General features: G+C 59.0%; 42 protein-coding genes (1 of these 42 cut by a window edge). 20 read left to right on the plus strand and 22 right to left on the minus strand.

The genetic code is table 11. From position 1 onward, the window contains the following. From AruPA_RS14845 to AruPA_RS14875, 7 genes are all read right to left on the minus strand, one after another. Positions 1 to 94, minus strand: the start of a protein-coding gene (locus AruPA_RS14845; RefSeq protein ID WP_265637515.1) for a F0F1 ATP synthase subunit B. Its footprint begins 428 nt before the window's first position; the window shows 94 of its 522 coding nt (coding positions 1-94); the start codon lies at positions 92 to 94; its stop codon lies off the left edge, out of view. A gap of 12 nt (positions 95 to 106) precedes the next feature. Then, the gene (locus tag AruPA_RS14850) at positions 107 to 670 is read right to left on the minus strand and encodes a F0F1 ATP synthase subunit B (protein ID WP_265637516.1); all 564 of its coding nucleotides are present in this window, start codon (positions 668 to 670) and stop codon (positions 107 to 109) included. Positions 671 to 696: 26 nt separating this feature from the next. After that, positions 697 to 933, minus strand: a complete 237-nt coding sequence (locus tag AruPA_RS14855) for an ATP synthase subunit C family protein (protein WP_029311849.1) — start codon at positions 931 to 933, stop codon at positions 697 to 699. 89 nt (positions 934 to 1,022) lie between these two features. Continuing rightward, positions 1,023 to 1,778 (minus strand): F0F1 ATP synthase subunit A, encoded by a 756-nt coding sequence (locus AruPA_RS14860; protein WP_265637517.1) that lies wholly within the window; start codon positions 1,776 to 1,778, stop codon positions 1,023 to 1,025. 12 nt (positions 1,779 to 1,790) lie between these two features. Next, positions 1,791 to 2,108 carry an AtpZ/AtpI family protein gene (locus tag AruPA_RS14865; protein WP_265637518.1) on the minus strand — a complete coding sequence of 106 codons (318 nt, stop codon included), beginning with the start codon at positions 2,106 to 2,108 and terminating at the stop codon, positions 1,791 to 1,793. A gap of 121 nt (positions 2,109 to 2,229) precedes the next feature. Further along, positions 2,230 to 5,727, minus strand: a complete 3,498-nt coding sequence (smc, locus tag AruPA_RS14870) for a chromosome segregation protein SMC (protein ID WP_265637519.1) — start codon at positions 5,725 to 5,727, stop codon at positions 2,230 to 2,232. 7 nt (positions 5,728 to 5,734) lie between these two features. Next, positions 5,735 to 6,376, minus strand: a complete 642-nt coding sequence (locus AruPA_RS14875; RefSeq protein ID WP_265637520.1) for a DsbA family protein — start codon at positions 6,374 to 6,376, stop codon at positions 5,735 to 5,737. A 237-nt stretch (positions 6,377 to 6,613) separates the two neighbouring features. Between AruPA_RS14875 and AruPA_RS14880 the strand changes: the two genes are divergently transcribed. The 6 genes from AruPA_RS14880 to msrA all read left to right on the plus strand — a co-directional run bounded on the left by AruPA_RS14880 (position 6,614) and on the right by msrA (position 12,481). Then, positions 6,614 to 7,129 (plus strand): adenine phosphoribosyltransferase, encoded by a 516-nt coding sequence (locus AruPA_RS14880; RefSeq protein ID WP_265637521.1) that lies wholly within the window; start codon positions 6,614 to 6,616, stop codon positions 7,127 to 7,129. A gap of 9 nt (positions 7,130 to 7,138) precedes the next feature. Continuing rightward, a complete protein-coding gene (locus AruPA_RS14885) occupies positions 7,139 to 8,212 on the plus strand; it encodes a hypothetical protein (protein ID WP_265637522.1) in 1,074 nt (357 codons plus the stop codon). 50 nt (positions 8,213 to 8,262) lie between these two features. Next, entirely contained in the window at positions 8,263 to 9,666 is a 1,404-nt protein-coding gene (radA, locus tag AruPA_RS14890) for a DNA repair protein RadA (protein WP_265637523.1), read from the plus strand. Then, the gene (locus AruPA_RS14895; RefSeq protein WP_265637524.1) at positions 9,663 to 10,220 is read left to right on the plus strand and encodes a CvpA family protein; all 558 of its coding nucleotides are present in this window, start codon (positions 9,663 to 9,665) and stop codon (positions 10,218 to 10,220) included. The genes radA and AruPA_RS14895 overlap by 4 nt, the downstream gene beginning before the upstream one ends. 81 nt (positions 10,221 to 10,301) lie before the next feature. Beyond that, complete coding sequence (gene purF, locus AruPA_RS14900; protein ID WP_265637525.1) at positions 10,302 to 11,783, plus strand: amidophosphoribosyltransferase; 1,482 nt, start codon at positions 10,302 to 10,304, stop codon at positions 11,781 to 11,783. 26 nt (positions 11,784 to 11,809) lie between these two features. After that, the gene (gene msrA, locus AruPA_RS14905; RefSeq protein WP_265637526.1) at positions 11,810 to 12,481 is read left to right on the plus strand and encodes a peptide-methionine (S)-S-oxide reductase MsrA; all 672 of its coding nucleotides are present in this window, start codon (positions 11,810 to 11,812) and stop codon (positions 12,479 to 12,481) included. A gap of 47 nt (positions 12,482 to 12,528) precedes the next feature. Here msrA and AruPA_RS14910 read toward each other — a convergent pair whose 3' ends face one another. After that, positions 12,529 to 12,786 carry a DUF1150 family protein gene (locus AruPA_RS14910; RefSeq protein WP_265637527.1) on the minus strand — a complete coding sequence of 86 codons (258 nt, stop codon included), beginning with the start codon at positions 12,784 to 12,786 and terminating at the stop codon, positions 12,529 to 12,531. Between the two features lie 5 nt (positions 12,787 to 12,791). Next, entirely contained in the window at positions 12,792 to 13,292 is a 501-nt protein-coding gene (locus AruPA_RS14915) for an Hsp20 family protein (RefSeq protein WP_265637528.1), read from the minus strand. A gap of 126 nt (positions 13,293 to 13,418) precedes the next feature. Between AruPA_RS14915 and def the strand changes: the two genes are divergently transcribed. The 5 genes from def (at position 13,419) to AruPA_RS14940 (ending at position 16,954) form a co-directional block, all read left to right on the plus strand. Then, entirely contained in the window at positions 13,419 to 13,979 is a 561-nt protein-coding gene (gene def / locus AruPA_RS14920) for a peptide deformylase (RefSeq protein WP_265637529.1), read from the plus strand. Then, positions 13,979 to 14,881 (plus strand): methionyl-tRNA formyltransferase, encoded by a 903-nt coding sequence (fmt, locus tag AruPA_RS14925; protein ID WP_265637530.1) that lies wholly within the window; start codon positions 13,979 to 13,981, stop codon positions 14,879 to 14,881. The genes def and fmt overlap by 1 nt, the downstream gene beginning before the upstream one ends. Next, the gene (gene truA, locus AruPA_RS14930; protein ID WP_265637531.1) at positions 14,878 to 15,645 is read left to right on the plus strand and encodes a tRNA pseudouridine(38-40) synthase TruA; all 768 of its coding nucleotides are present in this window, start codon (positions 14,878 to 14,880) and stop codon (positions 15,643 to 15,645) included. The genes fmt and truA overlap by 4 nt, the downstream gene beginning before the upstream one ends. A gap of 96 nt (positions 15,646 to 15,741) precedes the next feature. Next, positions 15,742 to 16,281, plus strand: coding sequence for a translation initiation factor IF-3 (gene infC, locus AruPA_RS14935; RefSeq protein WP_029311833.1), 540 nt, complete (start codon positions 15,742 to 15,744; stop codon positions 16,279 to 16,281). Positions 16,282 to 16,300: 19 nt separating this feature from the next. Continuing rightward, complete coding sequence (locus tag AruPA_RS14940; protein ID WP_265637532.1) at positions 16,301 to 16,954, plus strand: hypothetical protein; 654 nt, start codon at positions 16,301 to 16,303, stop codon at positions 16,952 to 16,954. Here AruPA_RS14940 and AruPA_RS14945 read toward each other — a convergent pair. The 6 genes from AruPA_RS14945 to AruPA_RS14970 form a co-directional block, all read right to left on the minus strand. Next, positions 16,916 to 17,722, minus strand: a complete 807-nt coding sequence (locus AruPA_RS14945) for an exodeoxyribonuclease III (protein ID WP_265637533.1) — start codon at positions 17,720 to 17,722, stop codon at positions 16,916 to 16,918. The two genes, AruPA_RS14940 and AruPA_RS14945, sit on opposite strands and share 39 nt — an antisense overlap. Beyond that, positions 17,719 to 18,402, minus strand: coding sequence for a fumarylacetoacetate hydrolase family protein (locus tag AruPA_RS14950; RefSeq protein ID WP_265637534.1), 684 nt, complete (start codon positions 18,400 to 18,402; stop codon positions 17,719 to 17,721). The genes AruPA_RS14945 and AruPA_RS14950 overlap by 4 nt, the downstream gene beginning before the upstream one ends. A 35-nt stretch (positions 18,403 to 18,437) precedes the next feature. Continuing rightward, the gene (locus AruPA_RS14955; RefSeq protein ID WP_265637535.1) at positions 18,438 to 19,190 is read right to left on the minus strand and encodes a gamma-glutamyl-gamma-aminobutyrate hydrolase family protein; all 753 of its coding nucleotides are present in this window, start codon (positions 19,188 to 19,190) and stop codon (positions 18,438 to 18,440) included. 69 nt (positions 19,191 to 19,259) lie between these two features. Then, positions 19,260 to 19,847, minus strand: a complete 588-nt coding sequence (locus tag AruPA_RS14960) for an outer membrane lipoprotein carrier protein LolA (protein WP_265637536.1) — start codon at positions 19,845 to 19,847, stop codon at positions 19,260 to 19,262. 62 nt (positions 19,848 to 19,909) lie between these two features. After that, positions 19,910 to 20,299, minus strand: coding sequence for a MarR family transcriptional regulator (locus tag AruPA_RS14965; protein ID WP_265637537.1), 390 nt, complete (start codon positions 20,297 to 20,299; stop codon positions 19,910 to 19,912). 236 nt (positions 20,300 to 20,535) lie between these two features. Next, positions 20,536 to 21,924, minus strand: coding sequence for a M17 family metallopeptidase (locus AruPA_RS14970; RefSeq protein ID WP_265637538.1), 1,389 nt, complete (start codon positions 21,922 to 21,924; stop codon positions 20,536 to 20,538). 442 nt (positions 21,925 to 22,366) lie between these two features. Here AruPA_RS14970 and uvrC point away from each other — a divergent pair, with 442 nt between their 5' ends. Both uvrC and AruPA_RS14980 read left to right on the plus strand, forming a co-directional pair. Next, positions 22,367 to 24,232 (plus strand): excinuclease ABC subunit UvrC, encoded by a 1,866-nt coding sequence (gene uvrC / locus AruPA_RS14975; protein ID WP_265637539.1) that lies wholly within the window; start codon positions 22,367 to 22,369, stop codon positions 24,230 to 24,232. Between the two features lie 123 nt (positions 24,233 to 24,355). Beyond that, on the plus strand, positions 24,356 to 26,851 hold the full coding sequence (locus AruPA_RS14980) for a Hint domain-containing protein (RefSeq protein WP_265637540.1): 2,496 nt from the start codon (positions 24,356 to 24,358) through the stop codon (positions 26,849 to 26,851). Between the two features lie 677 nt (positions 26,852 to 27,528). On the opposite strand, the gene pgeF is transcribed toward AruPA_RS14980, so the two are convergent. From pgeF to rfaD, 4 genes are read right to left on the minus strand one after another with little or no spacing between them, the layout of a single operon-like run. After that, positions 27,529 to 28,278, minus strand: a complete 750-nt coding sequence (pgeF, locus tag AruPA_RS14985) for a peptidoglycan editing factor PgeF (protein ID WP_265637541.1) — start codon at positions 28,276 to 28,278, stop codon at positions 27,529 to 27,531. Continuing rightward, the gene (locus tag AruPA_RS14990) at positions 28,275 to 29,249 is read right to left on the minus strand and encodes a class I SAM-dependent methyltransferase (RefSeq protein WP_265637542.1); all 975 of its coding nucleotides are present in this window, start codon (positions 29,247 to 29,249) and stop codon (positions 28,275 to 28,277) included. The genes pgeF and AruPA_RS14990 overlap by 4 nt, the downstream gene beginning before the upstream one ends. Further along, positions 29,246 to 30,073 (minus strand): prolipoprotein diacylglyceryl transferase, encoded by an 828-nt coding sequence (gene lgt / locus AruPA_RS14995; RefSeq protein WP_265637543.1) that lies wholly within the window; start codon positions 30,071 to 30,073, stop codon positions 29,246 to 29,248. Before lgt ends, AruPA_RS14990 begins: the two co-directional genes overlap by 4 nt. Then, a complete protein-coding gene (gene rfaD / locus AruPA_RS15000; RefSeq protein ID WP_265637544.1) occupies positions 30,070 to 31,050 on the minus strand; it encodes an ADP-glyceromanno-heptose 6-epimerase in 981 nt (326 codons plus the stop codon). Before rfaD ends, lgt begins: the two co-directional genes overlap by 4 nt. Positions 31,051 to 31,111: 61 nt before the next feature. Between rfaD and AruPA_RS15005 the strand changes: the two genes are divergently transcribed. Next, a complete protein-coding gene (locus AruPA_RS15005; protein WP_265637545.1) occupies positions 31,112 to 31,426 on the plus strand; it encodes an accessory factor UbiK family protein in 315 nt (104 codons plus the stop codon). A gap of 382 nt (positions 31,427 to 31,808) precedes the next feature. On the opposite strand, the gene AruPA_RS15010 is transcribed toward AruPA_RS15005, so the two are convergent. Further along, complete coding sequence (locus tag AruPA_RS15010; protein ID WP_265637546.1) at positions 31,809 to 32,291, minus strand: DUF2380 domain-containing protein; 483 nt, start codon at positions 32,289 to 32,291, stop codon at positions 31,809 to 31,811. Between the two features lie 67 nt (positions 32,292 to 32,358). Continuing rightward, positions 32,359 to 35,100, minus strand: coding sequence for a preprotein translocase subunit SecA (secA, locus tag AruPA_RS15015; RefSeq protein ID WP_265637547.1), 2,742 nt, complete (start codon positions 35,098 to 35,100; stop codon positions 32,359 to 32,361). 209 nt (positions 35,101 to 35,309) lie between these two features. Here secA and AruPA_RS15020 point away from each other — a divergent pair, with 209 nt between their 5' ends. The 6 genes from AruPA_RS15020 (at position 35,310) to AruPA_RS15045 (ending at position 40,695) form a co-directional block, all read left to right on the plus strand. Then, the gene (locus tag AruPA_RS15020; protein ID WP_265637548.1) at positions 35,310 to 36,242 is read left to right on the plus strand and encodes a peptidylprolyl isomerase; all 933 of its coding nucleotides are present in this window, start codon (positions 35,310 to 35,312) and stop codon (positions 36,240 to 36,242) included. Between the two features lie 9 nt (positions 36,243 to 36,251). Then, positions 36,252 to 37,481, plus strand: coding sequence for a bifunctional glutamate N-acetyltransferase/amino-acid acetyltransferase ArgJ (argJ, locus tag AruPA_RS15025; RefSeq protein WP_265637549.1), 1,230 nt, complete (start codon positions 36,252 to 36,254; stop codon positions 37,479 to 37,481). 129 nt (positions 37,482 to 37,610) lie between these two features. Beyond that, entirely contained in the window at positions 37,611 to 38,171 is a 561-nt protein-coding gene (locus tag AruPA_RS15030) for a fasciclin domain-containing protein (protein WP_265637550.1), read from the plus strand. A 169-nt stretch (positions 38,172 to 38,340) separates the two neighbouring features. Next, the gene (locus tag AruPA_RS15035) at positions 38,341 to 39,132 is read left to right on the plus strand and encodes a 3-hydroxybutyrate dehydrogenase (protein ID WP_322784406.1); all 792 of its coding nucleotides are present in this window, start codon (positions 38,341 to 38,343) and stop codon (positions 39,130 to 39,132) included. Further along, positions 39,122 to 39,721, plus strand: a complete 600-nt coding sequence (locus AruPA_RS15040; protein ID WP_265637551.1) for an SIS domain-containing protein — start codon at positions 39,122 to 39,124, stop codon at positions 39,719 to 39,721. Before AruPA_RS15035 ends, AruPA_RS15040 begins: the two co-directional genes overlap by 11 nt. Continuing rightward, positions 39,718 to 40,695 (plus strand): NAD-dependent epimerase/dehydratase family protein, encoded by a 978-nt coding sequence (locus tag AruPA_RS15045; protein ID WP_265637559.1) that lies wholly within the window; start codon positions 39,718 to 39,720, stop codon positions 40,693 to 40,695. Before AruPA_RS15040 ends, AruPA_RS15045 begins: the two co-directional genes overlap by 4 nt. A gap of 19 nt (positions 40,696 to 40,714) precedes the next feature. Here AruPA_RS15045 and AruPA_RS15050 read toward each other — a convergent pair. After that, the coding region (locus tag AruPA_RS15050) for a hypothetical protein (RefSeq protein ID WP_265637552.1) at positions 40,715 to 40,920 on the minus strand (206 nt) is incomplete at its 5' end.

Raw genomic sequence — 40,920 nt, forward strand, 5'->3', positions numbered from 1 at the left:
TGCGCCCGAAAAAGCCAAGGAAAATCAAGACGGCCACGGTGACCCAGAAGGTCCCCTTGATCCAGAATACGCCGTGCATGGCTTCGTATTGCATGTGTGCGGCTCCCTACGCCACGACCAAAGCGAGGGTGCGGTCGATTCGTTCAGCTGACACCTCCTCGCCCGTTAAGCGCATCAGCAAGCTCGACGTAACCTCGCGCGCAACCGGCGCCAGCGCCGCGACGGCCTGCGCCTGCGCTGCCTTTATGTCGGATTCCGCTTGCTCGATTTGGTCATCAAGCTTTGCATTCAGCTCGGCCGATTGCGCCCTAGCGCGTTCTTTCGCAGCCTTGACCGCATCGGCTATCGCACTCTGACTGCTTTCGCGGGCATTCCTGATCGCGAGGTTCAGCTCAGTGACCGCATGCTCGGCCTTGGCTTTCGCTTGACGTGCGGTTTCCAGATCGTTGGCGATATGGCTGACCCGCTTTTCGATCACGCCGCCGATCTGAGGCAGCGCCCAGCGCGCCATCAGGAAATAAAGGACGAGCATGATGATCGCCATCCACACGACCTGAGCGCCGGTCAACGGATCGGCAAAATCCATCTGGGGCAACTTGCTGCCAGCCATGGCGATCGCCGGCATCGTACCGACGGCAATACTCAGGTAAAGGATCGGAGCGCGGCGCATCCTGATTGGGTCCTTGATCGAGCGGCTCAGGTGAACAGGATGATGAGCGCGATGACCAGAGCGTAGAGGGCGACCGCCTCGGTCAAGGCGAACCCGAGCAGGACGTCGCGGAACATTTTGTCGCGCGCCGCGGGGTTGCGGCCCACCGCGCTCACGAACGAGCCGAACAGATTGCCGATACCGACGCCGGCGCCGGCAACGCCAATGGTGGCTAGGCCCGCGCCGATCTGGTGGCTGGCGAGGACGATGGAATCAATGGCCATAAAACAATTTCCTTTCAACGTAGATATAGAGATCGGTTTCCGGCCTGTGTGACCGTTTGGGCGAGACGAGTCGATATGAACGGCAGATTTTAGTGCAGATGAATTGCATCATGCAGGTAAAGGCAGGTGAGAACCGCAAAAACGTATGCCTGAAGAAACGCCACAAGAAACTCGAGCGCGGTGAGCGCCACATTGAGGCCGAGGGGAATGATCGCAGCAACGACCCCAACAGCGCCCAGCCCGGTCACCAGCATGATCATGAAACCTGCAAACACTTCCCACATCACGTGACCCGCTGTGATGTTGGCGAACAAACGAACGGAGAGCGAAATCGGGCGCGACAGGAATGATACGATTTCGATCGGGATCAGCAAAGGCAATAGCCAGCCGGGAACCCCGGGGGGCGAGAAGAATTTGAAGAAGCCGAGCCCGTGGTACCAGAAGCCGACCGCGGTAGAGAGAAGGAACACAAACAGCGCCAACGCACCCGTGACCGCGATATGGCTGGTGAAGGCAAAGAAATAAGGGAACAGCCCGAGAATGTTACCCACCAGAATGAAGGCGAATAACGTGAATATAAAAGGAAAAAAGCGCCGGCCTTCGTGACCGATGGTATCATCGACCATCTGATGCACGAATTCGTAGCTCATCTCCGCCAGCCCCTGCATCCGTCCCGGCACCATCGCGCGGTGGCGCAAAGCGGTCGCGAACAACAGGGTGATGATGGCCGCGGCGAGCAGCATCATTTCGTTGGAATTAGTAAATTCGACCAGCCGGCCAACCGGACCGAAACCGGTGGTCAACTGGAACTGTCCCAATGCGTTGATCGCCGATTCTTGCGCCATAGTCTCCTCCGGTTAGTCTTTTTGGGTTGTACCCATTGCGCGAACGATATTGCGAAACCCCGCAATCGCCCCGATGGGAACGAACCCGATCATGAACCACGGTTTCGTGTGAAACAATCGGTCTAGCCCGTAACCGATCGCGACAGCAACAACCAGGGCAGCCACCATTTCGGCACCCAGTCGCATCGCGAGGCTGAACGGATTGGGACCCTCTGCGCGCTGCTGGTTGACCGGTTCGGGCTGGTCCAGCCCGGCGCGGTCTCGTGCTGCGGCAAGACGCTGATCGAAATCGGCTCGATCGCGTGGTCCCTGAGCCTGATCGTCACCCATCGAAACACCTCTACGCCCGCCTTTCGGACGGCGATGGGTTGCTACCGGTGCGCGCGCCGCAAGTCAACATATCGCGATCGTGAAATACATCTATGACTGTCAGCGTGATCGCGGGTCGAATTCATTCCGCGGCGATTGGAACCGCTTGATCGACCAGAGCGGTCGCTGTGCCGAGATCGACCGACAGGACCCGTGAAATGCCGCGCTCCTGCATGGTGACCCCGTAGAGGCGATCCATCCTTGCCATGGTCAGATGGTGATGGGTAACCACCAGGAACCTCGTGCCGGTTTCGCGCGCCATGTCTTCGAGCAAAGTACAGAATCGATCGACGTTGGCGTCATCGAGGGGGGCGTCCACTTCGTCAAGGACCGAAATGGGCGCCGGATTACAGCGAAACACCGCGAAGATCAGTGACAGGGCCGTCAGCGCCTGCTCGCCGCCCGACAGCAGTGACAAGCTTGCCAGTTTCTTGCCAGGCGGTTCAGCGAAAATCTCGAGTCCGGCTTCCAACGGGTCGTCCGACCCCGTGAGCGCCAGATGCGCGCGCCCACCGCCGAACATGCGGGTGAACAACGCCTGAAAATGACGGTCGATTTCGGTGAAAACGTTCGAAAGGCGCTCACGACCTTCGCGATTGAGGTGGCCGATCGACCCGCGCAGTTTCGAGATCGCCGCGGATATTTCAGCGCGTTCGCGCTCGATTCCAGCCAGGCGTTCTTCGATTTCGCCAACCTCGATTTCGGCCCGAAGATTCACCGGCCCCATCTCGTCACGTTCGCGCGTGAGTCGTTCAAATCGTTTACGGGCTCGTTCGCCCGATTCGGCCGTGGGGTCGGTCAGGGAGGGGAGTGCCGGATCGACGCCAAAGCGCTCCAGGATCCGTTCGGCGATCGTGCCCCACGCGAAATCGGCTTCGCGCACGCCGGACTCCGCCAGGATCAGCGCCTCGCGGGCGCGGGATAACCGCTGCTCGGCCTCGCGCAATGTCGCCATCAAGGTCTCGGACTGCTGTTCGGCCACCTTCAGCGCGGCAGCAGCGGCAACGTGATGATGCTCCGCCTCGGCAAGTGCCTTTTGCGTAGAATCGCGCGTATCGGCCGCATTACTGTCGGTCGGCAGCGACTCGAGGGCAGTGCGGGCTTCGCGCAGGCGCGCGGCAAGATCGGTGATTCGAGCTGTGGCATCGGCGGCACGCTCCGTCCAGTCGGCGATTTCTCGATCGATTGACCCGAGGCGGCGGTTGCGATGGTCCATTTCGCTGGTCAGGCGCTGCACCGTATGACGCGCCTCTGTCTCGGCGCGGCGTGCGTCGGTCACGCGGGCACGGGTACGGTCGACGTCAGCGCGAAGGGCCGTCACATCCGGTAGGGCGGCAAGCTCCGTTTCGACTGTCGCAAGCGCTGCGGCGGCGCCAGCATGTTCCGCTTCAAGGCGGCCGACAAGCTCCGCTGCGGCAAGCGCGCGCGCTGTCTTTCGCTCTGCTTCGGCTGCGATCCTGCTGGCGGCTTCGGTGGTCGTCCGGGTTTCGCCACGCGCTCGCTCTAGCTGTTGGTCGGCTGCTTTGCGGGCCGTCCGGGCGAGTTCCTCGGTCTGGCGAGCGGTGTGTTCCGCCTGCTCGGCTTCGCCACGTTGTCGCTTGTGCCGTGCCGCTTCAATCGTTGCGGCGCTGAGGTCCTGTTGGAGCTGGTTCAGTCGGTTCCGCTGCGCCAGTCGGAGCCCCGCTTCGCTCGGTGCGCCGGCGCGGGTCACGTAGCCATCCCAGCGCCACACACCACCCTCGACCGACACCAGGGTTTCGCCGGGTTGCAGTGATTGTTGCAGCGTATCGCCGTCTGCTCCTTCGGGCAGAAGCAGAATATGGCCGAGCGCGCGGTGCAGTGCCTCCGGTGCCTCGATGTGCGCAGCCAGGCTTGACAGTGCGTGCGGCGCATCGATCGGCGGCAGCGCCCGCCAGTGCCGAGGGGCGGTTGGTTGCGTGCTTGCCGCAAGTTCATCGCGCAACGCGGCACCGAGGGCGTTTTCGAACCCGGTCGGCACCGATATCTGGTCGAGCAGCGGCTCGGCTTCGCGACCGAATTTTTGAGCGAGGACGGCGCCGAGTGCGTCGACCTCGGCTTTGATGCGCGCCACCGCCGCATCGGCTGCCAACGAATCCGTGCGCAGCGCCGCCGCCACAGCTGTGGCCTCGCCGCGCGCCTGCTCGGCGGCTTGCACAGCCGCCTGCGCTTCGCGTTGCGCCGACTCAGCCTGCAGGTAGGCAGCGACAGCGGCGTTACGCGCCGCGTCGAGCGTAGCGGTTCGTTCGGGCGGAATGAGCTCGGCCACGGCTCGCTGGTGCTCCGCCGCGGCTTGTGCTGCGCGATTGCGCGTCTGTGCGGCTTGTTCGCGCGCGAGCTTCAATCGCGCGTTGATCGCTTGGTGCCCTGCGGCCAGGTGAGCGGCGGCTTCCGTCGCGGATTGGGCACGCGCCTCAGCATCCTGAAGTGCCGCCGACGCATGATCGGCCGCGACATTCGCGGCCGCGAGGCTTTCAGGCGCGGCAAGACGCTCGACTTCCAGCCGGCTGCGCTCCTCGATCAGGCGCTGTTTCGCGTCATTCGCACTCGTCGCGGTCCGTTCGGCATGCTGATGGTCGCGGATCAACCCGGCCAGTCTTGCTTCGGCTTCAGTGCGGGCCATCCCGATCCGCTTGATCTCCGCATCGATATGCTCGAGTTGAATGCGAGCTCGTTCGAGCGCGGTACGTGCTTCGCTCTCCCGGGCGCGCAGCGCGGGGAGGGCATCGGTTTGACCACGCTCGCTCTGCGTCACCTCGTCACGCTCGCGTTGCGCGACGACCACGGCGGTCTGGGCGGCGGCCAGGGCGGTTTGGGCGTCCCGCTGGCGCGATCGGGCGATATGGTGCTCGGTTGCCAGATACTCGGTCTCGGCGTCGCGGATGGCACCCGACAGGTTACGATAGCGATTAGCCTGACGTGCTTGTTTCTGCAAATCGGCCAGCCTCGCTTCCTGCTGGGTGCGCAGGTCTTCGGCCCGGGTGAGATTCTGCTCGGCCGCCCGCAGTTTCAGCTCCGCCTCGTGACGCCGGGAATGCAGACCTGTGATGCCGGCCGCTTCCTCGAGGATCGCGCGCCGTTCATCCGGGCGCGCATTGACCAGCGCGGAGACGCGGCCCTGGCTGATCATCGCGGAGTTGCGAGCGCCGGAAGCAAGATCGGCAAACAGGACTGCGACGTCGCGCGCGCGGGTTTCACGGCCGTTCACGCGGTAGGTGCTGCCGGAACCGCGCTCGATCTTGCGGGTGATCTGAAGTTCCGCATCGGCGTGAAACGGTGCGGGGGCCAGCCCTGCGGTATCCGTAAGGGAGATGGCGACTTCCGCCACACTTCGCGCGGCGCGGGACAGCGTCCCGGCGAAAATGACATCGTCCATCTCGCCGCCCCGCATCGATTTGGCGCTGGCTTCCCCCATCGCCCAGCGCAACGCGTCCACCACGTTGGATTTGCCACACCCGTTGGGACCAACGATGCCGGTCAGCCCAGGCAGGATTTCGATCGACGTCGGATCGGCAAAGCTTTTGAAGCCGGCAATTCGGATGCGGGCGAACCGTGCGGGCAATGCGGGCCTACGCTTCGTCGATCCAACGCGAGAACTGCTTGAAGTCGACAGCGCCCTCGCGTTTACGGCCGTTGATGATGAAGGTGGGTGTCGCGTTCACATGGTATTGTTTTTCGCCGATCTTTAGCTCGTTCAGAATGAACGCCTCGAGTTTTTTGTCGGCAAGAGCAGCATCGAAGGATTTTCGATCCATACCGGCAAGAGCCGCGAACCGGAACAGGGCATTCGCGTAATCCTGCTTGGTTTTCAGATTGGGATCGAATGCCCATTGATCCTGGGTGCGGAATAGTTCGGAGATGAATGGAAAATATTCATGCGCGGGCAGTGTGCGGGCGACTTGCGCGGCCATGACGGCATCTTCGTTCAGGGGGAAGTCCTTGAAGACGTAGTAGATTTTTCCGGTTTTGATGAGTTTGGTGACGACGTCGGGCAGCACACGGGTGCCGAAATAGGCGCAATGTGGGCAGTTCATCGAAAAATACTCGTAAACAGTGACTGCTGCACCAGGTTTGCCGAGGCTCCGAACGCTGAACGGCGATGACGTATCCGGCAATGCATCGGACGCTGCGGCTCGCCCCGTATCTAACAGGCCAAGCCCTGCGGATATGCTGAGGCCACCAACAAAATGTAGTAGGCTACGACGGTCCATGAGTATTTGATCCCCAGATTTAGTGTATCGTACAGCACGCTGTCAGGTCGAGAAAAAGTCTTTGGACGATTCGGCCAGCGGCACCAACCATGACGTACATATCGAGCGGATGGCAAGCTGACGAGATCAATTGGGTCGAGTTGTCCACGGCTTCGGCGGGCTTTGCGCCGTTTGGCCGACATTGACCGTCCAGCCATGGCGATTTGCCAGCGGCGCAGCCTCCGGTATACGGGCGCCATGGACCTGAAAGACCACATTCGCGGCGTGCCGGATTTTCCGAAACCCGGCATTTTGTTCTACGATATTTCAACGCTCCTGCGGAATGCGGACGCCTGGCAGGTTGCGATGGGCCGATTGGCCCGTATTGTGGGCGCCTATCGGCCCGACGTGCTGGCTGGCGTGGAAAGCCGTGGTTTTTTGCTTGCGGCCCCTCTGGCAACGAAATTGGGCTGCGGTTTCGTTATGTTGCGCAAACGGGGTAAATTGCCGGGCGATACGGTCGGGCTTGATTACGATCTCGAATATGGCTCCGATCGGATCGAAATTCAGTCCGATGCGGTGACACCCGGCCAGCGGGTTGTCGTGGTCGACGATCTTCTGGCGACCGGGGGCACCATGGCGGCCGGCATTGCCCTTCTCAAGAATGTGAGGGCAGAGGTCCCGGCGGCAATCGCCCTGATCGAACTCGGATTTCTGCATGGGCGGGACCGCCTCGATGTGCCGTTTGAAGCGCTTGTCCGCTACGACCAATAAGCTTCGATCATGCGCGCCATGATGCGGCGGCGCACGGTGCTGGGCTGCCTCGGAATTGCGGGCCTGCTGCTTAGGGACGGCATTGCTGCATCGCCGATGGTCGTCGCGGATCAGGCGGATACGGCAGTTTCTGATTACGCGATACTTGTCTGCGGTCCGCGCGGCGGGCGGATCGATCGTTGGTCGCGCGCATTTGCTCAGGGGATCGGTGGAACTCTGTCGCCGCACCGGCCCATCCAACTCCAGCGCGTCGGCGGTGAGGACGGCGTTACCGGAGCGAACCGGCTGCAGACCATGGTTGTCCCGGACGGCAGGACGGCAGCGGTTTTGCCTAGTGAAGCGATCATCGCCTTCCTGACAGGTGATCCCCGCGTGCATTTTCAACCGGGTGATTGGATTCCCGTCATGGCGGGTATCGCAGCCGCCGTTCTGGTCGTGCGAGGAGGGTTACCGCGCCTCGCTGATCCTGCGCCAATCCGGCTCGCCGCGGCGTCTCCCGAAAGTCCCGATCTGGCCGCGTTGCTGGCGTTCCACCGGCTGGGCGTCTCGACGGCGCCGATTTTTGGTCTGCGCGGTGCCCCGGCGATTGTGCGCGCCTTTGCCGCGGGCGAAGCCGATGCCGTTCTGTTAACCGGAGAAGACGTCCCGGCCGACGCCGCCTCGCTGTCGGCTTATGGTGGTGAGGCGATCGGGACGTTAGGCGTTGTTGATGCACATGGCCGGATCATGGTTGATCCCTTGATGAGCGATCTGCCCACGATTGAGGCGATTGCGGAAAAGCGGGGGAGCGCGCCGCTGCCGCCAGCGTTGGAGCAGGCCTATCGGGGCGTCGCCGCGGCAAGCCGGATCGATTTCATGACGGTTCTGCCGCATTTGACGACACCGACCAGCGTGGCTGCGTGGCGGCAGGCGGCGGAAGCTGCCGGCGATATGCAGGCGATGCAGGCCGCTGCCGCGGCAAGCGCCATCACCCTTACCGTGATGGGGGCAGCCGCTGCGGCTGCACCGATCGATGTGGCGGCGGATGGTTTGCTCGCCTTGCGTCAATTCTTGTTTCAGCACTTTGGATGGCACCCATCCTGATCTTGTATCGGACCGACCCCATGAAACCGCTCAATCCGGCACCTTGTTGAATGGCGCGATTGGCAATGCGCTTTGTCTGCACCGAGTGCGGCGCAGCCGCACCCAAATGGACCGGCCGCTGCGAGGCGTGTGGCGCCTGGAATACGCTCGAAGCAGAGACACCCAGCCCCGGTGCGGGCGCCCGCAAGCCCGGCCGGGTGCCTGGGCGAGGTGTGGAATTTGTCGGTCTCGCTGGCGAGACGCCGTTACCTGAGCGGATTCCGGTCGGTATTTCCGAGTTTGACCGGGTTTTGGGCGGCGGAATGGTACAGGCTTCGGCGATTCTGGTTGGGGGAGATCCAGGGATCGGCAAGTCGACGCTTCTGTTGCAGGCAGCGGCTCGTCTGGCGAATGCCGGCAAACGGGTCCTCTACATTTCGGGTGAGGAGTCCGTCGCGCAGATCAGACTGCGCGCCGACCGGCTGGGCCTGCGAGATGCGCCCGTCAGTCTTGCGTCCGCCACCGTACTCGCCGACATCCTTGGCGCTCTGGAGTCCGAGAAGCACGCGAGCCTTGTCGTCATCGATAGTATCCAGACGATCTGGGATGAAACGATCGAATCGGCTCCCGGTACGGTCGCACAGGTGCGGTCAAACGCGTTTGCGCTGATCAGGGCTGCAAAAACTCAGGGATTCGCCTTGATGTTGGTCGGCCATGTCACCAAGGAGGGCGCGCTGGCCGGGCCCCGCGTGATGGAACACATGGTTGATGTCGTGCTGCATTTCGAGGGCGACCGCGGTCATCAGTTTCGTATCTTGCGCGGCGCCAAAAATCGTTATGGCGCGACCGACGAGATCGGTGTGTTCGAAATGACCGGACGGGGTCTTGCTGAAGTTGCGAATCCATCCGCCCTGTTTCTCGCCGAGCGACATGGGCATGTGGCCGGAAGTGCCGTCTTTGCCGGGCTCGAGGGATCGCGACCGGTACTGATGGAGGTGCAGGCATTACTCGCATCGAATGCCGGCGGATCGGCACGGCGCTCGGTAATCGGATGGGATGCGGGGCGATTATCCATGCTGCTGGCCGTGCTCGATTCGCGGTGCGGCGTTAAACTGGCAGGTCAAGATGTCTACCTAAACGTGGCGGGCGGGCTGCGCGTTTCCGAGCCTGCCGCCGATCTGGCGGTGGCCGCGGCGTTGGTCTCGGCTGCTACCGGTGTGCCGACTGATCCCGAGACGGTATTTTTCGGCGAGATCGGCCTCTCCGGCGAGTTGCGGCAAGTCGCACAGGCGGACTTGCGCCTTAAGGAGGCCGCGAAGCTTGGTTTTAGTCGGGCAACGCTGCCGCGGCGGGTTGCCGGCGGCAATCGCGGGCTCGCCACCCCGGATGGTATTGTCCTGGCCGAGTATGGCCATTTGAGCGATCTGGTCGCCGCCACGGCAGGACGGGCATCGCATTCGGGAGACGAGATATGACATGGGTCGATGGGATCGCGCTCCTGATCGTTGTGCTGTCGGGGTTACTCGCGCTGGCTCGCGGCCTGGTCCGCGAGATCCTTGGTGTCGGTGCGTGGATTGGGGCCGCTCTGGCCGCTTTCGAGTATTATCCCGATGTCGAGACCCAGCTGGCTGGGTATGTGCACCAGCCAAAGTTGATCCTGCCGTTATCGATCGGGTTAATCTTCATTGTTGTGCTCGTCATACTCTCGATAATCAGCACATGGCTGGGGTCGATGGTGCGGGATTCCGTGCTTTCGGGGATTGATCGGACATTGGGGTTGGCGTTTGGGCTTGCGCGCGGCGTCGTGATTGTTTGCCTGCTATACATCGGCCTCTCGATTTTCCTTCAGCCATCTGAATGGCCGACGGGAATCACCAACGCCCGGTTGCTGCCATATGCCGAGAGCGGATCGCAGTTTTTGGTGGGCTTGTTGCCTGCCGCCTATCAGCCCCATATCAACGGCCTTCCGCGTGCATCCGCACCTGCACCGCAGCCTGCTGTGCCTGGCACCAAAGGGTCAAGCGAGTAGGTTCAGCCATGTGAAACGATGCTCGACATGCTCAAGCGGGCGGATTAGATGACAGGCTCAAGTCGTAAAGGATGGACCGGCGTGACGCAGTCGACAAACACGGCGATCGCGATCGATGACGACAAGTTCCATGAAGAATGCGGAGTCATCGGAACCTGGAATGTCACTGATGCGGCAGCCATCACAGCGCTAGGCTTGCATGCGCTGCAGCATCGCGGCCAGGAAGCGACAGGCATTGTGACCCATGATGGCGTTCGGTTTCATGCGCATAAGGGTATCGGCCTCGTCGGGGATAATTATGGCGATACGAAAGTCATGGCTGGTTTGCCCGGCACCCGGGCCGTAGGTCATAACCGGTATGCGACGACCGGGGCGACACTTCTGCGAAACGTCCAGCCGCTCTTTGCTGAATTTGAATTCGGCGGTTTTGCTGTCGGCCATAATGGCAATTTGACCAATGCCCACACGCTCAAGCGGGCTCTGGTCAAGCGCGGTTGCCTGTTCCAGTCGACGACGGATTCCGAAGTCTTCGTTCACCTGATCGCGATCAGCCTCTACGCGACCGTGCTGGATCGATTGATCGATGCCCTTAAGCAAGTGACCGGCGCGTATTCGCTTGTGGCTCTGACCAACGACATGCTGATCGGCGTTCGCGATCCGCTGGGTGTACGGCCGCTGATATTGGGCCAAACCAACGGTGCGGACGGGATGAGCCCCGGCTGGGTTCTGGCATCCGAGAGCTGTGCGCTTGAAATGGTTGGTGCCGAATTCGTGCGTGACATCGAGCCTGGTGAGATCGTCGCGATCGACCGCAGCGGCGTGCGCAGCCTCAAGCCGTTTTCGCCGCAGCAACCGCGGTTCTGCGTATTCGAGTACATTTACTTTGCGCGGCCCGACTCGATGTTGGAAGGCCATTCGGTTTACGCTGCACGCAAGCGGATCGGACAGGAACTTGCCCGGGAATCACCAGTGGAAGCTGATCTGATCGTGCCCGTACCCGACTCCGGCGTCCCGGCTGCGATGGGATTTGCTGAACAAAGCGGTGTTCCATTCGAGCTGGGAATTATTCGTAATCACTATGTCGGACGTACGTTCATCGAGCCGACCGATCAGATCCGCCACCTTGGTGTGCGGCTGAAGCACTCGGCCAATCGCGCAATTCTGGAAGGGCGGCGCGTCGTGCTGGTTGATGATTCCATCGTGCGCGGTACGACATCGCAGAAGATTGTCGAAATGGTGCGCGGCGCGGGCGCGCGTGAGGTGCATATGCGGATATCCTCGCCGCCGACCACTCATTCGTGTTTTTATGGCATCGATACGCCTGAGCGCGGCAAATTGCTGGCTGCCAGGAATAGCGTGGCCGAGATGGCCCAGTTGATCGGGGTGGATAGTCTCGCATTCATCTCGATGGATGGATTGTATCGCGCGCTGGGTCAGCCGGGTCGTGATGCGGCAGCGCCTGCCTTCTGTGATGCTTGTTTCAGCGGCGATTACCCGATCGCGCTGACCGATCATGCAGAGCCCCGCCAATCGCAGCTATCGTTGCTTGCGGAACTCGCCTAGCACTGCATGGACCTCGAAACCTTTAAATGTTGCGCTATATCCAGATGATGTTTAGCAAATCAAAATCGACGATGCCGACTGCGTCCGAGGCGTTGCCCGGTCGCGCGGCTATGACCGCGGTGCCGGAGTTTCATTACGTCAGCGGTGCCAGGATGCAGGAGCCGTATCCACCGAATTCGGAAATGGCGCTGTTCGGGTTGGGATGCTTTTGGGGGGCCGAACGCAAATTTTGGCAGACCGATGGCGTATTGGTCACTTCAGTCGGATACGCCGGCGGCTTCACACCAAATCCGACCTATGAGGAGGTTTGTTCAGGGCGCACCGGTCATGCCGAGGTGGTCTTGGTCGTGTTCGATCCGGCGATTATCAGCTATGATGGCTTGCTCAAAATATTCTGGGAAAATCATGACCCTACCCAGGGCATGCGCCAAGGTGGTGACGTCGGCACGCAATATCGATCTGTAATCTACACATTCAACGACAACCAACTCGATGCTGCGAAACGGTCTCGCGATGCGTACCAGAGCCGGTTGACCGATGCCGGATTCGGTACGATCACGACGGAGATTATTCCTGCCCCTCCGTTTTTTTTCGCCGAAGCTTATCATCAGCAGTACCTGGCGAAAAATCCGAATGGGTACTGTAATCTCGGTGGCGTCGGTGTCTCATGCCCGATCGGGCTTGCAAACGTCGATTGATCAAGACGCCGTCCGCCCTGGCATTACAGCGGACGGCGTTTCTTAGCTTAATGGACTGAAACCGGTGCCATTTCGTTCTGAACAATCGCCGCGCGCGCTAAATTTCCGTCGGTTGCGATCGCCATCGGTGTTCCGTTGGCGGAAAATACGCCAAAGGCCGGTCCGTTCGGTGTCATGATCGGCCGTACATAGGCAATCTGTTCAAGCCCGAGTTCAGCGAGTTGAGCTTCGGTCATATGGTGCGGATCGAAGAATGCGCGAAGCGGAAAAGCATCGGTCGAACCATCATGTGTCTTGACGTTCATGGTCGTTACTCCTGTTCACGATCGCGTTCGTAAATTCGCGTCGTCACTGTTTCGCCATCCAAGGACCGCGCCGAGTTGATCCCGGACGGGTTGGACGCACCTTTCTTGATCGCGATCGTTTTGATCTTTGCCTCGGGCAGCGGTCGAACCAGGTCGATATGCAACAATCCGTTATCAAGCCAAGCGCCTTTTACCTCGATACCCTCAGCCAGGACGAAGGCTCTTTGAAACTGCCGCGCTGCAATGCCGCGATGGAGAAATATCCGGCCTTGCGTCTCGTCATTCTGACGGCCACGTATTACCAACTGGTTATCTTCCTGCGTTATCTGCAGGTCATCCATGATAAATCCAGCAACGGCGATTGTTATGCGCAGACTCGTCGTACTGAGTTGCTCAATGTTGTACGGCGGGTATCCCTCAGAAGACGTCTTAGCAGCGCGTTCAATGATTTGTTCAAGGTGATCGAAACCGAGAAACAAGGGCGAAGTGAATACTCTCGTCGTCATGGCCTCCTCCTTTCGAGCGAGACAACCGGAGCCCGACAGGCACTCCGTCCCTCCAGAATTGGGCATATTTGACAGATTTTGCAAGCGCCGATTGATCGCGGCGCGGGGCAGAGGTAAATCGCGCGCATGAGCAATGCGATCGATATGCCACCTGGGGCACTGCCAGATATATTGATCGTGCCGGACAAGCGGTTGCGGTTGAAGGCGCGGCGCATTAGCGCTGACGAGCGCGCAAGTGCTGCTCGCTTGGCGGACACCATGTTGGCCGTCATGTATAAAGCTCCGGGTATCGGGCTCGCGGCGCCGCAGATTGGGATTTCGCTCAGGCTCGTTGTGATTGATCTGGCACCGGACGGCGTGCCTGCACCGATCGTTATGATCAATCCCGAGATCACGAGAGTGAGCCAGCAACTGGTTTCGCGCGAAGAGGGGTGTTTGTCGTTGCCTGGTCAGTATGCCGATGTCACGCGACCGGCCGAAATTACCGTGGCATTCGAGAGTGTTGCTGGAAAGCGCGATAGCTTGGAGGCGGATGGGTTGCTTGCGGCCTGCATTCAGCATGAAATCGACCATCTGGATGGGGTTCTGTTCGTCGATCATCTGTCGGCCCTCAAGCGTAACATCCTCCTGCGGAAACTCGCGAAGGAGCAGCGCGACCAGCTCAGCGCTGTAAAGCCGGCCCGTTGATGCGATTGGTCTTCATGGGTTCACCCGCATTCGCAGTACCTGCGCTGCGGGCTTTGCATGCTGCGGGGCATCAGCTCGCAGCCGTATACTGCCAGCGCCCCAAGCCGGCGGGCCGCGGCCAACGGATGACCCGATGCGCGGTTCATCAGGCCGCTGACGAGTTGGGACTTCCGGTTCGTACGCCCCGCCGACTGCGCGGCAATATCGAAGAAGCCGACCATTTACGGTCGCTTGATCTCGATTACGGCGTGGTCGTTGCATATGGGCTGATTTTACCGGAAGCGATTCTGGATTTGCCGCGATTCGGATACTTGAATATTCATGCCAGTCTGCTGCCGCGATGGCGCGGTGCGGCGCCGATTCAGGCTGCAATTCTGGCAGGAGACACCGAGACCGGAATCACGATCATGCAGATGGATGCCGGACTGGACACTGGTCCTGCTTTATTCGCCGAGCGTACCCCGATCGGCCCGGATGATACGTCAGCAACCCTCCACGACCGATTGTCAGTTATGGGCGGCCGAATGATCCTGCGAGCCCTGTCGGGCGAGTGGCCCCGCACCCCGCAGCCTGCCGGTGGCACCTATGCGCCCAAGCTATCGAAGGCGGATTCGGTGATCGACTGGAGCCGCCCAGCCGGCGAAATCAAACGCCGGATTAGGGCATTCACGCCTTGGCCTGGGACGGAAACCAGACTCGGTGGCGCGGCGTTGAAAATTATTGCGGCGGATATCGTTGATGTTGCGGGTGAGCCAGGTGTCGTTCTTGACGATCATTTCACCATTGCCTGCGGTGAGCACGCCCTGCGGCTGACGCGCATCAGGCAGGCGGGCGGTGCGACTATGGACGGATCAGCCTTTCTACGGGGCCACGCCGTTCCGATCGGGACAAAATTGGGGTGACGCGATTCGCTCTAAAGCTCGAGTATGACGGCCGGGCGTTCGTCGGATGGCAGCGACAGGTAAACGGTGTCTCCGTGCAGCAGGTTTTGGAGCAGGCGGCCGCTCGTTTGAGCGGTGGCCCCGTTATACCAAGCGTTGCGGCGGGTCGCACCGATGCCGGCGTGCATGCCGCGGGTCAAGTTGTTCTGGTCGATCTGCCCGATCGGTTGCATATCAATGCAGTCCGCAATGGGCTGAATTTTCATATGCAACCCCATGCGGTGGCGGTGCTCGCCGCCAGCGTCGTCAGCGATCCGGCTTGGAGTCCGCGTTTTTCGGCGATAGAGCGATCTTATCGCTACGTCATCTTGAATCGGCCCGCGCGACCGGCGCTGGGCGCGGGTTTTGTCTGGCATGTACGGCACCCGCTTGATGTCGTCGCGATGCAAGAGGCCGCCGATGTCTTGGTCGGGCGGCATGATTTTACCAGTTTTCGTGCATTGGCCTGCCAGGCCGCTTCACCGGTACGAACGGTGGACCGCCTGGCCATCAGCCGACTTAAAGACAGGGTTGTTATCGATGTATCTGCCCGGAGCTTCCTGCACCATCAGGTGCGGAATTTTGTGGGAACTTTGAAATTGGTCGGAACCGGGCACTGGTCGCCGGCTCGCGTGGCCCAGGTGCTCGCAGCGTGCGACCGGGCCGTGGCCGGCCCCACCGCGCCCTCGGGAGGGCTGACATTAATGCATGTGCGGTATCCCGAGGACCCATTCGCCGATCAATGACGGCGCTGCGTGCCTTGTTCTGTTGCTTCGATCGACCGATATCGTCTAGAGGCAATGTAAGACAAAATTATTTCGTCACCACGACAGGAGAGCGACATAGCCAGACTACCTGCTCCGCCGACCCCGCCAAGCCGCGAAGGGCCGCGCGTCAACGAAGATATCCGTGTGCCCCAGGTTCGATTGATCGACCAGGACGGCGAAATGATGGGCGTTTTGACAACCCGGGAAGCTCAGCGACGCGCCACGGAAGTTGGCCTCGACCTGGTCGAGATCAGCCCCAACGCCGATCCGCCAGTGTGTAAGCTGCTCGACTATGGCAAGTTTAAATACGAGCAGCAGAAAAAGAAGAACGAAGCTCGTAAGAAGCAGAAAGTCATCGAGATCAAGGAAATCAAGGTTCGTCCGAACATTGATGAAAATGATTATCAGGTAAAGTTGCGGGCGATGAAAAGCTTCATCGGCGAGGGAGACAAGGTCAAGGTGACGTTGCGGTTTCGTGGTCGCGAGATGGCTCATCAGGAACTGGGCGTGAAGGTCCTGGAGCGGATCAAAATCGATATGGAAACCGAAACAAAGGTCGAGCAGATGCCGAAGATGGAAAACCGTCAGATGGTGATGGTGCTCAGTCCGAAGTGATCTAACTGGATATCGTCGTTTGATCGGTTTTATTACCGGACTCAGCGCTGAGGCTCGCTTGCTCGCTGACTATGACGTGCTGGTCGAAACGGGCGGCGGTACGCCCGGAGGTGTCGCGCAGGCCACCTTGCGGCTTGTCGACCGTGGGGCAACTGTTCTGATCAGTTTCGGATTGGCCGGGGGGCTTGATCCGGGATTGCCTGCGGGTTCACTTTTGGTTCCAAACTGGATCGTATCCGGAGAGACACGGTATCGCTGTGATGCGGATCTCGTTCGGCGTATGGGGGGCGCGACGGTCGAACGGCTGACAGGCGCGGATGCGGCCGTCGTAATGATCGCTGAAAAAGCTGTTCTTTATAAGTCAACCATGGCGGCGGCGGTTGATCTTGAGTCGGTCGACGTGGCGCGAGTCGCGGCACTTCGCCAGATTCCCTTCGCGGCGATGCGTGCGGTTGCCGATCCCGCCCACCGGGCCTTGCCGCCGGCCAGCCTTGTTGCATTAGACGAGCAAGGGCGGATCGCAATCTCCCGCGTCGTTGCCAGTGTTATACGCCGGCCTCGACAAATCGTGGAACTGGCACGATTGGCGCGTGATGCATCCGCCGCGCGCCGTACCTTGTCGCGGCAAGCAAATCTATATTGCCAGCGTGAGAACGACGGGGACGTGATCTGAACCACGCGGCCAGTCGCGTGCCTCGCTGAGGATATCGTGGTGGGACAAGGACGCCTCGAGATCGCGGGATACCCAGATATGATCGAGTCTGCGACCTCGGTTGGAAGCGCGCCAGTCACGGTTGCGGTATGACCACCAAGTGAAAAGTTTCTGGTCCTGTGAAACGAAGTGACGGATCGCATCGGTAAAACCCTGTTCACGCCATTCGTTGAGGCCGGCGGTCTCCGCGGGCGTGTGGCTTACGACACCAAGAAGTTGTTTATGATTCCACACGTCATTCTCGAGCGGGGCGATATTGAGATCGCCCACAAGAATAGTACGGTAAGGGGGACAAGAGGCGAAATGTTTTTTCGCTTCTGTGATGAAGTCGAGTTTGTGGCCATATTTTGGGTTAGCCTCGCGGTCGGGGATATCGCCACCGGCCGGTACGTAGAAATTATGAATCGTTATCGGTTGATGGCCGATAAGGACATTGGCTGCGATGTGACGACAATCGGACTTGCCACACCAATCTGGCGTTGTCTCAAGGCGTTGCAATTCAAAACGCGATAGGACGGCTACCCCGTTATAACCCTTCATCCCACGGGTCAAAACGTGGGGAAGCCCCAACTTGTTGCCCAAGTCGCTGGGAAACAGGAAATCTGGCGCCTTGGTCTCCTGAAGACATAAAATATCCGGCGCAGCTTTGGCCATCAGCGTCGTGAGCAAATCCTGTCGCAAACGTACTGAATTGATGTTCCACGTCGCGACGGTCAGCGTCCTGGTCATACCAGTTCGAACGATACCGCGCCGACGCCTTCGACGGATCCATGAATACGGCTGCCGCGCTCGACGGCGCCAACCCCGTCCGGCGTGCCTGTAAAAATAAGATCGCCGGGCATCAGTGTGACCAGTTTGGAGAGAAAAACAATGATGTCAGGAACCGGCCAGATCATGTCGGCCAAGTGACCGCTTTGTTTGATAACGCCATCGACTGACAATGTGATTTTACCGTGCGAAGGATGGCCGCTCACCGCAATCGGGGTGATGGGGCCGATCGGAGCCGAAGCATCGAAACCCTTACTCATATCCCACGGGCGCCTAAGCGATTTGGCCTCATCTTGCAGGTCGCGCCGAGTCAGATCGACCCCTGCGGCGTAGCCGTATACGTGGTCGAGCGCCTGCGTGGCCGCGACGGACTGAGCTTCCCGCCCGATGGCCACCACGAGTTCCATTTCGAAATGCAGTGCGCGTGTTGCAGTCGGATATGGCACGCGATCGGACGAAATAACCGCGTCGGCCGGCTTGGTGAAGAAAAATGGCGGTTCCCGGTCGGGGTCGGCACCCATCTCACGGGCATGTGCGGCATAGTTACGACCTACACAAAATATCCGGCGCACAGGAAACTTCCTCCCGCCAGCCACAGGGACAGTTGGTAATGCGACTGGATCGATAACCCACTCCGACATACGACATCCTCCGAAATATTATTCTGGTGCACTTCTTACACGCCCCGTACCGCGGCACCGAAGCTCTCAAAAATACGTCGAGAGGCAATGTCGTGATCAAAGTCGTACTCCGGGTGCCATTGCACGCCGAGCAAATATCCCCGTCCGGTTCCCGAGATAGCTTCGATCGTGCCATCGATCGCGCGCGCCTCGACAACCAGCCCACGCGCCATTCGTTTGATACCCTGATTATGGAGCGAATTCACGGCTAAACAGGTCGTTTGGATGATTGAATCAAGCAGGCCTTCCGGTCTGACTGCGATAAAATGCGCTTTTCCGACCCGAACAGGGCCATGCCGCTGCATGGGCGTGGAGTGATCGATCTTGCCCGGGATATCCTGCAGGCGCTGATGGAGGGAACCGCCAAGAGCAACATTCAATTCCTGTAGACCACGGCAAATCGCCAGCACGGGCAATCCACGTTGAACCGCGCCGCGAACGAGCGGCAAGGTTACCTGGTCGCGGGCGGGATCCTCCGGGGCATCGTCGGCAGTTTGTGGCGGGCCGCCGTAGAACTCCGCTGCCACGTTGCTGCGGCTACCTGTCAGGATAAGACCATCCAGCCGATCGAGCAGTGTGGCCACGTCGGCGCTCTTTCCATTCGCGGGTATCAAGATCGGTACGGCACCGACCACCTGATCCACAGCGCGAACATAAGTGTCGGATGCCGCATGGTTGATCATGCCGAACACCCCGAAGGCCTTTTGACAACACGAAATCCCGATAAGCTTTGCCGATCTGGCGACCATGCCACTTAGTCCCAAATCCCGCGTGCCATGTCACCACCCAGATCACGGGGACCAGGGATGCACCACGGATTAGTTTGGCGTAATGCCTTGAATATATTCAAAGTCCTTATCCGGAAACGGTTTGGCATCATGCAGATCGTAGAGACTGACCTGAGTCAATTGGCCTTGGTTATCGGTCACGCGCCATTGACGCAGTTCCATCGGATCCGTGGAGAATACGAGCGTGATATGACCCTGCTGTGCTTTACCGGTCCTGATAAGGCTGACTTGCACCTCGCCAGGTGGCTGCGATATTTTCGTCACAGTCACCTTGCCGGACAGCCGAACCGTCCTGTCGAGTAGAATTCCAAGCGGCGTGGACGCTAGAGGAATATTCGTCGTCTGATCCAGTTCCGGGTCGTGGTATACAAGCAGGCCGAAACCGGCAACGAGCAATTGTGGATTGGGTTTATCGTACTGAAACCGCATCTTGCCGGGCCGCTGCACAATTGCCTTCCCGGTACGAACCGAGCCATCGGGACCGACTTGCATAAACTTAGCAGTGATGGTTTTTAAACCATTCAAATAGTTGGTAACTTTGGTCAGCACAGGGATATCTGCTGCAGGAGGTGCCGGTCTTGCCGCGTAAGCCGAGCCAGTACCCAGGATGAGACCCAAGGTCGCAAACGCCACCCGCCACATAGTCATTGAATCTGCCTTAACGCTGTTTGCCTCGACCCTTAGCCTGCCGCAGCTGACCGCCGTGGCGCCACATCGACCGGCGTCCGGCCTGCGGCGATTAACTCACCCATAACCGCACGGATTTCCCGGAGAAATGCAGACCCTTTCGTTGTGCGTTGCACCAATACGCTTCGCCGATCCGCAGGATCAACCTTACGGCGCGCCAGATCGAGATCGGAAAGGCGATCCAGAGCGCGCGTTATTGCCGGTTTCGAAACATTAAGCTGTTGGGCCAAGCCGCGAACGGTGTGGGCGCCTTCATTGAGATAGCATGTGAGGAAGACACCGAGTTGCCGAGCGGAAAGATCGACGCCATCGCGCCGGACCAGCGCAACAACGGTATCGCGCAACACACCCACTAGGTCATCTGACGTCATCTGCGTTGCCATGAGTAAACACTCCTCTTCATTTGCGAACGGCGGAAATTTCCCAAGACCGCTCACCGGCCTCATACCGTATGGTACCTTAGAATCGTCTGCTGGGCACCGAGCATCTAATCGTCATGCCGCATTAACAACGATCGGACCTGTAACAGTTATGAGAGTTCATGGGCTAGAACAAGAGACTGGAACATGAAAACATTGCAACTCCGTTGCAAGATCCTCCGCCGTGATTTTGTCGCAATTCAGTGGCGGGCCTCATGGCAAAGGCATTCAATGGCCGAAACTGTTGCTAAAAGGGATTGAGCTTCGCCGCCTTCCGGCTGTCCGGGTCGAGACACGTCGTTCCACGCATAGGTATCTATATGCGCCCACGAGACGTTCTTTGGAACAAAACGGTTAAGGAATAGGGCCGCGACAATCGCGCCGGCCATCGGTTTGGAGCCCACGGTGTTGCAGTCAGCTATGGTGCTGTCGAGCCATGAATCGTATCCGACCCAGAGAGGGAGACGCCATAGCGGATCATGGGTAGCGCGACCGCTCGCGAGCAAGGCGTTCGCGAGATGATCACAGTTGGAAAATAGCGCTGGAATATCGGGGCCGAGAGCAACCCGAGCGGCGCCGGTGAGGGTCGCGAAGTCGATCAGCCAGTCTGGTTTGGCGCTGACGGCATCCGTCAACAGATCTGCCAGTACCAAGCGGCCTTCGGCGTCTGTGTTGCCAACTTCCACCATCAACCCGGCGCGTGTCTTCAGCACATCGAGCGGCCGCATGGCGTGGCCGGATACGCTGTTTTCCACACAGCCAATCCTGACATCGAGGCGAACGGGTAAGTTCAGCGCCATGACGGCTTGTGCGACGCCAAGTGCAATGGCGGCACCGCCCATATCCTTTTTCATGCGAAGCATCGCACTGCTGGGCTTAATGTCGTACCCGCCGGTATCGAAGCAGACGCCTTTACCGCAAAGTGAGATCAAGGGCAGTGCTGGATCGTCACCCCACTGAAATCGTAGCATTTGTGGATGGCGTGCCGACCCGGCCCCCACTGCGGCCAGCGCAGGGTAGCCATCGTCTAATGCGCGACCGGTAATCCGTTCAGTTTTGGCGCTAAAACGCAGCGCAAGTTCGGCACCGGCGTCTGCCAGTTCTGCAGGGCCGAGCAGGTTGGCGGGCGTATTGATCAGGTCGCGAGCGTCATAGATTGCTTTCGCCAATACAACTGATCTGGAGGTTGCGTGTGGGACGACGATACGCGCTGGGGCTTGAGCGCGCGGTTTGAACCGCTCATATTGATAGGCGCCGCGCATGATCGCAAGCGCGGCTTGCTCGGCATCGTAGCTACCCGGTAGCAAGGTCCAATGGGTGTTGGGCGGTAAGGCACTACTTAATATTCCAAACGGTAGATGTGTCTGATCGTCGCCAATTCCAAGTAACGCACCGGCAATACCGTCGTTGCCCGGTATCAGAACAATCTTTCGCTCCAGTCCCGCGAAGCCTTGCGCTGTGATAAATGCCGCGATTGGCGCATCGCAGGTTTTTAGGAAATATTGCACTTCGGATGGACGCAAGGGATATATTGGGAACGGTGCGGGTTCCGAATTTTGCGTTTCTACGGCGAGGGTTGACGCGTTCATGGTGTGCTCTTTTTCATTCGCCATGATTCATAGTGTTTGGCGCCCCGAGCGCAAGCGTTGCGAAAGGCGCCGATCGTCACTCGAAGCAGTTTACCTCATTGGTCATTCAAACGCGCCAAACGAAACGTCGGAAATTGGGAGATGGGTCACGCATCCGGGAACCGGGAGAGGCCGATTTCAGCCATAGTGGCGGGTGTTAGGAAAAAAAGTTGTCCACCAAGCAGAATATCGCACGAAATCAGGCGGCTAGGTCAAGGATGTGAAATGCTAGTGTCATACAACGGGTTTAATATATTATACGAATCAATATGTTATGCGGATTTGGCAAAATTCTGCATGGTCGGAGGCCCGACATGAAATCCGTGCCCGTACAAGGTTGGTTTGCAGTTACGCACAGGGTTATCCACAGGAAATACGTATCGCTAACGAGGCGGACCGTACCATGACGGAACCCGTTGCGAAGGGCGGCGTCGACGTCATTGTCTCAGCCCTGGCCAATCTGCCAGCGGGGCCTGGTGTTTATCGAATGCTCGATGCTGCGGGTAACGCGCTTTACGTGGGAAAGGCGCGGAGTCTGAAGAAGCGCGTTGTTGCATATATGCAACAGGCTCGGCTTCCAGAGCGTCTACGGCGAATGGTTGGGGAGACCTTTGCGCTCGAAGTTGTCACGACCCACACAGAGGCTGAAGCGTTGTTGCTCGAGGCCAATCTGATCAAACGGCTCAAGCCTCGTTACAACATTTTGCTGCGTGACGATAAATCATATCCTTGGCTCCTGATTACCGCTGACGGCACGTTTCCTCAGTTGACCAAACATCGTGGCGCGCAAACCCGCAAAGGTGGCTACTGGGGACCGTTTGCATCCGCTTGGTCCGTCAATCAGACCATTCAAGCATTGCAGAGAGTGTTTTTGCTGCGGACCTGTGCCGACACGGTGTTTGCCAATCGATCGCGCCCCTGTCTGCTTCATCAAATCAAGCGATGCTCCGCGCCCTGCGTCGGACGGATATCGGCCAGCGAGTACGCTGTGACCGTCGATCAGGCAAGAGCATTTCTCTCTGGCAAGGCAGGTACCGTGCAGCGCGATCTTGCGGCGGAAATGGAGACAGCTTCCGCTGCGCTGGAGTTCGAGCGCGCCGCTGCGATTCGCGACCGCATCCGCGGGCTTACTCATATTCAGGGATCTGACGTCATCAATCCCGAAAGCATTGCGGATGCCGATGTGATTGCAGTTTTTCAGGCCGCTGGGCAGTCCTGCGTTCAGGTGTTTTTTATTCGCGGCGGCCGTAACAACGGGAATCGCAGTTTTTTTCCGTCACAAGCCAGAGGTGAGGGGGCGGCTGAAGTCCTGGCCGCATTCATCGCTCAATTCTATGACGATAAGACGCCCCCCCCGATGATCCTGCTCAACGAAACGGTGCCCGAAGTCGATTTGCTGGCTGAAGCTTTGGCATTGAGAGCTGGTCGCAAAGTCGATCTGGTCGTGCCGCAGCGTGGAGAGAAGCGTGACGTTGTACGTCATGCGGAGACGAACGCTCGTGAAGCGATGGAGCGTAAACTTGCGGAATCCGCTGGTCAGGAGAAACTCCTGAGCGCGACGGGTGCCTTGTTTGGTTTGGATCAACCGCCCGCCCGCATCGAGATCTACGACAATTCCCACATCACCGGCACTAACGCTTATGGCGTGATGGTGGTCTCGGGCCCGGATGGATTTATGAAATCGGCCTATCGAAAGTTTGCGATCAAGGGCCCGCTCACGCCAGGCGACGATTTTGCGATGATGCGTGAAGTTTTAATGCGACGCTTTTCGCGGATCATGTCGGAAAATCCGGATCGAACCGACGGGACGTGGCCGGATTTGGTCTTGATCGACGGCGGCGCCGGGCAATTGTCGGCTGCCCATGCGGTCTTTGATGAGCTGGGCATTCACGATCTCCCATTGGTTGCCATCGCTAAAGGACCCGATCGAAACGCCGGCCGCGAGTGGTTTTATCAGAAGGATCGGCCGCCCTTCCAATTGCCGGCACGGGACCCGGTTTTATATTACCTGCAGCGGTTAAGGGACGAGGCACATCGGTTCGCCATTACAACCCATCGTGCTGGCCGGACCAGGAAAATCACGACGAGTGAACTCGATGAGATTGACGGTGTGGGTGCCGCACGGAAACGCGCATTATTAAACCACTTTGGATCGGCTCGCGGCGTCAAACAGGCAGGTCTCCGCGACCTTGAGGCGGTTTCCGGCATTAATAAAGCAACGGCAAGGTTGATTTATGCTCACTTCAACCCAGGCACGACCATCGAATAATATAGATCTGTCTATTAATAAAAATAAAACGTTACCAAAGATTTTGCGTGACACAACTTAAGATTTAATGTCAAATACATCCTCAAGTTGCGAATTTTCTATTCGGAACAAATGGGGGACTAGATGTCTGGAACGATTAACACGACTCTGGATCACGGCATCACTCTCGTTGCGCCGACATACGGAGACCCGCTGACTATCTTGGGCGACGTTCTAGCTGCCAGCGGTGACGGTGTTTTAGCAACCACGAGTTGGACGATCGATAACGGTGGTACCATATCAGCAACGACCGGAGAAGGAATATTTCTCAAGGGCGGAGGCGTCATTGATAATTCGGGACTCATCGTTGGTGCCGCTGGTTACGGCATCACAGCGACCTCGGAGCCGCTAAGCATTGTAAATAGCGGCTACATTCACGGCGGTAAGGGCGGGATGGCGCTGAGTGAGGGTCGTTTCATCGTCGATAATTTGTCGGGCGCTACGATCACCGGCGGTTCGATCGCCTTGGAAGGCGTAAAATTTTCAGGCGCTGGACCTGATACGTCAACAATTATCAATGCCGGCGAGATAAGCAGTGGCAACACGTCTATAAGCGGTGGCATGGGGGTGAGGCTCGCCCTTGGCTCTTTCACAAATGCATCGACGGGCGTTGTCTCGGGAGGTAGTATTGGCGTTTACGTGGGCGACTACTCGAACTTTACAAATTTCGGTACCATCGCCGGACAAACTGGTATTGTGGTGGGGGCCAATCAGGACCTGGTTTCCATCATAGACGGTGGCACCATCACCGGTGCTGGCGGAGAGGCGGTTTCGTTTACAAAAGGCGTTACCACAGATTCGTTGACTCTGCTGCCTGGCGCCGTCCTTCAGGGCTTTGCTAATGGTGGAAGCTCTGCCGATCTCGTGTTCGGCGGAACATCGCTCGGAACATTGGCAAATTTTGGTCAAGAAATTTCCCTGTTTCCCACGATTTCATTGACCGACGGTGCCGTCTGGGATTTCAGCGGCGCCTCGACAATAACGGGACAGGCGTTATTCGAAAACAACGGGACGTTGATCGAGGGAAGTGGCGACACACTATCCATCAGCTCGTCTGTAGCGGGAACTGGCACTATCAATTTATCAGGCGGCACTGTGGCGTTTGGTAATACCGTCGGACCGGGCCAGATGGTCGCATTTCTAGGCGACCAATCTGCGTTGCTGCTCACGAATAATCATAGTTTTTCAGGTGAGATCGCCCAATTCACCGCGGGCGACACGATCGAAATTACGGGTTTTGGCGCGAACGAGGCGGTCACGTCGCACCAGTCAGGCAATCTTTTCACGTGGAGTGCTGGTGGCCTTCCCTCGTCGACGATCACATTCGCGTCGGACCCCGGTTCGCTTGTTCTCGTGCCAATGGGGCCGGTTTCGTCTGTAACGACAGCATATGAACTTTCCGCTCCTCCTTGCTTTCGCGCGGGAACACAAATTCTGACGCCAGATGGACCTCGCCCGGTCGAAGATCTTCGAAAGGGCGACGCGGTTGTCACACATGACGGTCAAGCCAAACCGCTGATATGGGTGGGTCAACGGTGGGTTGACTGCGACCGACACCCAAACCCGGAAACGGTTCTGCCCATCGTCATCGAGCAAAGCGCGTTCGGACCAGGCGTGCCGTCTCGGGCACTATATCTGTCGCCTGACCATGCCGTCTATTGCGGAGGGGTATTCATCGCTGCGAAGCAATTGGTCAACGGCATCTCGATCAGGCAAATCGATGTCCCGGAGGTGATGTATCACCACATCGAACTCAAGGAGCATAGTGTGGTCTGGGCGGAAACGCTGCCCGTGGAAACCTACCTCGACTGCGGCAACCGACATAATTTTGTGACCTCCAGGGGGTTGGTATCGTTGCACGCGGATTTTGCTGCGCCTGAATGGGATCGCAGGCGGGCCTTTGCTCCGCTGGTCTCGGAAGGCAATGATTTGACCGCGGCGCGGCTGCATTTGCATGAACGTCTATATGAGCGAGGCGTCCGTCCGGTTGCGGGGCGCTTCGAGGTGCTGGCCGACGGTCGCCTTCTGGATGCGAAAGATTCAGATAACGGTCAGCATATTTTTCGGCTTCCGATCGGGACCTGCCGCCTCGCAATCAATTCAACATCGTCTCGTGCGGCTGACCTCGATCCCGCGTCACTGGACTGTCGCCGTCTCGGAGTTGCGATTACTGACATCACAGTAGATGGTATGCTGGTTGACGCAGACGACCAACGTTTTATGTCCGGTTTTCATATACCTGAGCGACGAGGTCGCCGTTGGTTTCGATGGACTGACGGTGCCGCGGTTTTCGATACCTCTAGTGCTCGGGAAATTGCCTTCACTGTGCAGGCGGTCTCACCGATTTGGCAGGTGTCGTCGACCCCGCAGCAGCCAAGGCCCGGTTGCGCGCTTCGGAATTGCATTCACCATAACCTGATTGATCCCAAGAGCGGCTTGATGAGCGGCCGCGACGGCAACGTCGCCCCAGTAGGGGGCCATCTGGTCGGGGGCGAGTTCGTGTATCTGACTGACCTTTCCAATGAAACCCCCGCTCTGGCTGCGAACAAGCCAGTCCAACTCAACGATGTCCGACGCTGAAACGCCCGATTCATGAGGGCTTGGAGATACCTTGACGATGCCGGAAATGATGAAGTCGGCATCCTCTTTGCGATCAACAAGCACAATACCAAGCTGTGCAAGGTCTCGTCGGACATCAAGCGCGAGAGCGTGGTTGCCGTCGCCCGGTGCGCCTGACACCTGAGTGAGCAATGCCCGGGCTGGACGATTTTCGAGCGATCTGGGGTTGCTCTGCTGCACACTCGCATTGATGGTTCCAAGGAGGTGCGCCAGATTTGGCGCGGACGATACCGCGACGGCGTTGAGCGTATCAGGATTTCCGTCGGACCATGCCTGGCCGGATACGGCCGCGCCAGTTGAATGGCCGTAGACCTTGCCGGTCGGCCCAACGATGGTGAACGTCGGCACAACCTGATTGCCGGAAAGCTCGGCCCGCGCCTTCAAGCGCCAGTCAAACTTGCCAGCGGGGCGCGCTATGCTGGGGACATCCTCTGCTACCAGAGCTTTGGCCAGGTCGTCAGCGTAGAGATGAGACGCAGAATTTCCCAGCAAGGCGTCATGGGGCGCCGGGATTATGAGGACGGGTGGCGGCGGTACCGATAAAAGGGCGCCTTCGGGACCCGGGCGCCCAAGAAAAGGCTGCGGCAGTGTGCCACAACCGGCAAGAAGGGCCGGCATGAGCAGAGCGATGTAACGTTTCATGCGGCATTCCGAATAATTGAAATTTGGTGCCCGCCGCCACGTTCTGCACGCCGAGTGCGCCGGCGATGGGAGAAGAACAAATCTTCTTCGGCGTATGTGTCGTGCGGTATGATTGCTGTGTTGACGCCGATCGATGCCAGACGCTTGGCCGCGTAGCCCGAGAGGTCGAACTGCCAGTGATTCTCTCTGGTCTGATCGAAAAAGGCGACATCTGCGGATTCGCGTGAAACAATTGTGTGGTAGAGATCGGCCCCGACCTCATAGCTGTTGCGTCGGATGCAAGGACCGATGACTGCGAAGATCGTCTCGGCGCCCAAGGCCTGCATGGCCGTTACTGTGGCTTCAAGTACGCCCGCGGCGGCGCCGCGCCAACCGGCATGCGCCGCACCAACGATTCGATTTGTCGAGTCGGCAAAAAGCACCGGCGCGCAATCGGCGGTAATTATACCAAGCGCGATGCCAGGGCGGTCGGTGACCATAGCATCTGCTTGCGGAGTGTCGCCGGCTGCCCACCCCGCGACGACCTTGATCACGTGGGTACCATGCACTTGCTTAAGTCCCATCAGCGATGTTGGATCGACACCAATCGCGCGGGCAGCGCGGGCACGGTTCTCGGAGACGTGAGCCGGGTCATCGTGTCCCGACATACCACAATTGAGACTGTCGTAGGCGCCGGTCGACACGCCACCTTGACGGGTAAAGAAACCATGCGGAACCATCAGATCACTTGTTAACATTCTGATCATGACGGGAATCCAGCCAAATTTTGAGTCTCAGGATGACTGATCGCGATCGCCTTGAACAGAGTACCCATTCCTTCAGGTGCTGTGAGACGCCGTGACGCCGCGATCAGGTTTAACGCTTGTTGCGGTGATGCATGGCGGCCTAATTGGTTCGTTCGTTCGTGAATCCCAAGAGCGGTCAGGAAGTGGCCCTGGGTAATCGGCCCCCAAGCTTTTGCCCCCGCGCGGCGGATGACGTTGATCAGTCGCTCGAAATCGACATGAGCGGTAATATCCGCAGAGCCCGCTTTGCTCGTGGGGGGAACCGACTGACGGTTGCTGATCGCCTGGAGGCTGTCGCCAGCCCCGCTCCGCATCGGTCCATAGTCTATAATCAAAGCTACCCCGCTCGTCTGAACAAAACGGTCGGCCAGGGCGGTAATGAAGGCTTCGGCGACCGGACTTCGTTCGTAAATCGTGCCATAAGCATCGTCCTGCACCATTAAATCAGTCGGTAGCTCAACAAATTCGTTGTCGCGGACGTGGCGCTCCATCCAACCATCAGGGCGGCGGATGAATTGGCGGATAGGTAAGGCATCAAGGAATTCGTTCGCCAGAAAGATCATCGGACCCGCGGGAATTGTTGTAAGATCGGCGTGAATGGTTGCCTGAGGATAATGCCGACTTAATTTTGACGTGAGGCGGGGGGACGTTTCAACGAAATGAAGTGACAATGCTGAGCCGAAAGCGGGTACGGCGCGGCCGATCGCACGCAGTGCGTCATTGATCAGTTTACCGCTGCCCGGACCTGCTTCGACCAGCAACACATCCCTTGGCATTCCCATAGTTTGCCAGGCAAGCGCTGCCCAAAGACCAATAAGTTCGCCAAATACCTGTGATATTTCGGGCGATGTGGTGAAATCGACAAAGGGATCGTGCGTTGCATAATAGGCGGCATTGGCGCGAGCCATGAATTGATCAAGTCGTTCGGTCACGCGGCGATTGTCGCATAATGGCTCGATAAACGTTTGGCGCGCCAGATCATTGCCGCACCGATGGCGATCATAGGCAGGGAGAGCAGTTGACCCATTGTCAGTCCGAACATCAAATAGCCCAGAAACCAGTCAGGTTGTCGAAAGCACTCGGCGGTCGCTCGGGCGAGGCCATAACCCATGACAAATACGCCGGCCAAATACCCCGGTTGAGACCGAATTCGTTCCCGCCGGGACAGCGTGAACAGAACAACGAAGAGGACGATCCCCTCAAGCGTGGCTTCGATCAACTCTGATGGGTACCGAGGCGCGTCGGATCCTGACTGCGGATAAATCATACGAAACGGAAACCAGGCGGGTGCAGGGCGGCCCCAAAGCTCGCCGTTGATGAAATTTGCAATACGGCCGAGGAACAACCCTATGGGAACCGGCACCGCAACACGATCTGCGAAATACCAAGGGTCAAGCCTGTGACGGTGGCAATAGATCAGGACGGCCACAGCGACACCGATCATACCGCCATGAAAGCTCATGCCGCCATCCCACACCGCATACGTACGATTGAGATGATCCAGAAAATAAACTGGCTGGTAAAACAGAATATAGCCGATCCTGCCGCCGAGAACTACACCAAGGGTTGCCCAAGCGAGGAAATCGTCAACCTCTTCATGAGTCGCAACGACGGGCGCTTGACGAACTAAACGTCTGATCAGGCGCCATCCCACGACGAGTGCCGTGATGTATGCCAGTGCGTAATAATGGATCGCGAAGGGACCAAATTTGACCAAGATCGGGTCGAAATGTGGCCACACGTATACATTGGTCATCGATAGGGGTCCGGTTGATTCAGGAAGTTGGTGACGTACCGCGCGACGCCATCTTCAAGAGATGTGAAAGTCGCGTCAAAGCCGGCGGCGCGAAAACGGTCCACCGATGCCTGCGTGAAGGATTGATATTGTCCAATCAAGCGGTCAGGCATTGGCACGAATACAATCTCGGTCGCGACCCCGTGGGCAGCACAAACAGCACGCGCTAGATCGGCATAGGAGCGGGCAGTACCGGTCCCCAGGTTGAACAGTCCGTTGACGGCGGGATGATCCAGTAAAAACGTCAATCCTGCGATCACATCGTCGATCCAGATGAAATCTCGCGCCTGCTCGCCGTCTGCGATGCCAATTTGATCGGAACGGAACAGCGTTATGGAATCGCCTGCCCGAATTTGGTCGTGCTTAACTTTGACAACCGAGACCATCGGTCCCTTGTGATATTCATTTGGACCGTAAACGTTGAAGAACTTGAGGCCAGCCCATTGAGGTGGCCGGTTTCGGCCGGCCGCGACCTCTCGTGCCACCCAAAGATCAAATGCGTGTTTGGACCAACCGTAGAGATTGAGGGGGCGTAGCCGCTCGAGCGCTTCAATTGTCGGGGTGTCGTCGAATCCGGCGGATCCGTCGCCGTATGTCGAGGCGGAGGACGCATAAATGAATCTAACGCCTCGGTCCGCGCACCAGTGCCAAAGCTCCTGGCTGAGAGTGACGTTGGTACGCCAAACCAGATCGCCGTCGGTTGCGGTGGTTTCGCTGACTGCCCCCAGGTGGACGACAACCTCGATCGGAGGATGGGTCGCAAGGTAATCAGTCAAATCGCTGGGGTGGATGATTTCGGACGGCGGGTGCTTATGCAGATTCCGCCACTTCCCAAAGTGGCCGAGTTCGTCGACGATGACGACGTCTGCCATGCGCTGGTTTAATTCAGCGTGAAGATTTGACCCGATGAAACCTGCGCCGCCCGTGACCAATATCATGGTGAGGGTTATAGTCAGTCGCCGGGGATCAGTCATCACCGGAGCAACAGGAGATCGATTTATGACTGAGAGACCGAAGTTTTTCGATGATCTGGCTGGGGTTGCCGGTGGTGCATTGTCTGCATTCAGCGGTCTGCGAGACGAAATGGCATCGTTGATCAAGGCTCGCGTGGACGAGACGATCCGAATGCTCGACTTGGTTCGCAGGGATGAGTTCGACGCTATTGCAGACGTTGCTGCAAGGGCCCGCTCAGAGGTTGCGGTCCTGAGGGATCGCGTTTGCGCGCTGGAGGCACAGGTTATGCCTGCACCACCGCGTTCAATCGGTTTGGCTCAGGGCGATCCCTATCAGGACGAAAGTGCGGGCGCCGCCTGAGATTATCTGTCTTCGGCTATATAGTGTGTATGGGGGCTCGCTTGGCTCGGCGGTGCGGTTGCGTGAAGCCGGGGTCGGGCGGATTAGGATCACGGTGACCGTTGGGGTAAGAACGCGAGCCTCTGCGGTCCTGGCAGATGGCCGGATTTATGGTGGTGCTACTCCCGCTTTTGCACATGAAAGCTTTTGCGAGGCTGGGACTGCGGCACGCCACGATTGACGTTGGCATGTTCTTCCAGGGCGAGCAGTCGAGGCGCTGGTGCCCGACGGTCGAAGCACTGTGCGTTATCGTGCCGGTTTCGGCATCAATGCGTTCCGGATTTTGCGGAATACGTTTGCCACGTTGACGGAAACCCGGAGCGAGGAGGTCCGGTGGGGACGGCTAGGGTTGTTTGGTTTCGAGGCGCAGATCACGATTGACCGCCGTCGCCATCGTGGCGGCCGCGCGAAGCATCATTGTTTTGTTATCGGCTTTTACTTCCATCGATTTAACCAGCAGCGGCGTCTTCTGATCGACCGAATCCAGCTCCCCCCGCATATAAATGATCAGATCGCTGACTTTATGGATCGATCCGATGAAAACATATTGGGCACCCGCTGAGCGGGCGGCGCTGATCGCGCAGGACCGGCACGTCGAAGGATGCTGGTAAGATTTGAGCGCCGGATCGGCGGCGCGCTGCGTTGCGGCGCCTGGGACAACGCTCAACCGCTTGTCGTTGGCAAGTGCATGCCGCATTGTGTGCGCGGCATCCACCAGCCAGCGTTTTTGGGCGGCCAGCACGAAAGGACGATGGTCGATCGACGTGTCGAACAGGTCGAATGGCTCGATCAGAATTCCCGCGCGCGGCGGGGGCTGGTGCGCCATTGCAACCGATGGCCCGGCGCACAGGGCGATCAACAGCGAAAGTAACGTCGTTCGATGCGTTTTCAGCTCAATTTGCCCCCATATTGCCGTGGCAGTGTTTGAATTTCCTGCCAGACCCGCATGGACACGGGGCGTTTCGGGGCGTGGCCGCCCAGGTTTCCGGGCTCGCCGGGTCAACCGCTTCGTGCTGGACATTCGTGACCGGCATTGGTGTGACGTCGCTGACGCGCGGCTGGCTGGCGAGGGCTACGTCGCGCCCGTATCCGGCGAAGCTTTCATGCTGCTCGTGCATCTCGGACGGATCGAAGATCGGCGTGTCCGTCGCGGGATCGGTTCCCAGTTCGACATGGGCCAGGGCGGTCGAGACCTGTTCCTTCAGATTTTCCAGCATGACCGAGAATAATGCGAAGGCTTCTGCCTTGTATTCGTTCAGCGGATCGCGTTGGCCGTAGGCCCTGAGCCCAATCCCCTGGCGGAGATGGTCGAGTGCGAGCAGATGTTCCTTCCACAAATGGTCGAGTGTCTGCAGAAGGATCGATTTTTCGAGAAATTGCATGAACTCGGGACCGAAACTCGCCGCCTTCGCGGCCATGTGCGCATCGACCGCGTCAGTGATCCGGTCACGCAGATGGGTTTCGTCGATCCCTTCCTCGGCGGCCCAGTCCACGATGGGCAGGGTCAGGCCGAAGATCCGTTCGACGTCCGCCGTCAGCTCGGCGCTTTCCCACTGCTCGGCATAGGCTTTCGTCGGGATTCGCCGTTCGACGATCTCGGCAATTGTATCGGCCCGCATGTCCTGGATCACATCGCTAACCGAGTCGGCGCGCATGAATTCCCGCCGTTGCGCATAGACCTCCTTGCGCTGGTTGTTCATCACGTCGTCGTATTTCAGCAGGTTCTTGCGGGTGTCGAAATTCCGCGCCTCGACCTTTTTCTGGGCCTTTTCAAGCGCCTTGTTGATCCAGGGGTGTATGATGGCTTCGCCGTCTTTCAGGCCGAGTTTCTGCAGCATCGGACCCATGCGGTCGGAGCCGAAAATGCGCATCAGATCGTCGTCCAGCGAGAGAAAGAAGCGTGATGCGCCAGGATCGCCCTGGCGGCCGGCTCGACCGCGCAGCTGATTGTCGACCCTGCGGCTCTCGTGACGTTCGGTACCGATCACGAACAGACCGCCGGCGGCCTTCACCACATCGTGCGCGGCTTCGATTTCGGCGCGGATCTCGGCTTCGCGCGCGGCGTGATCGGCGGGATCCAGATGGGCGAGTTCGGTCTTGAGGCGTGATTCGAGATTGCCGCCGAGTTTGATGTCCGTCCCGCGGCCGGCCATGTTCGTGGCGATCGTGACGGCCCCCGGGGCGCCGGCATCGGCGACGATGCTCGCCTCCTGTTCATGAAAGCGCGCGTTGAGAACCGAGTGCGCGACGCCCATTTTGGTCAGGAGGTTGGAAATGACCTCGGATTTTTCGATCGACGTGGTGCCGACCAGGACCGGCTGGTTGCGGGCGCGGCATTCATCGATCAGGTTTGCGACGGCCTGGTATTTCTCGCCTTCGCTCCGGTAAACCTCGTCGTCGCTATCCTTGCGCAAGACCGGTACGTTGGTGGGGATCTCGACCACGAGGAGTTTATAGATCTCCTCGAATTCATCGGCCTCGGTCAGGGCCGTGCCGGTCATGCCGGAGAGTTTCGGGTACAGGCGGAAATAGTTCTGAAACGTGATCGAGGCGAGGGTCTGATTTTCCCGCTCGACGGTCACGTGTTCCTTGGCTTCCAGCGCCTGGTGCAACCCGTCCGAATACCGGCGGCCATCCATCATGCGGCCGGTGAACTCATCGATGATGATGACCTGACCGTTCTTGACGATGTAGTCGACGTCGCGTGTGAACAGTGTATGGGCGCGCAGACTCTGCTGGACATGGTGCACCAGCGAGATGTTGAACACGTCGTAGAGATTGCCTTCGGTCAGCAGACCGGCCTCGGCGAGCATTTTTTCGACGCGTTCGGTGCCCGCTTCCGTGAGATTGACGGTTTTGAATTTCTCGTCCTTGTCGAAATTGGACGGGTCCTCCGCCAGGATTTTTACGACCACGTCGACCTGGGCGTATAGTTCGGTCGGTTCATCCGACGGCCCGGAAATGATCAGCGGTGTGCGCGCCTCATCGATCAGGATGCTGTCCACCTCATCGACGATGGCATAGTTGAAATCACGCTGGACCATATCGGCCAGGGCGTATTTCATGTTGTCGCGCAGGTAGTCGAAGCCGAATTCGTTGTTCGTGCCGTAGGTGATGTCGGCGGCGTAGGCGGCGCGGCGCTCGTCGTCTTCGATATTGGGTATGATGACACCGACGGACAGGCCGAGAAAATTATAGAGGCGTCCCATCCACTCCGCGTCGCGTCGTGCCAGATAGTCGTTGACGGTGACGACATGGACGCCTTTGCCGGTCAATGCGTTCAGATAGACGGGCAGGGTGGCGACCAGGGTTTTGCCCTCGCCGGTCTTCATCTCGGCGATCTTGCCGTCATGCAGCACCATGCCGCCGATCAACTGAACGTCGAAATGGCGCATGCCGAGAACACGCCTGGCACCTTCCCGGCAGACCGCGAAGGCTTCCGGCAGCAGATCATTCAAGCTCTCGCCGGCTTCGAGCCGGGCGCGGAAGAGTGCGGTCTTTCCCTTGAGGGCATCATCATCGAGCGCAGCAAGCTCGGGTTCGAGCGCGTTGATGCTGTCGATCCTGCGGCGGTAGGCCTTCAGTGACCGGTCGTTGGTGGTCCCGATAAGGGCGCGGGCAATGCTTGCAAACATGATGAGACGGGTTTCCGGTCTATGCGCTGGTCGTGTGACCGCCGCACGACACCATCTGGCGCCGAGCGTGCGGCCAATGCACTGACATAGGAGGGCGGGCCAATCTGGTCAATGAACGGATATGGGCACGCCGTGACGACAGCGCCCCGTCTTGCCCGCAGGCGTCGCATCGGCCATGGTGCGGCGCAAATGCAACGGGGTCAAGCAGAATGAAACAATCTTCTCTTCTCAATTCGATCGGCATGGTCGGTGCTGCCGCCTTGGCGCTGGCGGTTTGCGCCAACGGCGCGATGGCGGCGACGGGTGACGCGGCGCCGGCATCAGCGTCGACCGCGGGAAAAGCGGCGCCCAAAAATCCTGTGGTGGCCACTGTGAACGGGTATAAGATCCATCTGTCGGACCTGGCCCAAGCGGCGCAGTCGCTTCCCCCGCAGTTGCAGCAGGCTCCGCCGCAGGAACTGTACCCCGTTCTGCTGAACCGACTGGTCGATGAGCGCGCCCTGCTCGTGAAGGCGCGGCAGTCCGGCACGGCGAAAAAACCGGCAGTGGCGAAGGCGATGCATGAGGCGGCCGATCGGGCGCTCGAGTCGGCCTATCTCCGCGCCGAGGTGAAGCCCGAACTCACCGACGCGGCCGTCAAAGCCTATTACGAAAAACATTACGTCGGGAAAAAACAGCCCGAAGAGGTCAAGGCGCGGCAGATCCTGGTCAAGACCAAGGCCGAGGCTGAGAAGATCATCGGTCAGCTCGACAAGGGCGCGAAATTCAGTGAATTGGCGATCAAGGACAGCATCGACCCCGGCGCCAAAAATGGCGGCGAACTCGGTTGGTTCACCAAAGACGAGATGGTGAAGCCCTTTGCCGATGCAGCGTTTGCGTTGAAGCCGGGGACTTACACCAAGGTGCCGGTGCAGTCGCAATTCGGCTGGCACATCATCAAATCGCAGGGCAAGCGCGAGAAGCCGGCGCCCACGTTTGCTGATGTCAAAGACAAAATTCGCCAGACCTTAACCGATCAGGCCATCACGAAGGCGCTGCAATCGGCGCGGACCGGCTTGAAAATCGCGCTGTTCAACCCGGATGGCTCGCCCGCCAAGGCGCCCGATGCCGCCGCACCGGCGGCCGCGCCGTCGAAGAACTGAGGGGTTCGCTTGGCTGAAAAACTGGCGGTATCGCCGCTCGCATTGCCCTTGCCGGAACTGCCGGCGGTCGCAGGCGTCCGGTTCGCCACGGCTGCCGCGGGCATTCGCTATCGCGGACGTACCGATGTCCTGTTGGCCGAATTTGCACCGGGCACCACGGTCGCTGGCGTCTTTACCCGCAATAAATGTCCCGGCGCGCCGGTTACCTGGTGCCGGAATATTCTGCCGCGCGGTTTGGCGCGCGGCCTGTTGGTTAATGCCGGCAACGCGAATGTGTTCAATGGTGCTGCGGGTAATGCCGCCGCTAGGGCAAGCGCGGTCGCGGCGGCTCGTGCCCTGAAATGCGCGCCCGAGGAGATTTTTCTGGCCTCGACCGGGGTGATCGGTGAGCCAATGCCGGCGGAAAAGATCGTCTCCGTCACCGACAGTCTCGCGGCTGGCCTGTCCGCTGATGGCTGGCTGGCAGCGGCCAGCGCGATCATGACGACCGATACGTTTCCGAAGGCCGCGACACGGACCACGACGCTAGGGGGCAGGTCGGTCCGGATCACGGGCATTGCCAAAGGGAGCGGCATGGTCGCGCCTGACATGGCGACGATGCTGGCCTTTATCGTGACTGACGCGGCGATTCCGGCGGCGATGCTGCAGACGATCCTGCGTCAGGCGATTGAACCTACGTTCAACTCCATCACTGTCGATTCAGACACCTCGACCTCCGACACAGTCCTGATGTTTGCCACCGGTGCGGCAGGCAATGCGCCGGTCGCCCGTATCGATGAGTTGAGAGCCTTCCGGTCTGCTCTGCTCGGGGTTTTGCATGATCTCGCCCAGATGGTGATCCGGGACGGCGAGGGGGCCCGCAAGCTGATCGAAATTACGGTTACCGGTGCCGCGTCGCGGCGCTCGGCCCGGCGCATTGGCCTGGCGATCGCCAATTCACCCCTGGTGAAAACCGCGGTTGCCGGGGAAGACGCGAACTGGGGAAGGATCGTCATGGCGGTCGGCAAGGCTGGAGAACCCGCCGAGCGCGATCGATTGGCGGTGGCGATCGGCGGCGTCTGGATGGCGCGTGAGGGGCGGGTCGTCGATGGCTATCAGGAAGCCCCGGTTGTCGCCCATATGAGCGGCTTGGAGATCAAGATAGCCGTCGATCTTGGGATAGGCCGCGGCAGCGCAGTCGTCTGGGGTTGCGACCTGACGCACCGCTATATCGACATCAATGGTAGTTATCGCAGCTGACTGAATAGAGTAGCGATATTATCACGAACTCGTGATGGTAGGCGGTGACGTTGGCTCATCCAAACGAGTTCGAGCGCCGTATCACCATCACAAGGCCTCAAGCCAGCGGCCGTGAACAGGAGATATGCTATGAAACTCAAGCACTTATTGGTCGGCGCCGCCCTTGCTGCCGGGCTGGGCGGTGTGGCTGCCGCCGCCATTACGAACGATACAGTCATGGTCGGCGGAGCGCCGATGTACCCCACCAAGAATATTGTACAAAATGCCGTAAATTCAAAGGATAACACGACATTGATCGCCGCGGTGAAGGCCGCTGGTCTAGTGACGGCGCTCGAGGCGAAAGGCCCTTTTACCGTATTCGCGCCGACCAACGAGGCGTTCGACATGCTCCCCAAAGGGACGGTTGCGACCCTCCTGAAGCCGGCGAACAAGAAAATGCTGACGTCGATCCTGCTATATCATGTTGTACCGGGTGATTTTACGTTCGGAACGCTGGCGGCTGACATCCAGGGTCATGGCGGTATGGTCAAGCTGAAGACCCTCAACGGCGCATATCTGACGTTTAAAATGAATGGTCCACGAAATATCGAAGTGATGGATGCGAAGGGCGATACCGCCAACATCATCATTTACAACGTCAAACAATCCAATGGTGTGATTCAGGTGATCAATCGAGTTCTGATGCCGTAACATCAGGATTGATCACTGAACGGCGCGGGATCCCCCACCCCCGCAGCCACACTGGAACCAGCGATCAATTAGGGTCGCTGGTTCTTTTTATGATGCGTTGCTAAGCGCTCGCACGCTTGAACGCTGGCCGCGCTTGGCCCAGAACGGTTCACCAACGACGTGGGGGGAGATGGCTGTGGAATTGGCTGGAAAAATTGCTTTGGTGACCGGCTCGACGAGTGGCATCGGGCTCGGTATCGCACGGGAACTGGCCAGGGCTGGAGCCACGATCGTGCTGAACGGATTCGGCGATCCGAGCGCGATCGAAGCGACGCGGTCAGACATCGCCGCGGAGTTTGGCGTGACCGTTGCGTTCGAAGCCGCTGATCTGACCAAACCGGTTGAGATCGATCTGATGATCCGCCAGTGCGAGGCGGCGTTTGGTTCCGTGGATATTCTGGTGAATAATGCAGGGATTCAGCACGTCGCATCCATTGAGACTTTTCCGACCGAAAAATGGGACGCGGTGATCGCGCTGAACCTCTCCGCCGTGTTCCATGGTATGAAGGCGGTGTTGCCGGGCATGAAGCGGTGCGGCTGGGGGCGGATCATAAACATCGCCTCAGCGCATGGTCTCGTTGCCAGCCCAAACAAGATTGCCTATGTGGCAGCAAAGCACGGCGTGGTGGGAGCCACCAAGGTTGCGGCAATCGAATGCGCCAATGCGGGCGTTACCGTGAACGCGATCTGCCCGGGCTGGGTGCTGACACCGCTTGTCCAAGCGCAGATCGAGGCGCGTGCCGCGGCGAATGGTACGTCCGTCGCTGCCGAATCGGCCGCCCTTCTGGCCGAGAAACAACCGATGCTGGCCTTCACGACGCCCGAAAAAATCGGCCAGTTCGCTGTGTTCCTGTGCTCCGAGGCGGGATCGACCATGACCGGTGCTGCGTTGTCCGTCGATGGGGGCTGGGTTGCACAATAATCCGAAAGAGACAGCGCGCATCGTCTCATCGCTGCAGCGGGCCGCGGCGTTGAAACTGACCCTGGCGGAAGACCCGTACCCCCTTATTGCGGTCGTCGAAGCATGCGATACGGCGATCCGGGCGGGGAACAAGCTGCTTTTCTGTGGCAACGGGGGGTCGGCTTCGGACTCACAGCACCTTGCCACCGAATTGCTGATCAGGCTCCGCGGATCGGTCGCACGCAACTCGTGGCCGGCGATCTCTCTCACCCTCGATGCTTCGGCACTGACCGCAGCAGGCAATGACTTCGGGTTCGACGAAGTGTTCGCCCGACCATTGTCAGGCTTGGGTAAAACCGGCGACGTCCTGTTCGGCATCACGACCTCCGGCCGTTCTCCCTCGGTGGTACGCGCGCTCCAGGTCGGACGTGAAATGGGTATTACCACTGTGGGCTTGTTGGGCGGGGATGGGGGCGTGGCACGGGCGTTCTGTGATCACGCAATCGTCGTCCCGGACTTTGATACAATGCGGATCCAAGAGTGCCATATCTCGCTCGGTCATATTATTCTGGAACTGCTCGAAGACCGTTTGATTGGCGCAGATCGATGAAGTTCCTCGTCACCGGCGTGGCAGGCTTTATAGGATATCATATCGCACAAGCATTGCTCGCGCGGGGGCAGACCGTGGCGGGTGTTGATAATGTCAATTCTTATTATGATGTCCGTCTGAAACGAGCGCGTGTGGCGCGCCTGAATGCAGAGCGACTGTTTTCATTTCATGAAATCGATATCGCGGATCACGCTGCGCTTCGCGAGGCATCGCTGGATGCTGAGGTGATTATCCATCTGGCCGCGCAGGCGGGCGTCCGCTATTCGATCGACAATCCGTTCGCCTATGCGGCATCGAACTTGACGGGCCATCTGTCGATCCTCGAAGCGGCGCGTCACGCCCCGCGACTGACGCATCTGGTGTATGCGAGTTCTTCGTCCGTGTATGGTGCGGGGTCATCCTTGCCCTACAGCGAGTCGGCCAGGGCCGACCGACCGCAATCGCTTTACGCCGCGACCAAGCGTGCGGACGAAATGATGAGTGTCGCATACGCGCATCTTTATGGATTGCGGCAGACGGGCTTGCGGTTCTTCACCGTTTACGGCCCCTGGGGTCGGCCCGACATGGCGTATTTCAGTTTTGCTGAAGCCATGATGGCGGGACGCCCGATCACGCTCTACGAGGGGGGGCGTCTCAAACGCGACTTCACATTCATCGACGATATTGTGGACGGCGTCCTGGGTGTCGTCGATTGTCCGCCGGCACATGAAGGCGCGCATCGATTATATAATATCGGAAACAACCGCGCTGAAACCGTATTCGATCTGGTCGCGATTCTGGAGGCGGAGCTCGACCGTCGAGCGGTCATAATTGACACGCCGCGACCGCCGGCAGATCCCGTGGAGACCTGCGCGGACCTCGAAGCGTTGACGACGCTGACCGGTTTCGTGCCCAAAGTGACGCTAAATCAGGGTGTTCCACGTTTTGTCGCCTGGTATCGCGATTGGTATGCGCAAAGGGGGTTGACGGGATAATATCGCTGTAATACATCAGTCACATCGGCGGTGACGTCTTATGTCTCTGCTGGACGGTAAAATGTTCGGCGGGACCATAGGTCCCGTCGTTTTGTTCTTTGAGGTTTGTGAATAGGCTAGGAAGGGATACGTTGGTGGCGTTTGGCTGCTGGTTGTATTTTTGGGTCTGAGATGGCCTGGGGGTATGATTGGTGGTGATTGCTATGTCTGGGTTTAGGTCTGGGT

It is taken from the genome of Acidiphilium sp. PA, assembly GCF_026191915.1.
In the GTDB taxonomy this organism is placed as follows: domain Bacteria; phylum Pseudomonadota; class Alphaproteobacteria; order Acetobacterales; family Acetobacteraceae; genus Acidiphilium.

What these genes read in the sequence shown, in the direction of transcription:
- AruPA_RS14875 (WP_265637520.1), bottom strand. Translation starts at nt 6,376, where the DNA reads ATGGACCGTCGTAGCCTACTACATTTTGTTGGTGGCCTCAGCATATCC.
- AruPA_RS14910 (WP_265637527.1), bottom strand. Translation starts at nt 12,786, where the DNA reads ATGAACGTCAAGACACATGATGGTTCGACCGATGCTTTTCCGCTTCGC.
- AruPA_RS15010 (WP_265637546.1), bottom strand. Translation starts at nt 32,291, where the DNA reads ATGGCGCACCAGCCCCCGCCGCGCGCGGGAATTCTGATCGAGCCATTC.
- AruPA_RS15045 (WP_265637559.1), top strand. Translation starts at nt 39,718, where the DNA reads ATGAAGTTCCTCGTCACCGGCGTGGCAGGCTTTATAGGATATCATATC.
- pgeF (WP_265637541.1), bottom strand. Translation starts at nt 28,278, where the DNA reads ATGATCAGAATGTTAACAAGTGATCTGATGGTTCCGCATGGTTTCTTT.
- secA (WP_265637547.1), bottom strand. Translation starts at nt 35,100, where the DNA reads ATGTTTGCAAGCATTGCCCGCGCCCTTATCGGGACCACCAACGACCGG.
- lgt (WP_265637543.1), bottom strand. Translation starts at nt 30,073, where the DNA reads ATGACCAATGTATACGTGTGGCCACATTTCGACCCGATCTTGGTCAAA.
- AruPA_RS14880 (WP_265637521.1), top strand. Translation starts at nt 6,614, where the DNA reads ATGGACCTGAAAGACCACATTCGCGGCGTGCCGGATTTTCCGAAACCC.
- AruPA_RS15020 (WP_265637548.1), top strand. Translation starts at nt 35,310, where the DNA reads ATGAAACAATCTTCTCTTCTCAATTCGATCGGCATGGTCGGTGCTGCC.
- AruPA_RS14970 (WP_265637538.1), bottom strand. Translation starts at nt 21,924, where the DNA reads ATGAACGCGTCAACCCTCGCCGTAGAAACGCAAAATTCGGAACCCGCA.
- radA (WP_265637523.1), top strand. Translation starts at nt 8,263, where the DNA reads ATGGCGCGATTGGCAATGCGCTTTGTCTGCACCGAGTGCGGCGCAGCC.
- AruPA_RS14865 (WP_265637518.1), bottom strand. Translation starts at nt 2,108, where the DNA reads ATGGGTGACGATCAGGCTCAGGGACCACGCGATCGAGCCGATTTCGAT.
- AruPA_RS14915 (WP_265637528.1), bottom strand. Translation starts at nt 13,292, where the DNA reads ATGACGACGAGAGTATTCACTTCGCCCTTGTTTCTCGGTTTCGATCAC.
- AruPA_RS14955 (WP_265637535.1), bottom strand. Translation starts at nt 19,190, where the DNA reads ATGGTCGCCAGATCGGCAAAGCTTATCGGGATTTCGTGTTGTCAAAAG.
- uvrC (WP_265637539.1), top strand. Translation starts at nt 22,367, where the DNA reads ATGACGGAACCCGTTGCGAAGGGCGGCGTCGACGTCATTGTCTCAGCC.
- fmt (WP_265637530.1), top strand. Translation starts at nt 13,979, where the DNA reads ATGCGATTGGTCTTCATGGGTTCACCCGCATTCGCAGTACCTGCGCTG.
- rfaD (WP_265637544.1), bottom strand. Translation starts at nt 31,050, where the DNA reads ATGATATTGGTCACGGGCGGCGCAGGTTTCATCGGGTCAAATCTTCAC.
- def (WP_265637529.1), top strand. Translation starts at nt 13,419, where the DNA reads ATGAGCAATGCGATCGATATGCCACCTGGGGCACTGCCAGATATATTG.
- AruPA_RS14965 (WP_265637537.1), bottom strand. Translation starts at nt 20,299, where the DNA reads ATGGCAACGCAGATGACGTCAGATGACCTAGTGGGTGTGTTGCGCGAT.
- AruPA_RS14855 (WP_029311849.1), bottom strand. Translation starts at nt 933, where the DNA reads ATGGCCATTGATTCCATCGTCCTCGCCAGCCACCAGATCGGCGCGGGC.
- AruPA_RS14895 (WP_265637524.1), top strand. Translation starts at nt 9,663, where the DNA reads ATGACATGGGTCGATGGGATCGCGCTCCTGATCGTTGTGCTGTCGGGG.
- AruPA_RS15030 (WP_265637550.1), top strand. Translation starts at nt 37,611, where the DNA reads ATGAAACTCAAGCACTTATTGGTCGGCGCCGCCCTTGCTGCCGGGCTG.
- AruPA_RS14885 (WP_265637522.1), top strand. Translation starts at nt 7,139, where the DNA reads ATGCGCGCCATGATGCGGCGGCGCACGGTGCTGGGCTGCCTCGGAATT.
- AruPA_RS15035 (WP_322784406.1), top strand. Translation starts at nt 38,341, where the DNA reads ATGGCTGTGGAATTGGCTGGAAAAATTGCTTTGGTGACCGGCTCGACG.
- AruPA_RS14850 (WP_265637516.1), bottom strand. Translation starts at nt 670, where the DNA reads ATGCGCCGCGCTCCGATCCTTTACCTGAGTATTGCCGTCGGTACGATG.
- AruPA_RS14980 (WP_265637540.1), top strand. Translation starts at nt 24,356, where the DNA reads ATGTCTGGAACGATTAACACGACTCTGGATCACGGCATCACTCTCGTT.
- AruPA_RS15005 (WP_265637545.1), top strand. Translation starts at nt 31,112, where the DNA reads ATGACTGAGAGACCGAAGTTTTTCGATGATCTGGCTGGGGTTGCCGGT.
- AruPA_RS14950 (WP_265637534.1), bottom strand. Translation starts at nt 18,402, where the DNA reads ATGTCGGAGTGGGTTATCGATCCAGTCGCATTACCAACTGTCCCTGTG.
- msrA (WP_265637526.1), top strand. Translation starts at nt 11,810, where the DNA reads ATGTTGCGCTATATCCAGATGATGTTTAGCAAATCAAAATCGACGATG.
- AruPA_RS14860 (WP_265637517.1), bottom strand. Translation starts at nt 1,778, where the DNA reads ATGGCGCAAGAATCGGCGATCAACGCATTGGGACAGTTCCAGTTGACC.
- AruPA_RS14945 (WP_265637533.1), bottom strand. Translation starts at nt 17,722, where the DNA reads ATGACCAGGACGCTGACCGTCGCGACGTGGAACATCAATTCAGTACGT.